This is a genomic window from Streptosporangium sp. NPDC049644 (genome assembly GCF_040675205.1).
Classification (GTDB): domain Bacteria; phylum Actinomycetota; class Actinomycetes; order Streptosporangiales; family Streptosporangiaceae; genus Streptosporangium; species Streptosporangium fukuiense.
On sequence record NZ_JBFAOJ010000041.1, the window covers coordinates 1 to 55,479 of the forward strand.

A 55,479-nucleotide genomic window follows, 5' to 3' on the forward strand; every position below is an offset into this window, starting at 1 on the left:
GCTGCAGTACCGGTCCGACCTGTTGGACGGGTTCATCGCCGAGACCGGACTCGTGATCTCCGATCCGGCATAACCTCCAGCTTTCTTCCTCAGTAGGCCACCGTGAGCGGCTCTCAGCCGGTGTTCGCGGAATATACGCGGAATGATGTCGGTCGCGGTTCCCCAGGTGGCTGCCCTCGATGTCCTGTTCGGTGAACGCTGCCAACTCCGGAATCAGGCTCACGTCTGGGCGCACCCTGCCAATCTGGCCATGGCCTGTACCTGCAAGCTGTGCAAAGCAGTGAAGTGGCGAACGGCGGGAGGAAGCCGGCACACTTCGCAGGCTCCACTTGATGCATCGTGAGCCACATATACGATCACGGAATGGAGCCGGTCCTCTCGCCCTTACGGTGTCGTCGCGTTGCTGCCGTCCAGGGAACGGGTGAGAGCGAGTTGGCAGTGACGCCCATCCTGGACTGGAAGCATCCCCGGGTATTGAGGTTGGCGAGCGAAGCTCGACGTGAGAACACTGGGACGGACCAGGGTCTTCTGGTCACAGCTCACCGGCTTATCGCCGCACGGGTGCGTCCGGTTTATGCCATGAACGACACGCAGCCGGTCTCCAGGACGCTTCTTTTGGAACGCGGATCATGCAGCCAGCGACTGGCGGTTCTGGAAGCGGTGGGGCGGGTCGGCGGAATCGCGAGCCGGGTCAGAGGACTGCTGGTGGACGGGCGTTTCTGGCATCCACGATTTCCCCGGTTGCGGGCATTGATCCCGCATCAGATAGTGCTCGCCTGGCCGGAGTTCCTGCTCGGGGACCAGTGGGTGACCGTCTCCGAACTCTACGGTGATCTGAGTACGCTGCAGAAGGGAGGCGGGTTCACCAATACCGGTGGTGAGACGCTCTTCGACGCGGTGGCCCATACCGCCGTGGACTGGGACGGCGTGACCTGCTCATCTTGTGATCTGTCCGGCCACGTCCTGTCCGATCTGGGGTATTTCAGCTCCCGTGATGCCCTGTTTCGGGCACATGGTCAGACGTTGTACTTGCCGATTCGTATCATCGCGGACCCCATCATGAGTCGCCGAGCGGCTTGAGCTCTGCCGGCACCGACAGGGCCGCAGAAGGGACCCCAGTACTGCTTGGGGTCCCTTCGTGTCTCCGCTCACGCCGCTGATGCGTCCTCGATCCTCTGGTTGACGATCTCCGTGCCGCAGTCGCTGCACCTGGCATAGACCTTGAGCAGTACGTCCACCCCGTGCCCCGCCCGCTCTGCCACGTCAGGGGCCGCCACTCCGGCATTGAGCCAGAGGGACACCGCAGCGTGGCGCAGGTCGTACGGCCGAGCCGCCAGGGGTGAGACCTGCTGCTCGGGAGTCAGGGCGAAGGCCCGCGCAGCCTTCCACACCTCGCAGTAGGTCCCGATGGAGATCACGCCCCCGAGTGAGGTACGGAACAGCCGCCCGTCCTCGTGGACGCCGAACTCTTCGATGTGCTCGCGCAGGATGGCCACCAGCTCTGGCGGGATCGGCACGGGACGGCCCTCGTCCTCGGCCCGGTGCTTGAGTCCGCGATCGTCGTGAGCGTCCCCGCTGTCGGTCCACTTCTTGTTCGTCTGCGGCTTGGACTTGGCCAGGATCAGTCGCCCCCAGCCCGTTGTAGGAAGGTGGCAGTCCTGCTTGCGGAGTCCGAGTGCTTCGGCCGGGCGGAGACCGGCGAAGTAGAGGCAGGCGAAGAAGCCCCGCAGGTGCCGGCCACGGTCAAGCGGCGGCGGCGCTGCACGCCGTCGCCCGGCCCTGCGCCTGCCAGTGCGCGCCGGGCATGCGGCCTGGGGACCGGTCCCGGCACGCGCGCAGCACTCCGGGCCGTCACCGCACGCACGCGACACCGTACCCACGCGATCGGCCGGCCTGCGGTCGGCGCCGCCGCCCCTATGCAGCACGACGATCGCCACCAGGTGGCCAGTGTCTGCCGTGGTTGGGGCGATCGAAGATCCGGGATTCGTTTCTCACTCCGGCTCACCGAGTAACGTGGCCGATCACCGCGTGCCATGCGAGGTGGTTCCGATTCTCCTCGGAGATCGGCAGGAGCATAAGAAAGAGCGTGGCGATGACCGGACACAGGACTGATGTGCATGCCCGGCACAAAAGACGAGCAAGGGGTGCCTCTGGGTCTCGCTTTGGTGAACCTCGGACCCGGTGTGCCCGCGATCATGCCGCTTGGACGGGTCACGGAAACAGACATGGCTGCCGACTGGTTCGAGGCGTTGCACTCTCGCGTCAGAGGTACCTCTTCCTGAGGTTTTAGGATGAGGTCCGGAGTCGTCGCGGGCAGATGACGTTAAATGTCAGGTCGAGCATCAAGAGAGCCATTTTAAACCTATCCTGGTACAGCTCCGCTTAGTTTTCCAGAATGGAAGATATATGATCTACGACGTGATCGGCATGCTGTATCAGACCCTGCCTTTAATTCTTGGCGGATTGATATTTGTGGCGCTCCATCTGGTCCTGCGTCGCACGCGATCGGAGTCTCGCTATCTGCTGTTGCCGGCTGCGGCTTGTTTCCTGGCTGCCCTTGACGAGTGGTATATGAGCACTTACCATCCGCAAATGAATATCCGTATCGATATGCTGCCCTTCCTGGCGCTGATGGCCGTCACTATGCCGGTCGGCATTCTGCTGGCGGCTCTAGGTAAGCGTTCGCCGCGTTGATCAACGGACGCCGCGCTGCCGTGGCCAGTTGCAGTTCCATGCCGTCCAAGGGCGTTCAACGGGGACTACACATGCCTCCTGCCCTGCATTGAACTATCCAGAACAGCCTGAGGGTGATCTTTTAATCCGTACGCTCAGGGTTCGATCCTAGAGTCCCCTCCCCAGGTGATGCGGCGACGAACAGGAAAGTCAGGCGGGAGGAGACATGGCGGTGGTCTCAACGAAGTCCCGAAAAGCTCCCAACATCTCACCGAGATTCAAGGGTCCACATGCGCCTTTAAAGTGGGTGCCGTCGCTCCAGAACTGTATCCAGTCATCCTCTGTGCGATCTATCACAAAGCGTTCCAGTGAGGTCCCGGACAGGGGCGTGTCCATGAGATCGATCTCCACGAACCATCCCGGGTCGTCCAGGGTTTCGATCTTTACGCCGTAGCCGTGCTCCCACTCGCCGTCACAACATGAGGCATACCAGGATTGGAGGAAGACGAGAGAATCCGTGATCATGCGGTGAGTCAGCCGTGCCCGTCGCGTGCCCGATGGGACGGGAAACGAGAGGGAACAGCCGGGAGTCACGGGGAACGCGATCAGGTCGCTGATCTGCGTCTTCGCAGGGCGAGCAAGGTTGGCATGCGTCTTTGCAGGCAGGGTGTCAGGAGTTCGAATCTCTCGCTTCCGCGGTCTTCTCCACTGATCAACGGCTCATGGGTGCAGGGGCGACCGTCTTCCGCGAACGCCGGACGGCGACGCCCCGACTGCTCAGGATCACCGCGCCGACGAGCAGGGTCACCGCTCCCGAAAGCTCGGCGAACGCCGCCATGACGTATTCGCCGTCCGGATCGCCGACTCCGTCAGGCGAGCCGTTGAGCCATCGTGACGTGGCCATTGCCTGTGACAGGACCAGAGCTCCGAACGCGACGGTGATCCCTCCCAGGACGAAGCCTGGAGGCGCCGGCCGGGGCCGCTTGCTGAAAAAGCCGACCCACAGGGCTCCGACCATCAGCGAGATCGGGACCGTGAGAAACCAGCCGATCTCCAGGCTCATGATCGCACTCAAGCGCAGATGCTCGAATCCGTCGTCCCGCGGGGAGTGTAGAAGCGGGATCATCAGGGTCCCGCTGAGAAGCCCGATGGCGAGGAAGCGGAAGAACCACATGATCGACATGGTCTCGGACGGCCTGGGGAGCAGGTCAAGAGTTAGGGAGGAAAAAGCTTCCGTTGGTGGGGAAGGAATGATCCGCGGCACCAGCCATGGTGATCGGGGACCGAGGGGCCGTGGGATATACGCGGGATGCTCTTCCGTAGTCGAGATCCGAGAAGAGGCTCATGGCCCGGTCAGAGACCCGACCGTTGGTCGGGACGCAGCCCTCTTGAAAATCGCTGGGTTGGGTGACCGGTCTCGTGGGTTCGAATCCCACGCCCTTCGCCGAGCTTGTGAAACGGCGTCTGACCAGGGACTTCCCTTGGGGCAGGCGTCGTTGATCGTTTTCGGGGTGTGCGGCCGGGTGCGCTGGTCGTGGGATGGAACCGGTCCCCTCATCCCAGTCCCGCCGGCTACCCAGCGGGAACCCGGACGACGCCATCCGCAGGCACCGGCTTGGTGAGGAAGGCGGTCGCGCCGTCGAACGACTCCGTTCGGTAGCCCTGGGCGCGGTAGAGGCGGATGTTGCGTTGACTCTCGGCACCGGTGAACAGCACGATGCGGCGGCAGCCGGCCTCGGCCGCGGCTTCGGCCTCGCGCAGCAGCCAGCGCCCTACGCCCCGGCCTCGCAGATCGGGGACGACGCCGAGCCGGCCCACGTGCCAGTCGCCGTCCACGCTGCGCGCCCGCACCATGCCCAGGAGCCGGCCATCCCGCCACAGGCCCGTGGTGTGCCAGGTGGCCAGCCATTCGCGTACCTGCTCCAGCGACTCCCCCAGAGCGGGGATGGCCAGGGTGTCGTTGGCCAGCGCCTCCTCCAGCCAGCAGCAGCGCTGGAGCACCAGGACCTCCGAGGCGTCGTCCGGGGTCAGCGCTCTCACATACGATCCCGGCAACGGCCCCGACCGCGACCGGGCCTGCTCGCGCAGCGGCCGGAGGGCGTGGGCGACCCGGACGAGTTCGTCCAGGACCCCGGTGGCGGTCGCGTCGCGTCCGGCGTCCGGGCGGAGTCGCCCGTTCTCCATCGTGTCGCCGATGCGCAGGGCGACCGTGGCGCCCAGCGGCACCAGCCGCAGCGTGGTCACCACCTGCTTGGCGTGCTGGACCGACCGGGTGCCCGCCGAGGTGTTGCCGTAACTGACGAACCCCATCGGCTTCCACGCCCATTCGCGGCCCAGGTAGTCGAGGGCGTTCTTGAAGGTCGCCGGCATGCCGTAGTTGTACTCAGGGGTGACCGCGATGAAGCCGTCCGCCGCGTCCACCATCGTGCTCCACCGCTTGGTGTGCTCGTGCCGGTAGACACCGGATGCCGGTGGGTCCTCCTCGTCGAGGAACGGCAGGCCGAGGTCGCCAAGAGCCACCGGCACGAGTTCCACGCCGAGTTCCGCGGCGCGTGGCGCGATCGTCTCGATCAGCCACCCTCCCACCGCCGGGCCGCGGGCGCCGGGACGGGTGCTGCACATCAGGACGAGGATACGCGCAGTTTTCATTGACATGTAAACGAACGTAACCGGTAACCTGTTTACATGTCAACGAAACGGTCCTCCGCGACGGTGCGCTGGCTCGACGCGGACGAGGAACGAGCCTGGCGCGCCCTGCGCCGCATGATGATCGCGGTCCAGTCGCGCACCGCGCACGACCTGGCCGCGATCGGCCTGTCCGATCCCGACTACGAAGTGCTCAGCACGCTCTCCGAGCGTCCCGGCCACACCAGCACGCTGCGCGAGCAGGCCGCCAAGATGGGCTGGTCACGCAGCCGCCTGTCCCGGCACGCCACCCGTATGGAGGCCCGAGGTCTCGTACGGCGCGAGCCTGATCCGGACGACGGCCGAGGCTGCTACCTCGTCCTCACCGAACGCGGCCTGGAAACGCTCGGGGACGCCGCCCCCACCCACCTGGAGTCGGTCCGCCGCCACGTCATCGACCGGCTCTCGCCCGCGGACCTCTCCGCCCTGGAAAGCATCGCCTCCAAACTGGAGGAACCCGGATGAGCTTCACCGGTGGCATCGTTGCACCGGATCGCACGGTGATGATCGAGACGGCGGCTCCTGGCCGGTGTTCGCGGGATGGATCTTGACATGGAGGCCGAAGATCACGCGACGTAGGCTCCCGCTCATGGCCTCGCACCGGACCGATGTCCACACCTCGCTCTCAACGTGGCAACAGCCCTGCCCCGCCCCCGCCTCACCCGAGCGCACCGCGCTCGTTGAGCAGGTCGTCGACCGGATCCTGGCACTCGGTGACGGACGGCTGCGGGTGGGCATCGACGGGCCGACCGCAGATCATGCAAGGTTGATCGCTTGTCGAGGGGCCGGTTGGGCAAGCCGCCGATGAGCACGTCGGCCCGGAGAGCGGCGAGATCCGCCTGATCAAGGTGATCGGGCGGCAGTCCTGCTCGCGGGGGCGGGCGAAGAAGCTCTGCGGGTGTCGGCCACGGCCGAGACGGCTCACGTTGGTCATCGCGGTGAGCAGCTCGCGCGCCTGGACCGGGTTGACCACCACGCGCTGATCCACGACCTCCCGGACGTTCGGCATGAAAGTTTCCCGGTTCATTGACAGTTGGAAAGCGCTTTCCTATGGTGTGACTGTCCGCCAACACGGACGTGTTCACACATGTGAGCGGTGCGCACTCGCTGGGGGGAATCCGGAGCGCAGGCCACCCAGGCCTGCCGGACCAGCAAGGAGTTCGGCTGTGAAAAACAGGTTCGACAGGAGGGCCGCCGCGGTTGCCATCGCCGGCGCGGTCGCCGTGTCCGGGTGGGCGCTCGGCACCTCCGCGGCCGCGGTCGGTGTGGCCCTGCCGATGATCCAGGTCTCGGCGGCCGGCAGCGCCACCGGCTACGCGACCGGCAACGGCGGGACCACCGGCGGTGCGGGCGGACAGACGGTGAGGGCCACCACGGGGACCGCGATCCACGCGGCCCTGTGCGGCCGGGCCAGCAGCAGCACCCCGATCACCATCGAGGTCGAGGGGACCATCAATCACGGCAATACCAGCAAGGTGTCGGGCACAAGCTGCAACACCGCCGCCGGCGTGATTGAACTCAAGCAGATCAGCAACGTCACGATCATCGGGGTCGGCAATGGGGCCGTCTTCGACCAGCTGGGCATCCACATTCGCGACTCCAGCAACATCATCATCCAGAACGTCACCGTCCGCAACGTCAAGAAGTCGGGCTCGCCCACCTCCAACGGCGGCGACGCCATCGGCATGGAGAGCACCGTCCGCAACGTCTGGGTCGACCACGTCACCCTGGAGGCCTCGGGTGGGGAGTCGGAGGGGTTCGACGGCCTCTTCGACATGAAGGACGACACCCAGTACGTGACCCTGTCCTACAGCACCCTGCGCAACTCCGGCCGCGGCGGGCTCATCGGGTCCAGCGAGAGCGACCGCTCGAACGGCTTCATCACCTTCCACCACAACCTGTACGAGAACATCGACTCCCGCACACCCCTGCTGCGTGGCGGCATAGCCCACATCTACAACAACTCCTATGTGAACCTCCACGAGTCCGGCATCAACTCCCGGGCCGGGGCCCGCGCGAAGGTGGAGAACAACTACTTCAAGGACTCCAAGGACGTCCTGGGCACCTTCTACACCAGCGAGGCCGGCTACTGGCAGGTCGCCGGCAACATCTTCGACAACGTGACCTGGTCGGCCCCCGGCGGCGACAACGCCCCCGCCGGACCCAACCCGCAGTCCAACACCACCGTCAGCATCCCGTACTCCTACAGCCTCGACGGGGCGAGCTGCGTGCCGGACATCGTCCGTCAGACGGCGGGCGCCAACAAGGGGCTGCGGGTGTCGAACGGCAGCTGCTCGCCACAGACGCCGACGCCGACGCCGACAGTGACACCGACAGTGACGCCGACTCCCACTCCCACGATCACCCCTCCGCCCAGCGGGACCAACCTCAGCATCGGGGCCGGTTCCGACGGCTCCAGCAAGGCCGACGGGACAAGCTACGGCAACGTACGCGACGGCAACCTGAGCACCTACTGGTCGCCGACCGGTTCGACCGGTGACATCTCGATCAAGTGGAGTTCCGCCAAGACGGTGTCCAGGGTCGTCATCCGTGAGGCGTCAGGCTCCGCGGGCGGCATCGGGGCCTGGCAGCTCCTCAACGGCACCACCGGCACCGTCCTGAAATCCGGCAGCGGGGCGGGCGCCATCACCTTCGCCGCGACCTCACTGAGCAAGATCACCTTCAGGATCACCGGTTCGACCGGCGCGCCGAAGGTCGCCGAGTTCGAGACCTACGCCGGGTAGCAGGCCAGTCCCACCGTCCGCTACCGATCGCCCGGAACGGGGGCGGGGCCGTCCAGCCGACGAGCCCCGCCCTTCGGCTTCGGGCGGCCCGCGCGCGGCCTCATGCGGTTCGGGTGCCTCGATGCGCGCCAGGAGCTCGGGGCGGCGGGCCCAGGGCCCGGAGCGAAGCCGGGTCGTACACTGGGCGGCGCTTCGGGCGCGCTACGGCATCCGAGACGCCCCAGGTCGACGGGCATAACGTTCCCGCCCCAAGACGGTCTCGGCTCGTGCCTGGCACGCCCGCCGCCTCCCCTCCCTCTCGTCGGCAACCAGCAAGGGCCTCACCTCGAACCTTTCGGGCGATGGTGGCGGAATCCGTGTGACGGCGTGCTCGGCCCGGCGGGGTGGCGGCCGAGCGACGCCCTCTCGGTGAGCGCATGGCGGGAGGCGGACGTGCTCCGGTCTGTCCGCCTCCCGGGGGTCAGCACACGATGAAGATGCTCTTCCAGCCGACGGGCGTTCTCTGCTCCGCGTTGCGGTTGGACGGCAGCTCGAAGTGCATCACCCCCTGCGTGTCGGGCTGGTTGTACATCCGGCCGCTCTGGCCGTCGCCGTACCACTTGTACGACCCGTGGAAGGGGATGTTGGACGGGCCGCACCGGTCGATGACCACCGACCGGCCGGTGAAGCCCGGCCCCTCGTAGGCCACGTACTGTGAGGCGTAGGCGGCACTGCCCATGACCGCGACGATGGCGGCGGAGATGACGGGGACGAGGGCGATTCGCTTCACGATGATCCTCTCGATGACCTCGGTGATCTACCGACAGTGTGCATACCATTACTCTGAGTGAATAAAACGTATCGCTTTGGTCTGGACCGCTCGCCGAATACGTCACCCGGGCGATGTGTTCGAACAGGTGGCGAGCCGGTGCGCATCCGCGTCCGTTCCGCGGGCCGACCCCCGTACGTTCAAGCCCAGAGTGTCGCTTAAAGACCCTGCTGAACCCGCGACCCGGCCTGAGATCGGCCAAAGGATCAACGAGGCCCCGGCGCGTCGCCCGGGATGCCCGCCCTGGCCGCACCGTCTGCGGCGGCTGCCTGACCAGCCACCGCCGATCAACCACTGACCGCCGGACCGGCCTCTGGGGGCGGTTCCGGTACGGCGGTCTTGAGGGCCCCTTGCCGGTAGATGTCGCTACTCTGCGGTAATGCCCCGCCATTATCGATCGCGCGGTGCGATGGCCCTTGTGGCAGTCGCCGCGCTCACCGCGACCACCTCCTCCATCGCGCAGGCGCGTGAAACGCCCACGGCAGCGGCGGATCGAGTCTTGCGGGTCTACAACAACAACATCGAGAACCTGGTGCGGAACCACGCCGACGGCTCGTGCACCCGCATTTCGGGCCCGGATCACCTGACATCGATGCTGGTCGACGACAACGGCCGGACGGGCACCTCCGGCGTACAGGCCCCCGACCTGCTGATCGTGCAACAGGTACGCGGCACCGGGCAGGCCACGGCCTACGCCGACCAGCTCTCGGCCAAGTTCGGATATCCGGCCGGCACCTACAAGGCGATCGTGGCCTGGAACGACCCCGAGCCGTGGGGCAGCTCGCACAAGTGTAGCCAGCAGGCGCTGGGTGACCTGAAGAAGAAGCAGACCAACGGGATCATCTACAACACCAGGACGCTGAGCCTGGCCGCGGGCGACCTCTCGAAATACTGGAGCGCGGGCTGGCTGAAGCCCGGAACATCGTACGCGGGCGGGTCCGGGTGCACGCTGTACAAGCCGCCGAACAACGACGACGGCGCCACCAACGCGTACAAGTGGAAGCGTACGAGCGCCATCGCGGCGAGGTTCAGGATCAAGGAAACGGGGACGACGGTCTTCGCTGCGACCATGCACCTCCCGGAGCAGAACGGAGCCAATGCCTGCGCGGGCGCGGGCTCCACCGGGATCGCGAACTCCGGCATCCATGTCGGCGCGGACGCTCAGAGCCTGATGAACGCCTCGACGATCCGCGTGATCGGGATCGACGCGAATCGTACGAAGATCGCCCCCACGACGCTCAGCGGCTTCGGCATGACCGGTTATGGCGGGAAAGCGACCTCCGGCTCCCGGCAGATCGACTATCTGTTCGTCAAGGGCGCCGTGCAGCCGTCGAGCATCGATCACACGGTGAGCAGTACGAAGTCGAACCATCTCGCGCTGTACGGATTCATCACGCTCTGAGCCCAGCGCCGTCATCAAGCCGGGGCGGGACGTCGCTCTACAGCGGCACCCGGCGCGCCCCGGCCGGGTGACGGCCCAGCGGATCAGGAGGAACAGGCAGGCCGTGCCGGTCGCCCGCTCCCGGTCCGGCCTCCTACCGCTGGAATCACGAAAAATACAGGCCACCGCCGGGGCGGCGAGCCTGCCGGCCGCCGCCCTGTTCCTGGACGACGCCGTCATCACCCGCTCTGTCGGTCCGCGTGGCCGAGCGCGGTGTGCCGCCGCCGCGCGAGCTCAGGCCAGGTGGTAGATCATGATGGGCATGTTCAAGACCTTCGCCCTGCTTTTGGCCGGACTCGTCGCCGGTGTCGCGATCATGGTCGTCGGCCAGTGGCCCAGAACCGAGGTCGTGTACCGGAGCGAGCAGCCCGCCACCGTGACGTATGAGGACGACTCGGTGCACCACCTAGGTCTGCTCCGCAAAGACCCACTGTTCGGGGAACGGTCGCACCTCGTGGTGGTCGGCCGTGACCCCGGATTCGGATACGGCCACGGGGTGACCATCCACACGTCCCTCATCGACCCCGGCGAGGAGGTTGCCGGGACCGAGTGGACGGCCGCAGGGGTACGGATGCGCTTCACGAGCGGGCACGAGCTGTTCGTCCCAGCCCGTCACTTCCTCCACGGCCGCTGAGGCGGGTTAAAACAGTGTCAGCGGACGCTGACCAGTTGCTTCATCCCGGCATCACGCTCGGCGCCGCCGGCCGACCGGCTCTCCAAGAGCGTGACCGTGTCGAACGACACCCACTCCGCGCAGATTCGGCCTCAGCACGCCCTGCGGCGACCGGATGGCCCGCTCGTCCTGGGAGAACGCCTGCTGCCGCGCCTTCACCGCGTACCGGTACGTCCGCAGGTGTATGCCGAGCCTGACGATCGTCTGGCGATGGCTGATCCTCGCACCTGGTCAGGGGGATCGACGGTCCGGGATTCCGTTCCTGACTCTCCGTCGAGCACCCGAAGTGATGCCTGAACAGGTCTTACGTCCAGGCGAGGCGCCGTTGATCGTTTCGGGAGGGCAGTCGTAGGTCACCGTGAGCGGGTCTTGGCCGAACGCCGCCGAACGGGCGCCCGCAGGCGAGGGCAGCGCGCTATGCCAGTTCGGGCAGCCGGTCCAGACGGTCGCGGTGGGCCTGGGGCAGGTGGAGCCGAGTCGCGGCGAGGTTCTCCTCCAGGTGGTCCATCCGGGCGGTGCCCGGGATGGGGAGAATGACCGGCGAGTGGCCGAGGAGCCAGGCGAGCGCGACCTGCGTGGGGGTGGCGCCGAGTTCGGCCGCCACGGCGGCGATCTCGGTCTGCGCCCCCGACGCCCCTGCCGCGACAGGCCGCCATGGGAGGAACGCGATCCCCGCCGCCTCGCAGGCCGCGAGCACGGGCTCGTGTTCGCGGTCCAGTATGTTGTAGCGGTTCTGCACGCTCGCGACGTCGATGATCTCCCGTGCCCGGTCGAGTTCGGCGACGGTGACCTCGGACAGTCCGATCCGGCCGAGCTTGCCTTCGGTCTGGAGGTCCCGCAGCGTGCCGAGCTGGTCGGAGAGAGGGGTCTCCGGGTCGATACGGTGCAGCTGGAGCAGCTCGATGCGTTCGACGCGGAGCCGGCGCAGGGCCTGGTCGACCTGGTCGCGCAGGATGGCCGGCCGGCCGTCGAGCCTCCACTCGCCCGCAGGGCCCGTTCGTGCGACGCCGACCTTGGTGGTGATGAGCAGGCCGTTCGCGTAGGGGTACAGGGCCTCGGCGAGGAGTTCCTCGTTGGCTCCTCCGCCGTACAGGTGGGCGGTGTCGATCAGCGTGACGCCCAGGTCGACGGCCCGCCGGGCGACCGCGAGGGAGGTCTCACGAGCGGGGCCCGGCTCGGTCGGCAACTGCATGGCCCCGAATCCAAGCCGCCGTACCCCCAACTCCCCGCCGATACGAAACTCGGTCGACGTCATGCGCTGTCTTCGCTCCCTTGATCAGCGGACAACCCTAACAGCGCGGTCGGCCCAGGAGCGAGGCCTGGGGAACCCGTCCGGATCCCGGGTTGCGTTCGAACCCCGGGATGGTGTTATCGTGAAATCGGCTCGTCGATGTGGTCGATCTGATCCTCTTTTCGATTCAGAGCCCTTCTCTCGCCGCCGCTGAGCGTCGGTATTTCGTTTTCGCCCGCCGCCGCGGGTGTCATTTCCCGTTCGGCGACCGGACGGCGTCAGCACACGCCTTCCCCGCGCGCATGGATCGCCTGCCGCCTGCCGGGACTTCATCGCACCATGCCCGCCATCGGGCCGAACCGGTGCACATCCCTCCTTCCCAACGCCCATCTCGGCTCTTAAGGACACGCCCATGACCATCACCACCGACAGGCCTTCGAAAAGGAGCGCCACGACCACCGTTCCGACGGCTCGGAACAGCACACGCCCGCCCGCCGAAGAACGGGAGGTGACCGGTTTGCTCGATGTCCGCGGCGGGAGGGCCTACCTCAGGGCGGGCGGCTACCTCCCCGGCGAGGACGATCTCTGCCTGCCCGCCGCCCAAGTGAAGGCGCTCGGCCTGCGCCCGGGCGACCTGATCACAGCGGCACTGCGCAAGTCGTCCGGCAAACCGGCCGAGGTGTTGTCGATCGACGGCGCGGAACCAGGCGTGGCACGGCCACACTTCGCCGACATGACGCCCGTCCACCCCCACCGACGCCTGCTGTTGGAGACGGGATCGCCGATCACCCGCCTGATCGACCTCGTCACCCCGGTCGGCCTGGGGCAGCGCGGCCTGATCGCCGCGCCACCGAAGGCCGGGAAGACCATGGCACTCAAGGCGATCGCCGACGCCATCGCGGCGAACCACCCCACGGTCCACCTCATGGTGGTGCTCGTGGGCGAGCGCCCCGAGGAGGTCACCGATTTCCACCGGCAGGTGCGCGGCGAGGTGATCGCCTCGACGTTCGACCAGCCCGAACGCGACCATACGGCGCTCGCCGAACTCGCGATCGAGCGGGCCAAACGGCTCGTCGAGCATGGCAGGAACGTCGTCGTCCTCCTGGACTCCCTGACCCGGCTCGGCAGGGCGTACAACGTCATCGCCCCGAAAGGCGGCAGGACGCTGACGGGTGGAGTCGACGCGTACGCCGTCCACCAGCCGAAACGGCTCTTCGGCGCGGCCCGCGCGACCGAGGAGGGCGGCTCGCTCTCCATCCTGGCGACCGCGCTCGTCGAGACGGGCTCGCGGATGGACGACTATCTCTTCGAGGAGTTCAAGAGCACCGGCAACATGGAGTTGCGGCTTGACCGGACTCTCGCCGAGCAGCGTCTGTTCCCCGCGGTGGACGTGACATCCTCCAGCACACGGCGGGAGGAACTGCTCCTCGCAGACGACGAGCGAGAGATCATCTGGAAACTCCGGCAGGTGCTCGCAGGCCTGGACCGTGAGCCGGCGCTCACCGGGATACTCGACGGTCTGCGCACGTCATCGTCCAATGCCGTCTTCCTCCGGAAGCTCGCGCTCTCGCGGAACCCTCGCTGAGGCCGACAGGGAATCCACCGCCCGGCCACACGGTCCCACGACCGTTCCCAAGTGCGCGCGGTCGGCCGAAAACTTCCAAACCCGCCTCGCCCGGCCACGACCGCCGAGGGAACCTGGGCACGAAGTTCATCTGCGCCGGGGAAATCCTGTGCGAGAAGAGCCAGGACGACGGCCTGTTCCTCGGCTGACAGGCGGCGTTCACCGGTGGACATGTCACCAAGCTCTCGAATCGAGTGCGCGGGATGATCTTCTGTGGAAGCCGTCGGGAGGGAGACTCCCACCCTGGCCGGCCCTCGGAACGCAGCGCTCCTGAAAACCATCGGCCCTTGGGTCCGCCAGGTACACGTCCTCGGCCGCCGGGAGACTTCTCAGGACAATCGGACTCCACCCACGTGATGATCAGATCCCGGCAGGACACCGTGACGGTTCCGGGCCGGAACACGATCTCATGGCTGCACCCATCAGGACGCGGAAGGATCTCGTCAAGGATCACCACGCCGCGTGGCCCGTCCTGGGACGGCACGGCGATGTCGAGTGTGAAGCTCGAAACGCCCTCGTAGCGGATGAGCAGGTCCTCTTCATGCTTCCAGCAGTTGTGCTTGAAAGCGATCTCCACAGAGGTCTCCCCATCGACCTCTCCGAACGAGATCCGCTTGTGGACGTCGTCTGAACCGTGACCTCCTATCGACACCAGGGGGTCAAAGATTCGGACGTCGTTGACATGCGCGGGCGCGGCAACGGGCCCGCACATGGGCCAGGGTCGCTCGCCGGCAGATCGGGCAACGTCGGCGTGTCGGGGACTGGGGGGCGATGCCGGGCAGCCCATGGCAGCGTGGCACCAACGAGCTGCTTCGCCAGTACTTCCCCGAACGCACCGACCTGTCCGTCCATACCGCGGTCAACCCGCGCACCGTTGAAGAGCGTCTCAACACTCGCCCCCCGCAAGACGCTCGGCTGACGCACTCCAGCCGACGTCTTTGATCAAGCTCTGGCTTTATGACTATCCGTCACCGTTACGATGATCACCCGAATTCGCCCTGCGAGAGCCTGAAGCCGGGGCGACTCGGGAGTGCGTACGGAGACGCTCCTTGTGCCCAAACGTTGTCAGGATTCCGGTACGGAGTATTCGGGCCGTCGGTCGATGCGCCGCCTGACCTCATCGGATCCGAAATGGTAGTCGATGTGCCGGGTCGCCTCCGCCCAGTCGGCCCAGGTGCTTACGGCGGAGAGTGCGTCGACGACGAAAGGATCACTCCATCGTGCGACCGCCCTGTCCCACAGCGTCTCCGGATCTTCGGTCAGCAGGCTGCCGACGGTGCCCTCATAGATGGGCATGGCGCGCACCTGTCCATCGGGTTCGACCTGCATGAGAGGGAACCCGAGTCGTTCGACGACAGCCGGATTCATCTGCAACATGAAGTTGTCGTTGGTCGTCACTAGAACCGAAGCGGGGACCAGGTCCTGCAGGCTCTGCCGGTGCTCGGCGCTCGTGAGCGTCCTGAGCTCTTCCTCTGTGAGGAGCTCACGGTCGCTGAACGCGGGCCTGCTGGCAAGACCTGACGGGACGGCGGCGCCGAAGGTGAGAAACCGCATCTCCGAGAAGCGGGACGCGGCCATCCTGCAGAACTCGCTCATCTGGTGGAAGTTGCCGCGCATCACCACGCAGTCGATCCCGAACAGTAGGGCGTCGAGACCGCGCTCCGTTCGGCTCCGGGAGATGCCGTCGAGGAGGGCGAGTGCGTTCATGGCGCGGTCGAAGGAGCCGGACCGCCCGCGGATCCGGTCGTGCGTCGCGGCGTCGGCCCCGTCGACGCTCACCGTGATCCTGGAGAACACCTGTGCCGCTTCTTCCGCCGCCGAGGGCGTCATCGTCCACCCGCTGGTATAGAGGTTCACGGCGATTCCGGCACGCGAGATGCGCTCGGCGACCTCGTGGACCCCCTTCACGAGCAGGGGTTCGCCGCCCGCGAACTCGACCGCCTGCGGGGCCAGGGAGATGAGCGCGTCGGCGACCTTGAGCATGTCCTCATGGCCCAGCTGCCGCGTCGGCCGCCTGCCCGACTCGGAATAGCAATGTACGCAACGCAGCGGGCACGCATAGGTGATGTCCCAGATGACGTCGCTGGGCTTGGGATGATCCATTGTTCTGTCCTCTCGCCGGTGTTCGGCCAATGGCGCTTTCAGGGGTCGTCGCGGCTGACGGCCGGGTCCTCGCTGTTTCGATGCCCGGCTGTCGGCGTGCGGGGGGTGATCGTGTGACAAGTTCCCGGTGGGTGCCGCTGAGGGGTGTCATCCACCGGCGATACGCGACCCGCCCCGGGCACGGAACCGACGCGATGATGTCGATGCCGAATTCCTGACTCGTCCTTTCTCGCGGGGCCGGAGGCCGAATGGTGGGGCAGGGCTTGGGGGGCCGCGGTGAGGCGGACGCAGCCAGAGGCTCCGGGCCTCACCGCGGGGTCACGGAATCACCTGGGAGGGATCAGCGAGAATGCCGTCCCACAGGGGCACGGCGGCCGATGACCCATGCTGTGGTGCTGCGTGGTCAGACATCGGTGTAGTTGTAGTCGCACGTGTCGAAGCGGCAGGTCTGCTCGCAGGGCCACAGGTTGCTCTCGGTGGCGGCGGGAAGCATGTCGAGGGTCGTGACGTCGAGCTCCATGGGAGTTCTCCTTTTTGTGGGTCTGGGCCGCAGCTCAGTTGTGCAGCGGCTCCCGGTACCGCCGACCCGGCGATCGGGTCGGCGGGGCATGCGAGGCCGAACATGGCGGCCGCCGGAGGCGGCACGCGATGACGACGCTTCTCCCGGTCGCGGAAGCGGACAATGTGCCATGCGACAGGTCTCGTACCAAGGTGCGTGCCGCCTGGAGGCGCGTGGACTTGCGCCGCGAACCGCGCTTCACAGGAGAAGGTGGCCGTCGGAAGAGCGGCGGGGGGCGAGGCGCGGCATCAGATGCCCCCCGCGAGTCGCCGGTCGTGCCCGTGCGGACCGTCGTGCCAGTGTCCGACCAGATCGGCGTACAGAGGTGATCGGGAGATCAGCTCCGTGTGCGTTCCCGCCAGGGCCGAGGTGCTGTCGATCAGCAGGATCCGGCCCGCGCGGGCGGCGGAGCTGATGCGGTGGGCGATCACGATCAGCGTCCCTTCCCGGACGGCGAAGGCCTGCTCCGCCCGCGCCTCGGCGGCCGGATCGAGGTGGCAGGTCGCCTCGTCCAGGATCACGATCCGGGCGGATGAGGCGTAGGTGCGGGCGAGGGTGATGAGCTGCCGCTCGCCCGCCGACAACACGGACGGCTCGTCGATCGTGCCGTCCAGCCCGCCGAGCCGCTCGACGAGCGCGTCGGCCCCTACGGCCTCGACAGCTGCCCCCAGCCGCTCGTCGCCGGCGGTCTCGCGCTCGGGGCACAGATAGGCCAGGTTCTCGCGGACCGTCCCGGCGAAGACGTACGCCTCCTGCGGCACCAGGGCCATGACGGTTCGCAGGTGCCGTTCCGGCACCGTGGCGAGCGGGACGCCACCGAGCCGAACCTGCCCGGAGGTGGGCTCCAGCAGACCGGTCAGCAGCATGGCGAGGGTGGATTTGCCGATGCCGCTGGGGCCGACCACGGCCAGGTGCTCACCTTCGCCGATCGTGAGACTCAGATCCCGTACGACCGGTGTCGCCTCCGGGGAGTAGGCGAAGGTGAGGACGTCCGTCTCCAGGTCGTCGGCGGCGGGGAGACACACGACCTCTGAGCCGACGGCAGGCCGGTGTCGGATAGGCGGCTCCGGGGAGAAAGTGATGGCCTCCGTGATCCGCCGTAGCGTGACCGTGAGAGACACGCCCCATGAGCCGACGGTGCCGAGAAGGGTGCGCAGCGTCGGCTCAAGGCCGGTGGACAGGTAGATCACCACCCCCACGACCTCGCCGGCGGTCAGATACCCGTGCTCGATCAGGGGCGGGGCGGCGAGCAGCAGGCCGATGAGTGGCACGTGCGCTCCGAGCGTCACCACGAGGCGCCTGCTCGTGCCCGCCCAGGCGAGGGCGCGGGTGGCGGCGGCCTGCGCCGCGACGAGTGACCGCAGGGCGTCCTGGGCCTGGGCCTGTGCGCCGCTGGCGGCGACGTCCCGTAGTCCCGCGAGGATGGGCGTCGCCTCAGCGGTCAGGGTCTCCCCGGCGATCACCAGATCCCGTTGACGAACGACGAGCAGACGCAGGAGGCGGGCGAACGAGATCAATGCCACGAGCACGGGGCCGCCGATGATGACGGCGGCCGACGGGGACAGGAGCAGGAGCCCTGCCAGCGCGGCCACCATGGACACCCCGAGTTCGCGGCTGTTCCGCAGCATTCCGGCCATCAGGTTGCGCAGCGTCTCGACCTGCTGGGTGAGGCGGGTGACGGCCGCGCCGTCCGGTGCTTCCCCACCGGTGGAGGCGCGGGTCACGGTGGCTGCCACGACGGCGCGGACGAGGTCGTCTCGCAGGGGTTCGATCACCGCGGCGAGGTGGGGGAACATCTGCCGCGTCGCGACGGCCCTGACCGCCATCGTGAGACCGAGGAGGGCGAGCCAGGCCAGGCCGGCCGCGGGCCGGCCGATCAGGAAGCCGCGGTCGACCGCCGTGGCGATGAGCAGCCCGGACAGCAGGGCCGGAGCCGCCTCGACCAGTGACCAGGCCGCGGCCGCGGCAAGCGGGCGACGCCGGGGGCGCAGAAGCTCCGCCAGCGTCCGCCAGGCGGCCTGAGCGTGGTCCCCGGCAGGGGAGGCCACCGCGGTCCGGGACCGCGTGCTCGTCACGGAGTGGCCGGGCACGATTCCTCCTGATTCTGGACGGCGTGATCTGGCCTGGTCGCCGCCGGAACCGTGATCGGGCTCCTGTCCCGGCCTGCCAGGGCGGCGGGCTCGGAGGCGAACAGGGCACGGTAGGCAGGGTCACGCCAGAGCTCCCGGTGGGTGCCCTGTGCGCGTATCCGCCCGGCCTCCAGCCAGACCACCAGATCGGCCCGGGCCGCGGTCGCCGGACGGTGGGCGATGACCAGGCGCGTGCGTCCTCGCATCCCCTCCACCAGCGCGCTCGTCACCTGAGCCTCGGTCGCGGTGTCCAGGCTGGAGGTGGCGTCGTCGAGGATGGTCAGCCGGGCCCGGGGGAGCAGCGCGCGAGCCAGTCCGAGCCGCTGGATCTCGCCACCGGACAGCGGCGCCTCGGCGGCCGGGGTCCGGTACCCCGCCGGTAGCCGGCGGATGACGTCATCGACGTGCGCCGCGCTCGCGGCCGCGCGGACCTCCTCGATGCCGCTCGTGGCGTTGCCGTATGCGATCGCCGAGGCGATGTCGCCCCCGAGAAGCGCCGGGCGTTCGAACGCGTAGGCCACCGCGCTCCGCAAGGAAGCGGGATCGACCTCGCCCAGAATTTGTCCGTCGAGCAGCACCTGTCCTCGATCGGGGTCCGCCAGCCGTCCCGCCAAGAGGGCGAGGGTCGTCTTCCCCGCGCCTGAAGGGCCGACGACGGCCGTCATGGCTCCGGCGGGGATCTCCAGGTCGATGCCGTCGAGGAGCGGGCCGCCCTCGCGGGTCACCGTGACGCCACGGAAGGAGAGGGTTCCGGGGCCGGCGGCCAGGGGGACGGAGCCGGGGGCCAGGACGGGAAGCGCGAGCACCTGGCATACGCGCTGGGCCGCGGAACGGCCGTAGGCCACGTCCATCAGCGATTCGATCTGACCGACGAAAGCCAGGGCAAGAGTGGTGTACCCGGCCGCGGCGAGAAGAGCCCCCGGTTCCAGCCTGCCCTCGGCGACGCCGAACCCGGCGACCCCCAGCACGAAGACCTCGATCAGCGGCAGCATGAGCGCGAGCTGCCACACACTGCGCGACTGCACCTTCCACAGCGCCTGCCCGGCGGCGGACAGCTCCGGCAGCGGATCGAGCACCCGGCTGATTTCACGATCGACGGTGCCCGCGGCCCGAACCGTACGAATGCCGGCCAGGGTCTCGGTCAGCCGGGTGGCCAGGCGCCCCTGGGCTGCCTGGTAGTCGTCATACAGGCCGGACATGCGGGTGAAGAGCAGCCGTATCACAACGAGGGTGAGAGGGACGCCGGCCAGGAAAGCAGTGCCCACCCGCCAGTCGATGGTGAACAACGCGACGACGCCACCGGCGGAGGTGATCACTCCGACCGCCGTGCGCAACAGCGTCACCGGAACGTAAGCCGTGGTCGCGGTGTTGCTGACCAGGCGGTTGACGAGCTCCCCGGTGGGGAAGCGGGCGGCTTCGACGGCGCTCGCCGCGAGAAGACGGCCAACAAGGCGCATACGGAGCGAGACGACCGCCGAGGCGACGCAGGCGGCGCCGGCGACGACGGAGGCGATGTCGAGCAGGGTCATGCCGACCAGCAGGAGCGCGAGGTTCCTGGTTGCGGGCAGTGTGTTCCGGCCGGCCACGACCGCGTCCACGGTGCCGGCGAGCACCGCGGGCAGAGCAAGTGCGGTGACGCTCCCCGCCACTGTGACCATCAGGGTCAGCGTGAGGGGCGCCCATGTGCCTGTGGCCACGGAGGTGACGAGACGGCCGCCGTTTCTGCGCGTCACCTGCTCCTGGCTCGGTTCTGGCGCGGGGTCTCGCATCGCTTCTCTCTTTGTCGGGTGCGCCGTCGAGCGGCGGCCTGGCGCCCGGCTCGTCGGAGCCGACTCCCGCGGGTGTTGGAAAGGTGGATCCGCGCGTTGATATCGGTCGCGCGCCTCAGAGCGCGAGGGAGAATTGCCACCCCGGCAGGGTGGCAATCCCGGAAAGCCGCCCGGGCTGTCGCGTCAGCTACGGGCTTTTATCCGCCTGAACGGTAAATGTCCGTCAGTCTTGCTCCTCCCTCGACATGTCAGTGCAGTAGTTCGTCATGGTGCACGGGTAAAGACCGCTCTCCTCCGGGGCGGGGAGCATGTCGAGAGTCGTGATGTCGAGTTCCATCGTGGTTCTCCTTTTCTTGAACCAGCGCGCGTTCGCGCGGTGGTCTTTGGTGCCGCCGGCCCAGCCATGGTTGAAGGTGCCGGGGCCGGCGGGGTCTGTGGGCGCCGCTGAGAGAGGCGCGCCGGAAGAAGGGCGCCTCCGTCTTCGGGCGGTCTACCGGTCCTGCGCGGCGAGACGTGACCCGGTACGCAGGAAGGTGACGAGACGTTCGAGGACGACGTGGCCGTCTCGGCCGGCCAACGGGTCGTGTCCTGCGTCTGGAATCTCCAGGTAGGTGAGTGCGGCATCGGGATGACCGACCGTCGCCAGATGGTCGCGTAGTCGTCGCGAGTGGGCGACGGGGATGATCGAATCCTGCTCGCCGTGGATGAGGAGGAGTGGCCGCCGGATGTGCTCGGCCAGCCGGAGCAGGTCGCGGGGACCGAGTTCGTCATCGACGATCTCCTCGCAGCCGCCGAGGCGATCGAGCATGTTGCGTACCGACGTCGGCCCGTCCGCGTACAGTTCCCGGCCGGACAGGAACGGTGCGACGACGGCGGCGCGGGACCACAGGTCCGGCTCGGCGGCGGCCGCCAGCAACGCGAGGTAGGCGCCGTAGCTCGCGCCGTACAGCATGAGCCGGGAGTCGCCGGGCCCGCGCTCCGCCGCCAGGATCCGCCCCAGATGGAGGATGTCGGCGAGGTCGGGCCCGCCCCACGCGCCGCGGATCGCGTCGCGGTGGGCGGCTCCGTATCCGGTGCTGCCGCGCTGGTTGGGGGCGACCACGGCGATGCCTTCGGCGGTCAGGCGCTGGAACAAGGGGTCGTAGGTGAGCTGCCATGCCGCCTCGGGTCCCCCGTGCAGGGCGAGCAGCACGCGCCCGGCGCGGGTGGGGTCGCCGTAGACGACGGCTTCGACGGGGCCACCCGGCCCGTCGAAGCGGCGGGTGCGGGTGGGAGTCCACACGGTCCGGTCGTGGTCGGCCAGGACGGGCGTGGCGAGGGGGGCGGGAACGGTCACCACCTGTGGCGGGAGGTCGGGAGCCGAGTGGACCAGGTGCAGGCCGCTCTCGCTCCAGCGCCCGACGGGCAGCAGGGTTCCGGCCGCCGGGGCGAGCTCCTGGGTGCCGCCCTCCGCCAGGTCGTACAACAGCACGGTGGAGCGGACGCCATGGGCGACCGACAGCGCGAGATGTGTTCCGGCCGGGTCGAGAGCGAGCGGCGTTACCGTTTCCTCGATCGCGTTCAGCCGGTCGGGGAAGACGGTGAGCGCGTCGTCGTCCCACCGGCGGATTCCCAGCCGGTAGGCGCCTGCCTGCTTCTGGGCCGTCAGCAGGACTCCGGCGCGTGGAGCGGCGAGTAGGAGATGCTCCTCCCGTGTCAGGCCGGGCAGAGGAGTCACTGTGCCGTCGGATAGGTCCAGCATCACGGTGCACGCCCCCGGCCCGTAGGACATGGCCAGGGCGAGGAGGTTCCCGCTCTCGTCGAGCCACACACCTCCGCGGAAGAGGCCCGGGATGTCCGCCACGTGTTCGGGGAGTTCGGGCCGGCCCGACAGCCGCCAGACCATCGTGCGGTCGGCGGAGGTCGTGTGGAAGGCCACGGCGGCGGTGCCTGCGGTCTCGCCTGGTACCAGCCTGACGCCTCCGCCCTGGAAGGCGGCCAATTCATGGATCGATGCGACTGTGCCATCCGCGGCGGGGACGACGAGGAGGATCCGGTGATCGCCTTTGGCTGTGACGTGAGCCAGCAGGAGGTTCCCGTCGTCGGTCGGGACTCCGGTGCTCCAGACGCTCTCGCCGTCCCACGGGTGCAGGACGCGGTGCCGCGGACGCATCCCGGTGAGATCCCACAGCTCTGGAGCCGGGGGACGGCGGCCCCGGATGGTGAGGCACGCGGCGTAACGCCCCTTGCCGGAGAAACGGAAGTTGATCCGCCGCAGTTCCTCGGGCAAGCGCGGCGCCACGGTCGTCTTGGCGGTGACCGCGCCTGCCGTCTGCGCGCTCATCGCGCCCCGTCCTCGGCCGGTACGACCACGGAAGTGGCGGGTCCGACCATCCACGAACGGGCACCGCCGTGGCGCAACCGCCGCAAGAAGTCCAGGACTCCCGCCAGGCCGGTGTTCCAGCCGAAGCTCACCTCGGTACCGTTCTCGTTCGGCACCACCAGCAGCCCGTCCCGCATCACCGCACGTGTCCACAGACACGCGGCGAGTTCCTCGGCCTGGGCATGGTAGGCCGGCTCGCCGAGCAGAGCGGCCATGTCGAGCAGGAACTGCCCGTCGCCGGCCAGTCCGTGGCATGCGGCGGTTCCCGAGGAGAGGCGGGACGCGTGGACGGCGGCCGCGGCGCCTCTGGCGGCCTCCAGCAGCCGGTCCTCCCCGGTGGCGTGGTAGAGCCGTACCAGGAAGGTGCCGATGCCCGAGGAGCCGTTGCACCAGTGCGGCAGCCTGCCGCTGCCGCCGGGGGAACCAGCCCACCAGACGCTGTCGGCGATGTGGTCGGCCGCCGCCAGCAGCGTCCGCCCCCCGAGTGAGGCAGTCTCCAGGCAGTCGTCGCGCCCCAGTCCGACACCGGCGGCGAGCAGGAAGGAGGCGATGCCGGCGACGCCGTGGGCGAAGCCGTAGTGGACCACGCCCGCGAGTGACGAGGGAAAGTCCTTGGGGATGGGCCACAGCACGGTGGTGGGTGTGCGCTCGGCGGCCGCGAGGAGGTCGTCGGCGCACCGGCCGGCCATGTCCCGGAACCGGTCGTCGCCCGTGGCGTGCCAGAAGTGCAGCAAGGCCAGTCCCGTCCCGGCCAGGCCGTGACACACGTCGGGGTTCGGCCAGGTGACCGGCAGGCCCAGTGCCAGGTCGATGCCCGCCACGCGTAGCTCGTGGTCGCCGAGCGCCCGGCCGGCCTCATGCAGCCCCCAGGCGATGCCGGCCCGGCCGAAGTACAGTCCCGGAGAGGGCCGCTCCTCGCTGCTCAGACGCCGCAACGTCCAATCCGCGGCGTCTTTGAGGCCGACGGTGACATCGGCTCGCCAGGGCTCCGGGAGGCCGGTCTGTGTGCCGGAGGGAGAGTCCAGCAGCGAGGACAGCAGCGTGAGGACTCCGGCCGAGCCGTACTGGACGGCGCACGGGTCGGCTTTCTCCCCGAATCCCGAGGTGGGCCACAGGTGGCCGCGGCCGGTGGGATCGTCAACGGCGTCGCGGTTCATCCGCCGTAGCGTGTACGCGATCCCGTCGTGGAGCAGACGGTCCTGTTCCACGACGCTGAGGCGGTGATCGGTGACATCGGTGGTGAAAGGGCGTGGCTCGGTGTCCAGCTTGTCGAGGAATTCCTGGACACGCCGCAGATTCCAGCGCCGGGCCGGGTTCTCCCGCATCAGGCCCAGAATCATCGGGGCCAGCGCCTCGGCCACGGGGTTGCCCACTGTCGCCACGCTCACCAGCGCCTCCACACGGGAGTCCCAGGGGCGGGCGTCGCGCGGTTCGTCGTCGGCGAGCATCGGTTGGCAGGCCGTTGCGAGGAAGAGCACAGTCGACCCGAGGGCGTACAGGTCCACTTCGACTCCCGGTGCGGGAGCATACTTGGGCGCGGTCACCTGCTCAGGCGGCGCGAAGCCGGGGGTGTAGGCCTTGCTCACGGAAGTGCCGGGCACGGCGGCCATCTCGAGATCGATCAGCCGGCAGTCGCCGTCGTCGCCGACCATCACGTTGTTGGGTGTGAGATCCCGCAGCACGTAGCCCTGCTGGTGGACGACGTCGACCAGGGCGGTCAGGCAGCGCACCACGGTCACCGTCGTGTCCTGCCGCCGGCCGGGATCGGTGAGCCTTCCCTCTCCGGCCCATGCGGAGAGCACCGTCCCTTCGAGGTGCTCCTGTGCCAGGAACAGGTTGTCACCCTGCTCGAACAGGTCCACCTTGCGACTCGTGATGCTCAGCGGCCCGAAAAGGTCGAGCATGTGCGCCTCGTGGCGGAGCTGATCGCGTTCGTCGCGCCCCTGCAGTGTGGAGCCGAGATGCTTACGCGCCTGCTTGATCACCACCTGACCACCGCAGAGTCGATCCTCAGCCAGGAACACCCCGCCCTTGGCGTTGTGGCGGATCGCCTGGCGCACCACGAACCGATCGGCCAGCAGTACGGCCTCTGGCGGGGTGGTCCGCGCCGGGGTCTGGCCCGAGTCGAAGGGACAGACGGCCCATTCCGGGGGGGAATACCAGGCGTTGCGTTGATCGGTCACGCCGGTGCCGTCCGGCGCGATCAGCCGCGAGGTGTAGGAGCCGTCGTTGTCCAGCACGCCCGGGGCGGAGAACACTCCGTAGCGGTAGTGGACCAGACTGCCGGGCCGGTAGGCCCGGTCGGAGAGGACGGGCGGACCGGGCAGGCCGTAGGTGACCGCATGCAGTTCCTCGGCGATGGCCACAGCCGTCTCGTCGTCCGGCGGATAGACGGTGATGAATTTGCCCATGGACCCGCGGTCGACGCCTCTGGACAAAAGGGCGGCCAGATCGTCGAACGAGGAGGCGAACTTGAACGGGCAGCGGTGGCGGACCAGTACCTCGGCCACTCGCGCCAGCACGACGGGGGCCGACAACTGCGTCGCCGACACGTGCAGCTTCCAGCCCTGCGCCCGGCCGGCGGACTTGGCCGGGGTGATGTACGTCCACGGCTTGTTGCGGCGGATCCCCCGCTCGCCGTCGGCGACCGGATCGGCGTCGCTCCGGTTCGCCTGGCGCCGAAGAGCCCCCCTGACGATGTCTTCCAGCAGGTGGGAGTCCGCGCTCATACGCTCCTTCGCACTCTCCCACTCCAGGCGCGGAGGGAAAGCCGCTGCTCGTTCCGACGCGGTACGCCGAGTGCGGGTCGAGCGCCCGAAGGGGCCGATGCCTGTCATGTCCCCATGGTGTGAGGACATACTTGTAGATCTCTAGGAGATAACTAAAGGGTGTCATCGGACGGGTCGAGTGCTCCCTGAGATGGTCGTTTCGCCGGCTGCCACCCCACCGGGGCCGACCTCCGCGCGCCTGGTTCCAGCGGGTCCGTATCGCCGGCAGAGCCAGGGCAAGTCCTCCGACTCCGGCCGGGACCGCGGCGTTCTACGCCGAACCGGCGATTTCATCGGTGACCTGTTCGGCGGAGGCGGCAAGCGCCGTTGAAGCTCGTCGGTTCGTGACCGCTGCCGGAAGAGCCGCATCAAGGCTGTCCCGCCAAGCACGGACCGCTGGAGAAGGTTCGGCGGTGGGAAACGTGGCGGCGCCGGGGGCGTCCACGTGCTCTAACAGAATTTCCAGAGCGCCGCGGTGGCGTCGTCGTGGGTCTTGGCGCGAGGCCACCGGGAGCCGTCCGGATCGTCGTGCTCGGCCTCGCGGACACGGCGGATCAACTCGGCGGGGCCGGGATCGTCCAGCAGGTCGAGGATCTGGCGCCAGGTGGTCAGGTGGAATCGGGCGGCGAGCCGGGATGCTCCGTCACTGAGCAGCGCGGCGGCGCGTACCTTCTCGGTCGGGAGGGTGCCGGTGAGAGCCTGTTCGGCGGCGAGGGGAGCGACCGCGGCGACCCAGAACCCGCCGTCGCGGTTGCGGTGATCGCGTAGTGCCTCCACATACCGCCGGTGGGCCGCGGTGTGCTCGGGACTGCCGGAGGGCAGGGCGTCCATGGCCGCCCGATGGGCCGCACCGACCCGTGCCTCTCGGTCATCGCAGACGACCAGCGGTTCGGCCGTGCCGAGCACGTCCAGCACGAGGACGGAATCGGCCAGGACGAGATAGTCCAGCGCGTCGGCTGTCCGGCGGAGTACGACGACGGTGGCCGAAGGGGAATCGGGATGGTTGAGGTCGCAGACGAAGTCGTGCAGGGAGGCCACCGTCTTGATGGCTTCGGCCAGGATCTCCGTCAGCGCCTTGTCGTCCTGGACCAGGGCGGTGATGAGTGTTGAGCCGAGCGATTGCGTGTACCAGGCGACACCGTGAGCACACCCCGATTCCGAGTCCGCCGGGGCGCCGGCACCATCGAGCAGGACGACGGCGTTCGGCGTGGCGGCGACGAAATCCTCGTTCGGCCGCCCGGGGGCCGCTTCGGTGGCGAAGGTCACGCGCATCGGATGCAGGTCTCCTCGTGACGGCAGAGCGGACTGGCCAGTCCCGCTCTGACCGGTTCCCCGACCGCCGGGTCCTATTCCACGTGGTCGGACAGGTTTCGTTTCGGGCAGGTCGGCTACCACGCAGGTCGAGCTAGAAGAAGACGGGAAGGCTCCCGAGCCATTCAGGAGGAACTGTGAACCGGTTGCCGCTCAGGCCGAGTCCGTTCAGGGTGGTGAGATTCCTCAGTGACTCTGGCAGGGAGGTCAGCTGGTTATAACTCAGATTGAGCCAGAGCAGGGCCATGAGGTTTCCCAATGACTCCGGCAGAGCGGTCAGCCGGTTACCTCCCAGGTCGAGCCTGGTCAGGCCGGTGAGGTTTCCCAACGACTCGGGCAAGGCGGCCAGTTCGTTTCCGGCCAGGTCCAGTTCCGCGAGGGCGGTGAGACTCGCCAACGACTCGGGTAAAGCAGTCAGCCGGTTATCGCGCAGGTCGAGCCGGAGCAGGGCCGTAAGGTTTCCCAACGACTCGGGCAGGGCGGTCAGCCGGTTGCGGCGCAGGTTGAGTTCGGTCAGTGCGGTGAGGTTCCCCAGGGAATCGGGCAGGGCTGCCAGTTGATTGTTGTACAGGTTGAGCCGGGGGAGATTGGTGAGGTTCCCCAGGGAATCGGGTAGGGCGGTCAGCCGGTTGTGGCGCAGGTTGAGTTTGGTCAGTGCGGTGAGGTTCCCCAGGGAATCGGGCAGGGCTGTCAGCCAGTTTCTGTGTAGGTCGAGTTTGGTCAGTGCGGTGAGGTTTCCCAGTGACTGGGGTAGGGCTGTCAGTTCGTTGTTGCGTAGGTCGAGTTGGGTGAGATCGGTGAGGTTCCCCAGGGAATCGGGTAGGGCTGTCAGCCGGTTGTGGCGCAGGTCGAGTTTGGTCAGTGTGGAGAGGTTCCCCAGCCATTCCGGCAACGCCTCCGGGCCGCGGCAGGACAGATCGAGTGTGGTCAGGGCGGTGAGGTTCTCCAGCGACTCGGGCAGGGCGGCCGACTGGTTACCGCGCAGGCTGAGCGTGGTGAGAGAGGTGAGCTCTCCCAGCCATTCCGGCAATGTCTGCAGACCGAGCCCGGACAGGTTGAGCGTGGTCAGAGCGGTGAGGTTCCTCAATGACTCGGGCAGGACGGCCAGCCGGTTGTAACTCAAGTCGAGCTTGGTCAGGTGAGTGAAGTCGCCGAGCAGCTCGGGCAACGCCTCCAGCCCTAGATTGGACAGGTGGAGGCTGGTCGATCCGTTCCGTAGGCGCTTGCGGATCCGTGCGACGGCGATCGCCTGCCCCGTTTCGGACCACATCATGATCTCCCTCTTGTCATCGCTCGTGCCCGGGCTCGTCCTCCTGTCACGCCGTTCTTCGGCCCGTTCCCTCGGTGCCGCTTCCGTCAGGAGCACTGTCGACGAGGCTAGAGACCGAGACTGGAGACCAACTTGTAGGTCAGTGGGGGCCTGGTGGTGGGTGATCGCGTTCCGGAATTCCTCGCGACCGACGCGGAGACAGGTCGGGCCAGGCAGGACATATTTGAGACGTCGATCAATGTCTCGTTTCACGTACGCTCGGATCATGGTGCGAAGTCAGGCGGAAGATGTGGACGGCTACCTCGCCGAGGTGCCCGAGGAACGCAAAGAGGCTCTGATCCGGCTGCGTGAGTTGTGCCGTGCGGAACTGCGGGGATTCACCGAGGTGATGGCGTACGGGATGCCCACCTATGAGCGAGACGACATCGGGGAGATCAGCTTCGCGAGCCAGAAGCAGTACATCTCCTTCTATCTGCTGCGCAGCGAGGTCCGCGAAGCCTTTGCGGAGCGGCTGGCAGACCATGACATGGGCAAGGGCTGCCTGCGCTTCCGCGGGCCGGAAAAGATCGACTTTGTGCTCCTCCGGGATCTGCTGCGGGCCACGGTGGCCGGACCGGGCAAGATCTGCTGACTGCCGTGACGCGAGGTCGGCGGGCATCCGCGCACCCGGTCGGTCCGTGTGCTTGTCGGCCGCGCCTGCCTGCGCAGACGGCAGATTCTGCACACCATTCCGGAGAAACGCGACCAGGCCGGTCACCGGCTTCGCCGAGGATCGACCGGTGGCCGCCCGCCGGGGTCCGACCGCGAGATGTACGGACGCAGACACAACGCCGAGTGCCGGATCGGCCTTCTGGTGATGTCCGTGACCCGGGAGCGCAGCTTGTGGAGGACCTCATTCAGTGGGAACCGTCTCTATTCGCCTGAGGCCGGAGACGTCTCCCGTCTGATCCAGTCGAGGTAGTCGGTGTTGCCAACCACCAGGGGGACCGCGACGATCTGTGGCACCTCGTAGGAGTGCAACTCCCGCACCCGCCGGGCGAGGTCCTCGAACCGCCCCGCGGTGGTCTTCATCAGCAGCAGTAACTCCTCGGAGCGCTGGATCTCGCCCTCCCACCAGTAGACGGACTCGATCGGAGCGATGATCTGGCAGTCGGCGGCCAGCCGCCGGCCCACCACCGCCGAACAGATCCGCTCCGCCTCCTCGCGGCTGCTGGTGGTGACACGAACCTCGACACAGTCCGAAGCATTCTCGACCATGCCGACACCCTGCCGAATCATCCCCATGGGCATCAAGAGCGGCACTCCGCGGTCAGGAGGCCTGAATGTCATCGACGACGGCGTGATCACATCAGGGGGCCGGCGGCACCAAGCCTCGCCGAGGACGGGTTCGCCGGACCCGGCGCGGACATCCGACCGGTGTCGGGTGATCCGCACGGATCCGACCCCGAACCTCGAACCGGAGAACCAGCAGGTCAGTCGTCCACGAGATCCAAGGGATCGAGGGGAGTCGACGGGTCGAACAGTCTGGGCAGCTCGCCCGTGTACAGCATCTTCAACACCAGGGTCACCGGCCCGTCCTGCTTGATCTTCAATGTGGCCCGCAGCACCGCGCCGTCCCCGGAGCCGACCTCGTCGTGCGTGATGTCCTCGACGAGGTCGGACAGCGGTGTGCCGGACTGCGTCACGGCCTTCGTGGTGAGCTTCCCGGTGAAGGTCTCCTTCACCCCGGTCCCACGCGGCAGCACGCACACGACGTTGACCGCCTGGTCGGTCGTGGCCGCGGGGCGGCGCAGTCCCACGCCGTACAGCGCCACGGCCGTCGGTGCGGGTGGTGCCGTGACCGCGGCGGCGACCACGTCGCCCAGACACTCGGCGATCGCGGCGTGATCGGGGTCGGCCGCCAGGGAGGGGCTGCCGCCCAGGGCGCTTGCCACCGGATCGGCCGAGGCTCCGGACACCAGCACCGAATCGGTCACCACCACCTGGTTGAGCTGGTTGAGCAGGCCGAGCTCGCTGCTCAGCGCGCTGTCCGGGGCGATCGCGCCGTCGGCGGCCAGCGTCAGTCCCTGCTGCCCACCGATCGTGCGCGGCTTCGCCCCCAGGGCGGTCAGCTTGGTACGGATGGCCGCCGCGTCCTGCTTGCCGTCGATACGGATCGCGGTATTCGGCGGGTTACCCAGGGAGACGGCCCGGACGGCCCCAAAGACGTCGATTCCGGTCTTCTCGGGGAGCAAGCGCGCGCTGCTGCCGAGCGCGCCGAAGCCGAAGCCGATCGCCGGCAACCAGCGTTCCTCCTTCTTCTCCGGGCCGCTCGCGGTGACCACGCCCAGCTCGCGCCAGTGCGTCATCTCTCCGTACTCCAGGTATTCGGCGGCCGGTCCGCCGGCTGACAACGCTTTCATCATCTCGCGCAGTCCGCTGGATTCTCCGGCGCCGGTGACCGGGGAGTCCGAGGCACCCGGGGGCCTGGCACCCGGGGTGGCCGGGGCCGGGTCTTCCGCTCCGCCGCAACCCGTCACGACCAGGCCTGACATCGCAAGAAACAACCCGAGCCCACGCACATTCGGAACCTTGGCCATTGACCGCCCCGGTCGCCGCCGTGAGCAGAGGGTCAGTGCTCTTCTCATGATCTTGTTCCTTCAGGTTTGTGAACGAGATCATTGTCCGGGTCCCCACTGGTGTTTCGGTGAGAGATCACTGCAACCGCGGCATTGCAAGTATGTGACAAGTGAAAGCTGGCAGGCTGGGCGACGGACATTCAGGGAAGGGACCTATGTTTGGGATTGTTCGCCCATGCCGGCACGGGATGTGCGGTGGGCTGTTCAAGGAGTGGATGGCGCACCTGTGCGGGCTCTGCCTGGCCCTCAGGGACGAGCACGGGCACGCCTCCAGGTTGGTGACCAACTACGACGGTCTGCTGGTGTCCGTGCTCACCGAGGCGCAGGCACCGGCTTCCTCCCCGCACCGGCGTGCGGCGGCCTGCGCCCTGCGCGGGTTCAAGGGCGCGGACGTCGTCGAGGCCGAGGGGGTACGGCTGGCGGCCGCGGTCTCGCTGATCCTGGCTGCGGGCAAGGTCAGGGACCACGTCGAGGACGGCGACGGCATCTACGCGCGCCGATTGGTGGCGGCCGGTGCGGGGCGGGTGGCCGATCGCTGGTCGGCCGCCGGATCGGATACGGCCTCCGCCCTCGGGTTCGATCCCGCTCCGCTGCTCGTCGCGGTCGAGGAGCAGACCCGGCTGGAACGCCTGCCGAACCCTAGCCTGCTCCAGCTCACCGCCCCCACCGAGGCCGCGGTCGCCGCCGCCTTCGGGTATACCGCCGTACTGGCCGGCAAGCCGCACAACCAGGAGACGCTGGAGGAGGCCGGGCGCTACTTCGGCCGCCTGGCACACCTGCTGGACGCCGTCGAGGACCTGGCCCGCGACCGCGCCCAGGGAGCCTACAACCCGCTCGTCGCCTCGGGTACCGACCTGGCCGTCGCGCGGCGGCACTGCGACGACGCCGTGCACGGATTGCGTCTGGCGGTGGCCGAACTGGACCTGGAGCGACGCCATCTGGTCAACGCGCTGCTGGTCAAGGAGACCGGCCGCGCCACCGGCCGGATCTTCGGCGAGGCCGAGCAGGAGAGTCCCGAGGCGCCCCCGCGTGATCCGCGGCTGAAGCCGGACCCCGGCGGGCTGCTGTCGCTGCTGTGCATGTCGGCGGCCTGCTGCACCTGCGGGCTGTACCGGCCGCCGTGGGACGAGGATCGCTACAAATCGTGCGGTGAGCGCTGCGACCCCGGCGGCTGTGACGGCTGCGGGCAGTGCTGCAACGGGTGTTCGGGGTGCTCCGACTGCTGCTCCGGCTGTTCCGACTGCTGCGACTGCAACTGCAACTGCGACTGCTAGGGCGCGTCGTCGAAGTGTCACAGTCGCCTGCCTTCGGGCAGGTGGCCTTGGTCGAAGAGGGAGAGCCGGTGGGACGATGACGGACGACAATCTGCGCTTCGCCTCGGCGGACGAGTTCGCCGCCTGGCTGGAGGCGAATCACCGAACCGCCCGCGAGGTCTGGGTCGCCATGCCGAAGAAGGGTACGGCGGTGCCCTCGACCTCCAGGGCCGAGGCCCTGGAGGTCGCCCTGTGCTATGGCTGGATCGACGGCAAGTCCTTCTCGGGAAACGTGCCGGACGGCTGGTGGGCCCAGCGCTTCTCACCGCGCAGGCCCCGTAGCTCATGGTCGAAGATCAATTGTGTCAAGGTCGAAGAGCTCGTCGCCGCCGGTCGGATGCGGCCGGCCGGGCTCGAACAGGTCGAGCTGGCCAAGGCCAACGGCCGCTGGGCCGCGGCCTACGCTCCGTCGAGCGCGGCGGAGAACACGCCTGATCCGCCGGCGGCGCGATCCTAGCGGGGCCGGTACCTTCTGGTGGGTGAAACCGGTGTTGGGAGTCGACGCGTGAGCCAGTCCGGCAAGGTCCTCTACGTCATCGTGTGCGCCGCGGGCGGCGCCGACGACGTGGGACGTCTCGTCACCCTCGCCCAGGACAAGGGCTGGGTCGTCCAGATCGTCGCCACCCCGTCCGCGCTGGACTTCATCGACGTCCCCGCCCTGGAAGAGCAGACCGGCCGCCCCGTCCGCAGCCGGTACCGCAGGCCGGACGAGCCCAAGCCGCCGAGAGCCGATGCGATCATCGTCGCTCCCGCGACCTACAACACGATCAACAAGTTCGCCCAGGGGATCGCCGACACCTACGCCCTCGGCCTCCTCGCCGAAGCCCCCGGGCTCGGTATCCCCGTGGTCGTACTGCCTTCCGTCAACGGCGGCCTCGCCTCCCGCGAGCCGTTCCGCCGGAGCGTCGAAAGCCTTCGGGCCGAGGGCGTCCCCGTCCTGCTCGGCTCCGCCGCCGGAGGCGGGGAAGCGGAGAGCCATCCCTGGGCCCTTGCCCTCGAAGCCCTCGAAGGAATCGGGCGGCTCCGTCGCGAGAGCACGGAAGCGGCGATCCCGGAGGAGGGCCGACCGTAGATCGCCGCCCGGAAACGATCACGCGCGGGAATCCGGTGCCGTGCGCCGTGTCGATTCCCGGGCACTGTCACGTACCGGCGATCGTCACGGGACGCGGTATGCGCGGTGCGAATCGCCTGGGGGCCATGGCCGTAATCCCGCTGCTCACCGTGCTCGCATGGTTTCTTTCCACCGCGATCAGGGCCACGGGGAATGTCGAGGAGAGCGTTACCCCGGAGCGGGAACTGTACGGTCTCGCGCACCGCTGCCGGGATTCCTATTTCCTCTTCGACGACTTCGACACCGATGCGAGGAACCTGCTTGCCCGGACGCGGGCGGCGGAACCATATCTACAAGATTTATCCCACATCGCCCGCTTGCTCCATGGATTCCATAATGTCGGCGATCATGCGAGTTGCCATGGTTTCGTCGTTGGTTAGATGATTGATGTAGTCGGCCAGCAGAACGAGGGTCGCTTCCAGGGCGTTCATCTCGGCTTCGGTCCAGGGGCCGTACTGCTTGCGCCAGAGCGTCGGGCTCAGGCCGATGGCGCTGGCGGTCAGCATGCCCGCCATGGCGGGGATGGCCTCGGGCTTGACGCTTATGGTCATCTTGCGCATGCTGCCGATGACGTAGGGCACCACGGATTCGACCACGTCACGGTCCTGCTCCTCGTGGGCCTGGCGCAGCCACTCCATGTACAGGTAGACGAGCGTGCAGGCGCCGTCGAGCACGTCACCGGCGTCTTCGCTGGAGAAGGATCCGAAGAACTCGTCGATCAGTTCTCGCTGCTTGGGGTCGGCCTGCGAGATGCCCTCGCGAATACGGGTGAGAAGCGAGTCGACGTAGAGCAGCGCGGTCCCTACATCACCAACCGGGGCATATTCCGGGTCAAAGGAAGAAAACATCGCTACCTCGCTTGTGGCTTGATATCCGGCCTGCCATACCGGGTGGTTGTGGCAACGTCTCTGTCGAAAAGTACTCCCTCAGGAAGCGTCGCAAGGCGGATATTCGGGCAACTGAGTAGGTGAGGATTAGGGCGCAATCCCGAAAACATGATGATCTCCAAAATTTTCGGGACGGATGATCTTCCAGGCCGGGCCGGGCCGCGGTCGCGTCGTCGTGGATTTTCGTCCGAGGCCGCGGGGAGCCGTGGGAGCCGGTGTGTTCGGCGTCGCGGACCCGGCGGATCAGCTCGCCGAGGGCCTCGCGTCAGGCGGCCGCCCCGAGCCGGACAGGTAGAGGTCGCGGACGAATCGCCGGCGCCTCCGTCGCGGATCCGCGGTCAGGTGTCCTCGCCCGACAACGCGCCGGGCCGAGAGTGCGATCGGCGGGCGGAGACGTGGGCGCACGCGCCGAGCGCGAGCGGGTGCGCTCGGCGCGAGGGGTCCTCAGTACGAGGGATCCGAAATGGACTCGGCCCGGTAGATGTCCATCGGCTCCTCGCCGTCCTCGTCCACGCCCACCTTCCTCAGCCGCAACGTTCGGCTGCCGATTTTCAGGGAGCGTTCACCATTGATCTCCGTGGACGCGAACACCGTGACCGAGTGACCGTGCATATCGCGTACCTGGTCGTATTCCGGTCCGTCAGGAATGTCGAGCTTGATGCGCCTCGTCTGGAACGTCACTCTCCCAGTGTGAAAGCCCCGGCTTCGAAAATCGATCGCGCGCGCAATGATATTTGGCATCGGTTTCAACCGGATGGTTATGGCGCTCTGCCCGGGACGACGCTCCCGCGGCGGGCGGGAGCTACGGCAGCGGATCGATCTCAAGGCTCTGGTCGTACTGGACGAGCTCGGCCCCGCGGTCCGTGAGGATGGGCCATCGGGTGGCGCGGGCACACCAGATGACGTGTCCGGCCGTGATGTCGCGCGATCCGTCGAGGATCTCCGCGATGTCCCCGACCTTCCCGTGTGTGAAGTCATCGATCTTCACGCCGGGCGTCGTGACGAGCTCGAACAGCTCCACCTGGGTGGAGATCGGGGAGATGGACAGGACGGCCGCGAGGCTGGTCGCCGGGACGCATATCCCGCCACCACGGAAAAGGCACATGGCGGCGACGCTTCTGGAGTACTCGGTCTTCGCCACCGCGATGTCGACCAGCGCGCTCACGTCGAGCACTCGACCGGGAAGCACGGCTCAATGCCTCCTGAACGGGCGAATGCCGATCTGGCCCCACTCCGCCTCGGAGATCTGGTCGACCCCGAGGGATTCGGCTGCCACGTCGAGGTCTTCTCGGTGCAGGTTCCAGCGGTGCATCAGGGTGATCACGTGGGGTTTGTTGCCGATCTCTCGCTGGACCGCCGTGTGGATCACGTCGACGAGGCGGTTTCCGGTCAGCCGTGCCTTACGAGAGAGCGCCTCATAGTCCGCTTTATCCAGCTCTATAGTGATAGAGGTTTCGGGAGCTGATGTGCTGATGGTCTTCTGTCCTTCTCTGAGCTGAAGATGTGCCAGCCAGAGCGGAACCGAATCCGATTCATGTCTGGCGCCATCTTGATCATTCGCTGATGGTTTTTCCGATCCTGTGCCGTCTCGCCTTGTCGGCATGGAGTGGGCCATAAGCTCGACAGTAGCTGTGAATTGCGGATTATGGCAGCACTTCTACATGACTTCGACGGCAGGTGCGAGCGGGATTCCCGGTCGCGTGCCGACTGTCGTCCGCGTCACCTGCCTTTCCGTACCCCGAGATCGCGTCTCATCTCCGGTGGGGACGTCGTCGGTTTCGGGCATCCCCGGGACTACGCGTATCTCTACGCAACCAAGCGTATCCACATATGTGCATATGTGCAGGTCCCAAATTCATTGTTCACGGAAACCTGATGGCTGGGTGGGGGCGGATGGGCCTGGAGCGGGATCGGAGGGGGCTGAGGTGGGAGTGGCGGTGCCGCAGAATCCCGCGGCCCGCCGCTGCTCTGCTATCTGGTCGACCGGTTTCCGGTACTCCGACTGCTCCTCGGGTGGCGGCTCGTACCGCCACGAGTCGCTCTCGAGGACGAAGCCGAACTCCGTCGTGTCGCCGAGCCGGCTGGCCCGGACTATGGCGGTGTCGCCAGTGATCGCGACATCGGCGATGGTGAGCGGGGAGTTCGCCACGAGGGGCGGGCAGAGGCCGAACAGCCTCACGTACTCCTCCCGGGTGATCAACCCCTGTGCCCCGGTGGTCCACAGGTCCCAGAAATCACCGTAGGAGCCACTGCCGTACGCGTCGAGCGCCGGCTGGGCGGCCTGGCGGACCGAGGCCTCCGAGTGCTCGGCATCGGGCGTCGGAGCCGCGAGCGGCGGTGAGGAGGGCGGGTTGAGCACCATGAACACGGTGATGACGGCCCCGATGACCATACCGAGGGCCATGACGACTATCACGGTCAGCCCGCGCCCCGTCTCGCCCCGCGGCGGCTGACCGTACTGCGGCGGAGGCGGATAGCCCACGTGCGGTCTCCGGAGGGCCGACAAGAGCGGATGAACGTGATCATAATCCCCGCAGCTCGCGGCTGGCCACGGTCGCCGCCCACATTAGGAGGAAGGGGACATAATTCCCTCGTGATCCAAACGATCGGTACGGCCGTCGCCGTCTTCGCCGGCACCAACGTGGACGACATCATCCTGTTGACCGTGCTGTTCCTGGCATCCCGGGCGGGTGGTGTTCCGCGCCCATGGCAGATCGTCGCCGGTCAGTACACGGGCATCGCCGCCCTGGTGGCCGTCTCGGCCGTAGCGGCCCTCGGGCTCGCGGTGCTGCCGGACCGCTGGGTGGGGCTGCTCGGCCTGGTGCCGTTCGGCATGGGGGTGTGGGGGCTGGTCAGAGCAGGAAGGGGTGGTGACGGTGAGACGTCACGGGTCGCCTCCGGCCTGCTCTCGATCGCGGGGGTGACCGTCGCCAACGGGGCCGACAACATCTCCGTCTACACCCCGCTGTTCCGCACGATCGGTCCGGCAGCCAGTGCCCTCACGATGGCGGTGTTCGCGCTGCTTGTCGCGGTCTGGTGCGCGGCGGCCTCCTGGCTCGGGTCGCACAGGAAGATCATCGAGCTGGTGGAGCGGACGGGCACCTGGCTGGTGCCCGTGGTGTTCATGATTATCGGTGTGGTCATTGTGGCGGAGTCGATATTTAGATAAATATGGACAATTCGCCCGAATTTGGGGCAGGTGTATCGGGGAATTAATCATTATGCGAGACCATTTGCGCTTCTATCGGCATCGATGGTTCAAGGCGTGGATCGCCATGATCGTTCTATCCTTCTCGCTCATCGCCATGATGCAGGCGGCCGGCAACCAGGCGGTCATGCCCGCGGCCTTCTTCTACGGGGCCGCGGCCGGGCCCATCGCGCTCCTGCTCGCCATCCACGACCGTATTCATATCGCCACCAGCGTGCCGGCCATGACGCTGATGGGGATGTTCCTGTTCGGCGGGGGCGTCGCCCTGTTGCTCGGCGGTTATTTCGACTCGCTTTTCATCTCCCAGAAGAACAGCACCTCGATCCTGCGGGTCGGATGGATCGAGGAGCCCGCGAAGCTCGTCCCACCTCTCGCGGTCGCCCTCACCGGGCGCCATCTCACCAAGGCCGCGGGGGTCGCGCTCGGCCTGTCCTGCGCGACCGGATTCACGATCATGGAATCGATGGCCTACGCCTGGAAGAGCATCGCCAACAACGGCGGTGCCGTCGGTGCGGGCACGATTCTCCTCATACGCGGTCTCACCACCCCCTTCAGCCACCTTGTCTGGACCGGTCTGGTGTGCGCGGTGGCCTTCGGGGCCTGGCAGATCAGAGGCCGTGCCGTCGTCACCATCCCCATCATCGCCGCCTTCATGACGGCGGCCCTGCTCCACTCGCTCAGCGACGGCCTGCTCATTCTGGACATCCCCCAGCCCGCCCGCCTGCTCTTCCTCGTCGTCGCCGCGGCGAGCTACTGGCTGTTCCACCGGGCCACCCGCGACCTGAGACCACAGGCCGCCCCGGCCACCGAACCTTGAGATGTTCCACGTGAAACGTCACAACTGGGAGAGCAGCCACCGGGGACCGGCGACCTCGGCGCCCAGTTCCGTGACCCGCTCGCGCAGCCCCCGGTCGGCGGTGACGACCAGGACGCGCTCCCACGGGCGGGCGTCCCGCACGGCCTGGACGACCGCGTCGTCCCCGCTTCCCGGTGCGGCGATCACGGAGACGCCGGACACCGGAGGGGTGTCGCGGGCGGCCCCCTCGACGATCGCGGTCACCCGGGGGAACCAGCGCGCCAGGGCCGGGATCTGGCCGGGCGCGGTCCACAGGCCACCGGCGGCGTGCGTGCCGACCTCGGTGAGCAGCCTGGCCGCCGCGCCGGCGCGGTCCCTCCACCAGCCGTGTTCGGCGCGGGCGCCCACGATGTTGGCGATGTCGAGGACGACGAGGGAGGGGGCGAGCGCGAGAGCGATCACCGGCCAGGTCTCGGCGAAGCCGGGGTGAAGTCTTTTGGCGGTGACCTCCTCGGCGGGAAGCCAGCGCAGGTCGGCGCTCTCACTGTTGCCGGGAACCGCTTTCAGTAGTTCCACGGCCTCGGTGATCACCGTCTCGAAGGACCAGCCGCCGTGGTCGTCGAGGTAGACGCCCTGGATCCGCAGGCCGGTGCTGTCCAGCATGGCCTCCTCGAACGCCTCACGCAGGGCGGTCGTGACGGTGTCCTCGTGGCTGTCGCGGGCACCGCCAGGCAGTCCCCAGGTGCCGCCGTGGTGGCTCCAGAGGGAGCGCTTCTGCATCAGGATGTGCGGCTTCCCCGTGGCGTCGTGGTGGACGGCGAGCAGCCCGGCCGCCCCGTACACGCCCCAGTGCCGGTGCCCGCGCTCACATTGGGCCCAACCGTCCCCATCACTGGCCGCCATGGACCAATGATGCATCAGCCTGGTCCGGCGGCGCCGGACCGGGTCGGCCTTCCCGCCCGTGCTCCCGGCGACTCTACGAGTGGGAGGCCCTGTACACGCTCCTCCTTTTCCCGATCCTCTGCCTTCTGGCGGGAATCGCCTTGGTATGCCGGCTGTTACGCGCCCGCGCCAACTCGTACGCGATCTCTCCAGGGGTCTTTCACGTGTACGCCGCGCCGTACCTGGTGCTCGGCTGGATCCTCCCCATCGTCAACCTGTTCGCCCCGAAGGGGATCGTCGACGACATCCTGGCCACCTCCCGGCCAGGCGGCCTGCGACCGGGGAGCGACCCCTTCAGGGCCCGCCGCTCGGGTCTGGTCTGGGCATGGTGGCTGACGTGGGTGCTGTGGCCGTACGCGACGCTGGCGTCCGTGGGGCTGGCGGGGACGGACATGGAGGGCCTGGAAAGCGGCCTGGAGAGCGGCCTGGCAGACCTCGCCCTGATCGTCGGCATCGCGCTGCCGATCGCCGCGGGCCTTCTCGCCATCCGGGTCGTCCTGACGATCACCGATCTTCAGGAGACCGCCCGCGCCGGAGGGCCGGCCTGTTCCTCCACACGGACGACTTCGCCCGCGACCACGAGCGGATGCTGGCGGCGGGCGTCACCTTCGAGGAGACTCCGCGGCACGAGCCCTACGGCACGGTCGCCGCCTTCCGGGACCTGTACGGCAACCGCTGGGATCTGGTCCAGCCCCGCGTCTCACCCGCGTACGGCTGAGCCTCGCCGATCGGATGACCGGTCAGCCCCGGACGACCGCCGCGCGGCCTCGTGGTCGTGTGCTCGCCCGGCTACCCGCGTTCGGCGGGTGCGGAGGCGACCTTCGCGTCGAGGCGGTTGGCGTACAGGCTGGTGGCCGTGACGGTGGCCAGGACCGCGATGATGACGCCCAGCGAGACCGGAGTGGGGATCTCCGGGAGCCACGTCCAGACGCCGTGCGCCCAGTGCAGGACGAGCTTGATCCCGATGAAGGCCAGGATGATGCCGAGTCCGTGGTTCAGGTGCCGCAGTTTCGCCAGGAAGCCCAGGAGGACGAAGTAGAGCGCGCGAAGGCCCAGCAGGGCGAAGGCGTTGGTGGCGAAGACGAGGTAGGGGTCCTCGGTCACGCCGTACACCGCGGGCACCGAGTCGACGGCGAAGACGATGTCGGTGGCGAAGACGGCCACGATGGCCAGCGCCAGCGGGGTCAGGGCGCGGCGGCCGCCCTCACGAACGACCAGGTGGGAACCGCGATAGTCGTCGGTGACCGGCATGAAGCGCCGTAGCAGCCGGACCGTGCGCATGGAGGAGATGTCGACCTGCTGCTCGTGCCCGCCCAGTGCGTCCTTCATGATCTTTATGGCGGTGAAGATCAGTATCGCGCCGAACAGCAGGAACGCCCAGGTACCGCTCTGCAGGACGGCCGCCCCCAGGGCGATGAAGATCGCCCGCAGGACCAGTGCGCCGACGATGCCGTACAGCAGGACCCGCTGGGCCAGGGCTGCCGGGACCGCGAAGGCGGACAGCAGCAGCATGAACACGAACAGGTTGTCCACCGACAGGGACTTCTCCACCACGTAGCCGGTGAAGAACTCCACCGCCACGCCGGACCCGAAGACCCCCCACAGATAGACGCCGAAGATCAGGGGCAGTGCCAGGTAGAAGACCGACCAGCCCACCGCCTCGCGCATCCGTACCTCGTGCGGTCGCCGCGTCAGTATGAAGTCCACGGCGAGCAGCAACAGCAGAGCGGCCACGGTGATGGTCCACAGTTGTGGCGAACCGATCGTTTCAAGACTGGCTGCTGACAGGAATGCCTCGGTGGGCATGAAACCTCCTCGAACGTGCTTGGCCGTTCGAGGTCTCCTTCACCCGCACTGTGCAGGTGGCCGCCCGGGGACGTTATGAAACGTCCGTACTGACCGGATCGACTCTTGGGAAGTACTCCCCTCGTCGTCCCAGATTAGGGCAGTCGCCGGATGGTCCTCTACTTCGGGTCGCTGCCGGGGTCGGATCCGCACGAATGGTGGAATCAGCCACCTCGGTCGGCGACACGGCCACCGAGCATGGGGAGACCCGGCGGAGTGGCCCCACCCGCACCGGCCGGACGGTCACGGCGGCGGGAGCAGGGGGACGCCGGACCACGGGCCTCAGCCGCCGCCCTTGCTGAAGTGCTGGTAGTCCTTGATGCCTGACCAGTAGCCGCCCCACTCCCAGCCTTTCGCCTGGAAGGCCTTGACCACCCGGTCGCCCGGGTTGATCACACCGGGGGCCTGCACCGGGCGCTTGGCGAACTTGCGGGCGTTGCTGTGCGCCACCGATCCGTTGGACGAAACGTACGGGTTCTCGCGCGGATTGATGTCGATGGCCCGGCCGTAGGCGTGCTTGGACCAGCTGCTCGACCCCGTCGCCGGGCGGCAGTTGAAGGCCGAGGTGTTGTTGGCGTCGATCGAGTCGAAGTCGTCGCCCTTGTAGACGTCGACGAGCTCCATCTTGTTGATCGGCCAGCGCCAGTCGTACAGGCGCCGGAAGATCGAGACGACGTCGTCGGCCACGCCCTTGTACACCACCAGCTCGCCGGTGTGCGGCTTGTCGTCGAAACCCCAGTAGGTCATCGTGATCAGCCGCAGGTCGCTGAGCGGGACCGGGCAGCCCGGCCGCCAGGAGTATTCGAGCAGTTGACGGGTGACAGGGGAGATCTTCGCGGAGAACTTCGGCGGGCCTGTCGGGGTCGGTGTCGCGGTGCCGGGTTCTGGTGTCGTCGTCGGTGTCGTCGTCGGTGTCGCCGTCGCGGCGGCCGGCTCCGATGCCGCCGAGGTCGACCGCGCGGACGACGTGGGCTGGACCGGCACGGACCGGGAGTCGGCCGTGCCGCAGGAGGCGGCCGCCAGACAGCCGACGGTCATCGCGAGCGCCGCCCGGGTACGGACCGTGAATTTAGATCTTGCCACGTGCCGCCTCCCATCAAAACGGACAAAAAGGACAACAGTTCATTGTAATTGATCAATTACCGAGGTGGCGGGCGATCACGGCGGTGATTCACTCGTGGGTGATCATGGAATCCGTCGGCCGGAGAGTGCCGTTGACCGCAGCCATCAGCTCCCGGTACCGCTCGACGCGCGAGTCGTGCTCGGTGTGGTCCCGTAGCACCGACTCCGGGGTGCGCTCCTGTGCGTCGGCCATGAGCGCGAGGATCCGGGCCACGCCGCCGCCCGCCCTATCCGTGATCAGGGTGCCGGCCTCGTGCCAGGTGGTCGGATCGAGTTCGCCGGCCTTCTCCCGGAACTCGCCGCCCATCTCGCGCGGGGAGGCGCGGAAGTCGTCGTCGTAGAGGCGGCAGCCGCTCCGGGTGCGGCCGCGTTCGGGAAGCACCCCGGTGTCGGAGTGGAAGCGGGTCGTTTTCACCGGCAGACCGGAGAGTCTGGCGAGCTGTCCGATCGTGTAGCTCATGCGGTCATTATTCCGTTGAGCCTCCGGTAACTGGAGATTTTAGGTTGCCGGACATGTCGAAGAAGAAGGTCAGCAGGACCGCCAAGCTCCAACTCCCGGCCGGTGAGGCCGGCCCCGCCGCCGTGGGCAAGGACCTCGGCCCGCTGGGACTGAACCTCATGGAGTTCTGTCGCCGGTACAACGCCGCCACGCAGGACCGGCGGGGATTCGTGGTCCCCGTCGTCGTCACCGTGTTCGAGGACCGCTCGTTCGAACTGGCGATCAGGATGCCCACCACGGCCTCGCTGATCCGCCGGACGATCGGCCTGGACGGCGGCAGCCCCCGCCCGGGGCATCAGGCGGCGGGCACGATCACCCGCGCGCAACTGCGGGAGGTCGCCAGGAGCAAGATGCCCGATCTCAACACCGCGGACCTGGACCAGGCCGAGAAGATCGTCACCGGTACCGCGCGTTCGATGGGGCTGACCGTCCGGGACTGAACGCTCATGGCCGACGAGACGACCCGCCGGCCGTTCCTTGAGACCGGAGTGGCCCCGGGCCCTGTCCGTGGCGCGGCTTACGCCCCGATCTGTAGCTGCTTGGCACGCGAACCCGGGTTCCTTGGGAAGGCTTTTCATCGAAACGTATCGCGCCTGTGTTCGAACCCGCGCTACAGTCATGGGCACGGGATCGAACACGGGTTCGGGCTGACGTCCTCCCAGGTGAAGGGGTGTGCCATGGCGATGCTCGCGACACACGCTCCGTTTCCTCGGGTGCCGGTGGAGCGCGGTGCGACACGCCGTAGCTCTTTCTACGGAAATCTAAGCCGACCGCTATATCCCGTCATAAAGTCCGAGAGCGTGGACCCCGTGCGCAATCCCTACGCTCCAGGTGCCGGACAACGCCCCCCAGAGCTCGCCGGCCGCGACCGTGAGCTACAGCAGTTCGAGATCGTCCTTGAGCGGGTGGCCCGCGGGCGCCCCGAGCGCAGCATGGTGGTCACCGGGCTGCGCGGCGTCGGTAAGACCGTCCTGCTCAACACCTTCAAATCGATGGCCATGCAGCGGCTGTGGGGCACCGGGAAGATCGAGGCCAGGCCCGACCAGTCGATCCGGCGTCCGGTGGCCGCCGCCCTGCACATGGCGGTCCGCGAGCTGGCCCCCAGGCACCGGGCACCCGAGCGCATCGAGGAGTTCCTCGGCGTGCTCAAGGCGTTCGCGATGCGCGACCCGTCCGCGGCCAAGGGCACCTCGCACTGGTCGCCCGCGATCGACGTGCCCGCGGGGCGGGGACGCGCCGACTCCGGGGATCTGGAGATCGACCTCACCGAGCTGTTCGTCGACGCCGCCGGGGTCGCCACCGATCTGGGCGTCGGCATCGCGTTGTTCATCGACGAGATGCAGGATGTGCAGGCCCCCGACGTCTCGGCGCTCTGCGCGGCCTGTCACGAGCTCTCCCAGAGCGGCGGCCCGCTGATCGTGGTGGGTGCGGGGCTGCCGCATCTTCCCAGCGTGCTGTCGGCCAGCAAGAGCTACTCTGAGCGACTCTTCCGCTATGCCAGGATCGACCGTCTCGACCGCGACGCGGCCGACCTGGCGCTCATCGCCCCGGCGGAGAGCGAGGGCGTGGAGTTCACCCAGGACGCCCTCGACGCCCTCTATGTGGCGGCGGACGGTTATCCCTACTTCGTCCAGGCGTACGGCAAGGTCGCCTGGGACCTGGCGCTGCGCAGCCCGATCACCGCCGACGACATCAGGGTCTCCGCGCCGGAGGCCGAGGAGGAGCTCGCGGTCGGCTTCTTCGGCAGCCGCTACGAGCGGGCCACCCCAGCCGAGCGCGACTACATGCACGCCATGGCCGCCATCGGCGACGAGCCCGTCGCCACCGCCGAGGTGGCCGAAGGGCTCGGCCGTAAACCGTCGAGCCTCTCTCCGGCCCGAGACAGCCTCATCAAGAAAGGCCTGATCTACAGCGCGGAGCGAGGGCTGATCGCGTTCACCGTGCCGCACTTCGGAAAGTTTCTGCGATCCCAACCGGTCTGAGCGAACATTTGTTCGATATACTGTGGGGAGCTCCTAGCTCTCTATGTGGCTCTCTAGTGGGGAAGCTAGAGAGCCATATAGAGCTCAATCCTGTCGCCCTGCGGATCTTGCCTGTGGTGAGGTCCGGTCGGCCGGTGTCTCGGGAAGCGCTGTCCGACCACGGACAGGGCCTAAAGGAATCTAGGGTTCTCTAGCATCAGGCCGATACCGGCAGAGATTCCGGAAGAGACGTGGTCTCCACCGGGCGCCCGTCGGAGCCGACCATGGCAACCCGCACCGCCGGATGGCGCCCGCTCAGATAGACCGCGAAGACCACGTCGACGGGGTCGCCCGCGTGGCTCTGTCCCGGGTAGACGAAGAACCGCCAGCACAGCTCCCGCCAACTGTCGACCGGCTCCGTGCTCGTCAGCCGGCCGGTGTGCGAGCGCCAGACCGTGCTCGACCGCAGTCGGCCGAGCGCGGTGGCCGGGTCGAAGCGGCGCTGCTCACAGGGGGCCCGGTAGCGGAGCCTGGCGACCGCCTCCTCGATCTCCGGCGAGAGCGCGGCGAGCACCAGCAGTCCGGCGATCACGGAGGGCAGGTGCGTCCACGTCATACCGGCGATCGTCTCCCAGCCGGAGATCTCCGGAGTCAGCAGCAGCCCCGCGGACATGGCCGTCAGCACCATGGTGCGGCCCAGCGATCGCCGTCCCACCGGTACCGCGCTGACCTCGCCGAAGCATCCGCATCCCACGTCCGGGCGCCGGCGCCGCAGTTCCCACAGGACATAGGTGGACACCGCGAAGAACGCGACGACCGCCCACCGGAAGAACGGCCGGCCACTCACCAGCAGGCCGCACGCCAGGAACAGCTCGCCGAACGCGCAGACCAGCATCATGTGCTTACGCCAGCGTTCGGGCACCAGCACGGCAGGCCCCAGCCTGCTCAGCATGCCGGGCTCGGCCTCGCGCACGACGGTCCAGACCTTCGCGACCGTACCTGCGGCCAGCAGCAGGAGCAGGACCGGCAGTTGTCCGGCGGCGATCGTCGTCAGCATCCGTGTCACCCCATTCCAAGTCTGGCGTTGAAGCATCCGGCGGTCAGGTCTCCACCGAGTTCCACGAAGGAACTCGGTGACAGCTCCAGAATCCGGCCGCGAGGGGAGGTGCCGCACTCCAGGCACCGGTCGCAGAACCGGCCGGCCAGACAGCCGCACGCCACGATCGGCAGGACCGAGGTTCGCCCGGCGCACACGTTGCGTACGTTGAGCATCGAACCCAGCGACAGGTAAGGCAGTCCGGTGCAGGACACCCCGGTGTCGTCGCACGCGGTATCGGACCGCTCCAACATGGGATAGGCCACCCCCTGCTCCCCGCAGTCGAAGGTGTCCGACCAGGTGGCCGTGCCCGAGATCCGCGACTGCGTGCCGCTGTAGCCGGGCGGAGGCGTCGGCACGGCCTTCCACCGGTAGGGCGGCTGCGAGGTCGCGGGCAGTCGAGCCTGTGCCACGCCGTCCTCGCGGACCCCGATGGCGTCGAACAGGTAGCCGGGTTCGAACTGCGGATGCCTGACCCGCAGGCGTCCCGAGGCGCGGTAGGGGATGACGATCGTACGCCGCCCGCGGTGCGGCCCGCAGTACAGCTCCACGGAGTGGTCCTTGCCCTCCGCGTCGATCGACTGGATCACACCGGTGATCCTGGTGATGTCCGCCCAGATCCGATCCACGACCCGGCCGGCCCGCAGCGCTCTGATGATCACGTTGGAGCCCACGGGAAGGTCGGCCGGAGTGACGGCCTCGCCACGCCAGGCGGTCGCCCACGGTGCGATGACGAGCCGCTCCTCGTGGCCGTCCGGAGTGTCGATGACGATCAGGTGTGGGCTGACGTCGAGGATCGCACCGCTGACCGAGTGGAAGGACTCACCCTCGACGGGGAGGGGGCCAGGCTCCTGCGCCGCCCGGCCAAGCGCGGCCGCCGCCAGTGCGCGGCGGCGATCGGCGCTGAGATAGGGCATCGTCGCTCCCCAGGTTCTGCGAGGTGTCGCAGTCAGCGTCACACGCTTCGCGGAGTCTCGCTGTCCGCTCCACCAATAATCACGGCAGGTGTCCAACCAGGTACTACAGTTCCCCTCCTCGGTAGAACGCATTGGTGTCCACTCGATGACAAACCGCTATCTAGTATCTCTTGCGTGCTCCGTCGCCCATCGAAGCCGATCTTTACCGTTGATGGGATGAAACATAGATTTCGGTTCAGCCGCAGTATGGGTTCGGGCTGCGATTCTGGCCACCATACGCACCTGGAGCACAGGTTGGTGATCACGGTGGCCGGCGGGACCGATGAGGAGTTCCGCGAGTATGTCGTTGCTCGCGGCCCGGCGTTACTGCGTGCCGCCTACCAGCTCACCGGGAATCCGAGCGACGCCGAGGACCTGCTGCAGGTGGCACTGGTCAAGACCTACCTCGCCTGGGACCGTATCCAGGACCACGCCGCCCTGGACCGCTATGTGCGCCGGACGATGGTCAACATCAACATCTCCTGGTGGCGGCGGCGCAAGCTGGAGGAGTACCCGTCCGAGGAACTTCCCGAACCGATGCTCGCGGGCGGTCCCCACCTGCCCGAGCGGGTCGAGCAGGCCCTCGACCGGCTGCCCACCCGGATGCGGACCGCCGTCGTCCTGCGCTACTACGAGGACATGACCGAATCGGAGATCGCCAAGACCCTGGGCATCAGCGTCGGGACCGTCAAGAGCACGGTCTCCCGGGGAATGGCCAAGCTCCGCGGCGACCTCACGCTCTCCGACCCACGGGAGTTGGAGCATCGGGTTTAGCGCTTTGCCCATCGTGATCAGGGAGGGCCTCGCTACGACGAGATCCGCGGGACAGCACGCGAACCGGTCCGCCCGAACGTCGACCGGAGCCCTCCCGGCCAGGTGAGAGTCGGAACCCCACGGTTTCTAGCCATGGGAAGACGGGACGGACTCGGTTTCCGCTCCCGCGGTGGCACACGGCCGTACGGCGTCGCGAATGATTCTGAGGGTGTCGAGGAAGGTGCTGAGCTGCTCGGGGGAGAGCAGGCCGGTGAACCAGGTGTCGATGTCGATCAGGTGCCGGGGGAGGATGCCGCTGAGCCGGTCGGCACCGGCCTCGGTGAGGACCGCGTAGGAGGCCCGTCTGTCGGTGGCGCACGCCTGCCTCATGGCCAGTCCCTCGCGCTCCAGCCGGTCGACGACCCGGGTCATCCCGCTGGTGGACAGGCTCGTCTGCGCCGCCAGGTCGCTCATCCGCAGCCGCCGTCCCGGCGAGCGCGCCAACCTGATCAACGTCTCAAAGTCGATCTCTGAGAGCCCCGCGGTCGCAAAGGACTCATGCGTCTTGGCTGAGATGCCGGTGTAGACCTCTGCCAGGAGGCCCATCGCCGTCAGCCGGGAGTCATCAAAGGGGATCACGTTCACACTCTATCGGAAGGTAGTTGACGGGAGGAATATTCCTCGTGTAGAAATCTGTTGCTGCAATCATCTACTCAGCAACCTTCTCATCGGGAGCACAGCATGACCACTCGGACCTGGGAGAACCTTCAGATCCCCGCCGCCGGAACCTTCGCTCTGGACGTCGCCCACACCCGGATCGGCTTCGTCGTCAAGCACATGATGGTGAGCAAGGTCCGCGGCCACTTCGGCGACTTCTCCGGCACCGTCACCATCGCCGAGAACCCCCTGGACTCCTCCGCGGAGCTCTCGATCAAGGCCGCGAGCATCGACACCGGTGTCGCGGACCGCGATGGCCACCTGCGCGGCGACGACTTCCTCTCCGCCGAGAAGTTCCCCACGCTCACCTTCCGCAGCACCCGTGTCGCCGGCCACTCCGGCGACGAGTTCACTCTCGTCGGCGACCTCACCATCCGTGACGTCACCAAGCCGGTCGAGCTCACCGTCGAGTACGGCGGCGCCGGCACCAACCCGTGGGGCCAGGACGTCTGGGGCTTCTCGATCACGACCGAGATCGACCGCGAGGAGTTCGGCCTGACCTGGAACCAGGCGCTGGAGACCGGCGGCGTCCTGGTCGGCAAGAAGATCAAGATTGAGATCGAGGGGGAGGCCAACCCGGCCGCCTGATCTCCGGCACCACTCGGGACCCCTCCCGCCCCTTCGGGCGGCGAGGGGCCTCAGCATGTCCGTTTGTTGAGATGTAGCGTCTCGCAAATCGGGAATCCACAGGATTCCCGCCGAGCCCAGCTGGGGACTCCCCGGTTTGTCCACAGGGGTGGTGAAAGTTATCCACCGCCTGTGGACAACTCTCGCCCAACCCTTGCCCGTGATGTGATCACCAACCGCTTTGCCGCCTCGCCGGATGGCCGGTACTCTGTCCTGAGCCGAACGGTTACCAGGAGGCTTCGCCTAGTCAGGTCTATGGCGCCGCACTGCTAATGCGGTTTGGGTTTACCGCCCATCCGGGGTTCAAATCCCCGAGCCTCCGCAGTTCAGAGGCCCTCTCCCGAGGATCAGGAGAGGGCCTTTTTGATCTCCGAAGGCGCTGTAGTTGCGGTTCGGGTTGCGGCGAGAACGTCCAGGCCCATATAGCTGCAGGCATAGGGCTTCCGGGGCCCGCTGTGGGGGATAAGCCGACGGCCCGACTATCGGGGCACGGGGAGACCTCGCTTCACGTCGGCGCCGGCCATCACGCCCCACCTGGAAACCGTGATGCCGTCCACGAGTGACGAGAAGTAGCCTCCTGCCCATGGACGCGGATTCTGATCTCGGTGTGGCGCTGGAGAACCTCTACGGGACCTTTTCTCGCTACCCGCTTCCGGAAGACAGCTCCATATGCGATCACTGTGTTTCCCCGGAAAGCATCCAGGCGGCACGTGTGGCACCGCTTCGCGCGCTCTCCGCGTCGGCCCTGAAGCCCTATGCGGCGAACGCCCTGTCCACGTGGGGTGACATCAGGGATTTCAAGCACTACCTTCCCCGCCTGCTGGAGCTCCTGATCAGCGAGGAACTCGACGGCTTCTACGGTGACACGTTCGCGCGCGCGCTCGGCGGTCGTTGGCGAAGCTGGCCGCAGGACGAGCAGGACGCCTTTGTGGCCGTCGTCGACGCCTGGTGGCGGTTCACCCTGCATCACTATCCGCGCGGCGTCGATGTCCTGGAGGTGCTCAAAATCATCGTGGGTGAGTTCGGCCTCGACCTCCGTACCTACCTGACCGCCTGGGAGGGGAGCGCGGGCGACGAAGCCGCAGCACTGCATATGGCGTGGCTCGTCTGGTGGTTCCAATATGAGCTGGATCTTGACACGGACTGGCATCGTTCGCTGGAGAGCTGGATCGCCAGTCCCGCTTCCGCCCGCATCATCGAGAGCGCGCTGGCCTCCGCCAGCTCAACCGAGGTAATGGAGAAGTTGCGAGACGGCCTGAGGGAGTACGAATGGTGGGGCTGGGCGCAGAAGTAGCCCCACCGATTCCGAGCTGTTGCCCCTTCAGGGGAACAAGACGGATGGGAAGATCCGACAGGTGGGTGCTATCGGTTGTCACCGGTTGAAGTCGCTGCTGAGGTAGCCCTGGAACAGGGAGAACGGGCTGTATCGCGTCCGGTGCTCTTCGCGGAGAAATAGGTGATCCGCGACGACGTGGCCAGCGAAGCCACTACTCCTGACCGTGAAGACGGGGCTCCCGGAATTGATGCGGATGCCGGCATCTTTCCGGGCAGCGCTCGCCATAGGGCAGTCCGCCATGTCGACGACAAGGCCGCCGTCCATGGAGATGGGCAGCTTGATCGCGGCTACCGACTGGAAGAGGAGCTCGACGTGGAGTTCGTTCGGATCGAACCCGGTCCGCATGTACTCTTCATCGCCCTGCTACTGGAGTGTTGTCAGCGAGGTGCTTCAGAGCGGTGCAACGTGCATACGAGTTGTCAGGGCTGCCCTGACATCCTAGGAGTGTGCTGTGCCAACGCCTGACACCCTGACCGAACTCGCTCGGTGTTCCTTCTGCGGCAAGCCGACCACCGAGGTCGACAAGCTGGTTGCCGGCCCCGGCGTGTACATCTGCAACGAGTGCGTGGCTCTGTCCGCGTCGATCATCGACGGGAGCCCCAAAAACCCCGCAGGACCGCGGCTGCTGGTGCTCCCTCGTTCGGGGGAGGCGTCTCCCCCGCCGTGGGGAATGACGTTTGACGTGCGGCTTCTACTCTCGTGGTCATGGTTACCTCTGATCGCCGGCGACGCTGGCCGGCGTACGCGGTGGCGGTGCTGTTCCTCGGTTACGCCGTGGGGAAGGCCGCTTTTGCTCTGCAGGCCCGGCTCGGGTTCCCGGGCGGCCCTCCGGTGTCGGCTGCCGAGACTGGAAGCTATTTCTTGGAGGCGGCCACCGCACAGTGGCTCGCAACCGCGTCCGGCGTGTTGGGCGCGTGCGTCGCCCTCGCCACGGTCACGGCGCTGGGGCATCGGGTGCCGAGAACGTTGATGCTGCTCGTACTGGTCGGAATGTTGTTGGCCGTTGGCGGCGGCGCGGGGATCATGATCGTGGACGGGTTCGTCGGCATCGGTGTGGGCTGGCAGTGGTACCACGGAGTCCTCGGCATCCTCGTGATCGGACTGTTCCTGGAGATGACCCGGTCCTACGCGGCGGCGACGAGACGTGTCGCGGGCTGATCGGGCGCGGCTGGGCGGCGTACGGGGCCGCGGTGTGCGCCGCGGCGTACGGATCGATGAAGCTCGCTCAGGCACTGGGGGCCAATGCGCTGGCCGACAAGGACCCGCTGCCCCCACACCTGCGCGAACAGTTGCTCGCACGTGATCCCTTGTTCGTGGCAAGCCACTGGTTGCTGGCCGGTGCCGGAGTGGTCGGTGTCATCGTCGCGCTGGCCACCGTGAGGCCCTGGGGTGCGAGAGCGCCGCGCCGGTTGCTGCTCGCGATCACCGGGACGCTCGGAGTCTTCATGATCGTCCGGTCGATCGGCGTGCTTGGATTCGGCTTCGTCGGCGACGTGTTGCTGTTGACCGGAGTTCGCCCACCCCCGGTCGAGCACGCCTCGCTGGCGCGCGACCTGGCACGTTGGGATCTGCTGCTGTGGTCGCCGTTCTTTCTTCTCTGGGGGGTGTGCTGGGCGACGGCCGGATGGCGGCTGGGCAGAGCGAGCGGGGTCGCGCCCGCTGGACTCGCCCGCCGTGCGGTGTCCGCGGTTGAGGATGATTGAAGGCATGCTGTCACTCCTTGTCGGCCGCGCCACCTATCTGCGGTGGGCCTGTCTCGTCCTCGGCGGAGCGCTGCTGATGCCGTACGTGATGGTGGGTTCCATGATCGGTGGCCTGACCGGGTTGTCGGCCGCGTCAGGCGACTCGCTCCAGCCGCTGGTCTTCCTGGCGGTGCTGCCGCTGGTGGCACTGACCGGGCTGGTGCTGCCGGTCCGGGCGCTGGAGGTGACGGCGGCGCGTAGCCTGCTGGGCGCCGAGATAGACCCACTGCCCGCCGAGTGGGCGTCCGGGAGGCGGAGTTGGGGTGAGCGGCGGCGCACCGCCACCTGGTTCACCCTGCACCTGGGGGTCGGCGGGGTGATGGCGGGACTGACGCTGGCGACGGTCCCGTTCGTGGTCGTGGCGATTCTGCTGCCGGTCACCGGTGCCCCGTTCGACCTGTGGATCATGTCCACCTTGCGGGCGGTCTGGTGGGGCGGCCCGCTGCTGGGCGTCGCCCTCCTGGTCGCGCTCGTCTACCTGACCGCCGGGGTGGGCGCGCTGCTGGCCCGGTCGGCGCCGAAGCTGCTAGGTCCCTCACCCGCCCAGCGGCTGGCGCTGCTGGAGGAGCGGGTCCGCCGCCAGGCGGTCCGCAACGGCCTGGCCCGTGAACTGCACGACTCGATCGGGCACGCGCTGAGTGTGGTGACCGTGCAGGCCGGGGCGGCCGCCCGGGTCCTGGACCGCGACCCCGTGGCGGTCCGGGCCGCGCTGGGGGCGATCGAGGAATCGGCGCGCGCGGCGTTGGAGGAGCTGGACCAGGTGCTGGGGGTGTTGCGCGAGCAGGAAGACGGGTCGTCCACGGCCCCAGCGCGGACGCTCGCCGACCTGAACGGCCTGGTACACGGGACCGGCGCCGCCGCTGAGATCACCGGTGACCTGGACACCGTGCCCACCGAGGTCTCCCGGGAGGTCTACCGGATCGCCCAGGAGTCGCTCACCAACGCCCTGCGCCACGGGACCGGTCCGGTACGGCTGGCGCTGGCCGTGCACGACGACCATCTGGAGCTCGACGTGTGCAACCCGGCGGGACGGGTGCCCGGCAGGAGTGGGCGCGGCATCGGTGGCATGCGCGAGCGGGTCACGCTGCTGGGCGGTGACTTCGACGCCGGCCCCGCAGGTGGAGAGTGGCACGTGTCGCTACGGCTGCCACTCCGTCCCTGAACGGTGGTGGATAGTGTCGGACACATGCCGATTCGTGTGGTCATCGCCGATGACGAGGATCTGATCCGGACCGGTCTGCGGATCATCGTCGATACCGAACCCGACCTGGAGGTGGTGGGCGAGGCGGCAGATGGAGCGGCAGTGGTGCCGGTGGTTCGGACGACGCGGCCCGACGTGGTGCTGATGGACGTGCGGATGCCTGCGGTGGACGGCATTCAGGCCACCCGGCTGCTGCTGGCGCTGCCTCAGCCGCCCAAGGTCGTCGTGGTGACCACCTTCAACGACGACGACTACATATATGACGCGTTGCGCGCGGGGGCCAGCGGCTTCCTGCTCAAGCGCAGCCGGCCCGACGACCTGGCCCAGGCCGTCCGAATCGTCGCCGCCGGGGAATCGCTGCTGTTCCCGGCCGCGATCCGCGCGCTCGCCGCGAGCCGTCAGAGCCGGTACGCCGCCACCCGTGCCGTCCCCGGGCTCGGGAAGCTGACCGCGCGGGAGGCCGACGTGCTGCGGCTGATGGCCTGCGGCCGATCCAACACCGAGATCGCCGCCGAGCTGGTCGTCGGGGCTGAGACGGTGAAGACCCACGTCGGCAACGTCCTGGCCAAGCTGGGGGCGCGCGATCGCACCCAGGCCGTCATCACGGCCTACGAATCCGGTTTCGTCTCCCCGGCTGAGCTGAGACCACGATGAGATCGTAGGGTGATCATGAGGGGAGCGGTCAGGGGCACCTCGTTCGAGGTGTTCGAGCGCGTCGCCGACGGTCTGGACATGCCGATCCCGCCAGGCTGATTCTTGGCCTCGCACCGCGACGGCTCCCTACAGCACCACCATCTGATGAAGCGGTGCCGTCATCAGATACGGGGCTGTTGACCCCGTACCTGGCCGGTTTGACCGTTCCGTGCCAGCGGAAACGGCCCCGTTCGGTGGTCGACCGTCGACGGCTGCAGGGTCGCATTCTGGCAGCGACAGCCGGCGGCAAACGCGACGAAGCCGACATTCGACGGAGGCTCATCCCGGTAGGGATCCGGCCCCTCTCCGTAGCGCCATCCTTCGGAGTCGGTCGGCAGCTCTGCCTCACGCGCGAAGGCAGAGCGGCGGACACGGAGTGACCTGGGAGTGTGGTGCCACCCAGGTCCGACCACATCGCGCACCTCATGGGAGGGACGCCACGTTAGCGCTACCAAATTGCGGTGCGACCTCCCTTCGACATCCCGGCATCTCGGGTGGTGATGGCGGTGAGTAAATACAGCAGGACCGGATGTCGTCAAGAGGCGGGGGCCCTCCGTGCCCGGAGTCGCCGAGAAGGCACCGCTGCCTGTGAGTCCCAGCCCCAGGTCCGTAACTTGCGGATCTGAGCTGAAATTTTCAAGGTGCAGCCGCCGGTTAATTTCTCCTATTTAGTCGGCGTATATGTCCCGCCGTAGCTGCCCTGGGCTCATGGTGAGGGCATCGGTGCTGGGGTAATGTGGCCGAAAATTTCGTTCAAGCATTGACATGTTTCGGTTGGGTTTCCACAATGAGTCTCCGAAGCGGTCGGTCCTGCCTGATGTGGTGATCGAGTGAGGGCCGCCGGTCATGACGCCATCGTGGTGTGCGCCCCGGTTCGGTGCGGCGTCGTTCGCCGGGTTCCCGTGTATCCCTTTTTCCGTGATTTCAGTATGGAGTCAGGCATGGGTATGAAGGCTTCACCCTCATCTGCGCGCCGAGGTTTCGGTGCCCTCAGCAGGGTCATCGGCGCCGGTGTCGTGAGCGTCGTAGGTGCGGCGCTGATGGTGTCGGTTCCCGCGGATGCGGCCGCCAGCACGCTGGCCGCCGCCGCGCAGCAGAGCGGTCGCTACTTCGGCACCGCGATCGCCGGGGGCAAGCTCGGTGATTCGCAGTACACCACGATCGCGAACCGCGAGTTCGACATGATCACCGCCGAGAACGAGATGAAGATCGACGCCACGGAACCCAACCGTGGGCAGTTCAGCTTCAGCAACGGTGACCGCGTCTACAACTGGGCGGTGCAGAACGGCAAGCGGGTACGGGGCCACACGCTGGCCTGGCACTCCCAGCAGCCGGGCTGGATGCAGTCCCTGTCCGGTAGCAGCCTCCGCCAGGCGATGATCGACCACATCAACGGCGTGATGGGCCACTATCGGGGCAAGATCTACGCCTGGGACGTCGTCAACGAGGCCTACGCCGACGGCAACTCCGGTGGCCGGCGTGACTCCAACCTCCAGCGAACCGGGAACGACTGGATCGAGGTGGCCTTCCGCACCGCACGGGCCGCCGACCCGTCCGCGAAGCTCTGCTACAACGACTACAACATCGACAACTGGAGCTGGGCGAAGACGCAGGGCGTCTACAACATGGTCCGCGACTTCAAGCAGCGCGGCGTGCCGATCGACTGCGTCGGCCTGCAGTCGCACTTCAACAGCAACAGCCCGTACAACAGCAACTACCGCACGACCATCCAGAGCTTCGCGGCGCTGGGAGTCGACGTGCAGATCACCGAGCTGGACATCCAGGGCGGTTCGGCCACCACCTACGCCAACGTGGTCAACGACTGTCTGGCCGTGCCGCGCTGCACCGGCATCACGGTGTGGGGGGTCCGGGACAGCGACTCCTGGTTGGGCGCGAACACCAGTCC

At 67.7% G+C, this 55,479-nt stretch carries 57 protein-coding genes, 1 tRNA gene and 4 pseudogenes (1 of these 62 only partly in view); 30 read left to right on the top strand and 32 right to left on the bottom strand.

Going from position 1 to position 55,479, the window contains the following annotated elements:
* A partial coding sequence (locus AB0J58_RS22710; RefSeq protein WP_364218475.1) for a hypothetical protein occupies positions 1-223 on the bottom strand: 223 nt, incomplete at its 3' end.
* Between the two features lie 356 nt (positions 224-579).
* Between AB0J58_RS22710 and AB0J58_RS22715 the strand changes: the two genes are divergently transcribed.
* Entirely contained in the window at positions 580-1,080 is a 501-nt protein-coding gene (locus AB0J58_RS22715) for a hypothetical protein (RefSeq protein ID WP_364218477.1), read from the top strand.
* Between the two features lie 68 nt (positions 1,081-1,148).
* Here AB0J58_RS22715 and AB0J58_RS22720 read toward each other — a convergent pair whose 3' ends face one another.
* The gene (locus AB0J58_RS22720; RefSeq protein WP_364218479.1) at positions 1,149-1,937 is read right to left on the bottom strand and encodes a hypothetical protein; all 789 of its coding nucleotides are present in this window, start codon (positions 1,935-1,937) and stop codon (positions 1,149-1,151) included.
* A gap of 469 nt (positions 1,938-2,406) precedes the next feature.
* Between AB0J58_RS22720 and AB0J58_RS22725 the strand changes: the two genes are divergently transcribed.
* A complete protein-coding gene (locus tag AB0J58_RS22725; RefSeq protein ID WP_364218481.1) occupies positions 2,407-2,694 on the top strand; it encodes a hypothetical protein in 288 nt (95 codons plus the stop codon).
* A gap of 189 nt (positions 2,695-2,883) precedes the next feature.
* On the opposite strand, the gene AB0J58_RS22730 is transcribed toward AB0J58_RS22725, so the two are convergent.
* The 3 genes from AB0J58_RS22730 to AB0J58_RS22740 form a co-directional block, all read right to left on the bottom strand.
* On the bottom strand, positions 2,884-3,198 hold the full coding sequence (locus tag AB0J58_RS22730) for an immunity 53 family protein (RefSeq protein WP_364218483.1): 315 nt from the start codon (positions 3,196-3,198) through the stop codon (positions 2,884-2,886).
* 187 nt (positions 3,199-3,385) lie between these two features.
* Positions 3,386-3,937 carry a hypothetical protein gene (locus AB0J58_RS22735; protein ID WP_364218485.1) on the bottom strand — a complete coding sequence of 184 codons (552 nt, stop codon included), beginning with the start codon at positions 3,935-3,937 and terminating at the stop codon, positions 3,386-3,388.
* A 308-nt stretch (positions 3,938-4,245) separates the two neighbouring features.
* Entirely contained in the window at positions 4,246-5,328 is a 1,083-nt protein-coding gene (locus AB0J58_RS22740; protein WP_364218487.1) for a bifunctional NAD(P)H-dependent oxidoreductase/GNAT family N-acetyltransferase, read from the bottom strand.
* Positions 5,329-5,358: 30 nt separating this feature from the next.
* Here AB0J58_RS22740 and AB0J58_RS22745 point away from each other — a divergent pair, with 30 nt between their 5' ends.
* Positions 5,359-5,823: a MarR family transcriptional regulator gene (locus AB0J58_RS22745; protein WP_364218489.1), complete on the top strand. Its 465-nt coding sequence runs from the start codon at positions 5,359-5,361 to the stop codon at positions 5,821-5,823.
* Between the two features lie 193 nt (positions 5,824-6,016).
* On the opposite strand, the gene AB0J58_RS22750 is transcribed toward AB0J58_RS22745, so the two are convergent.
* On the bottom strand, positions 6,017-6,367 hold the full coding sequence (locus AB0J58_RS22750) for a hypothetical protein (protein ID WP_364218491.1): 351 nt from the start codon (positions 6,365-6,367) through the stop codon (positions 6,017-6,019).
* A gap of 268 nt (positions 6,368-6,635) precedes the next feature.
* On the opposite strand from AB0J58_RS22750, the gene AB0J58_RS22755 reads away from it, so the two are divergent.
* Complete coding sequence (locus tag AB0J58_RS22755) at positions 6,636-8,102, top strand: pectate lyase (protein ID WP_364218607.1); 1,467 nt, start codon at positions 6,636-6,638, stop codon at positions 8,100-8,102.
* Between the two features lie 460 nt (positions 8,103-8,562).
* On the opposite strand, the gene AB0J58_RS22760 is transcribed toward AB0J58_RS22755, so the two are convergent.
* Complete coding sequence (locus AB0J58_RS22760) at positions 8,563-8,871, bottom strand: MiAMP1 family antimicrobial peptide (protein WP_364218493.1); 309 nt, start codon at positions 8,869-8,871, stop codon at positions 8,563-8,565.
* 448 nt (positions 8,872-9,319) lie between these two features.
* On the opposite strand from AB0J58_RS22760, the gene AB0J58_RS22765 reads away from it, so the two are divergent.
* Positions 9,320-10,312, top strand: a complete 993-nt coding sequence (locus tag AB0J58_RS22765; RefSeq protein WP_364218494.1) for a hypothetical protein — start codon at positions 9,320-9,322, stop codon at positions 10,310-10,312.
* 292 nt (positions 10,313-10,604) lie between these two features.
* Positions 10,605-10,985 (top strand): hypothetical protein, encoded by a 381-nt coding sequence (locus tag AB0J58_RS22770; protein ID WP_364218496.1) that lies wholly within the window; start codon positions 10,605-10,607, stop codon positions 10,983-10,985.
* A 454-nt stretch (positions 10,986-11,439) separates the two neighbouring features.
* Here AB0J58_RS22770 and AB0J58_RS22775 read toward each other — a convergent pair whose 3' ends face one another.
* Complete coding sequence (locus tag AB0J58_RS22775) at positions 11,440-12,279, bottom strand: aldo/keto reductase (protein ID WP_364218498.1); 840 nt, start codon at positions 12,277-12,279, stop codon at positions 11,440-11,442.
* Between the two features lie 484 nt (positions 12,280-12,763).
* On the opposite strand from AB0J58_RS22775, the gene rho reads away from it, so the two are divergent.
* From rho to AB0J58_RS22790, 3 genes and pseudogenes are all read left to right on the top strand, one after another.
* Positions 12,764-13,840 (top strand): transcription termination factor Rho, encoded by a 1,077-nt coding sequence (gene rho / locus AB0J58_RS22780; RefSeq protein ID WP_364218500.1) that lies wholly within the window; start codon positions 12,764-12,766, stop codon positions 13,838-13,840.
* 448 nt (positions 13,841-14,288) lie between these two features.
* The gene (locus tag AB0J58_RS22785) at positions 14,289-14,510 is read left to right on the top strand and encodes a hypothetical protein (RefSeq protein ID WP_364218502.1); all 222 of its coding nucleotides are present in this window, start codon (positions 14,289-14,291) and stop codon (positions 14,508-14,510) included.
* 143 nt (positions 14,511-14,653) lie between these two features.
* Positions 14,654-14,798 (top strand): annotated as a pseudogene (locus tag AB0J58_RS22790) (IS30 family transposase); the annotation flags it as partial.
* A gap of 146 nt (positions 14,799-14,944) precedes the next feature.
* Here AB0J58_RS22790 and AB0J58_RS22795 read toward each other — a convergent pair.
* The 9 genes from AB0J58_RS22795 to AB0J58_RS22835 form a co-directional block, all read right to left on the bottom strand.
* The gene (locus AB0J58_RS22795) at positions 14,945-15,982 is read right to left on the bottom strand and encodes a radical SAM protein (RefSeq protein ID WP_364218504.1); all 1,038 of its coding nucleotides are present in this window, start codon (positions 15,980-15,982) and stop codon (positions 14,945-14,947) included.
* A 403-nt stretch (positions 15,983-16,385) separates the two neighbouring features.
* A complete protein-coding gene (locus tag AB0J58_RS22800; RefSeq protein ID WP_364218506.1) occupies positions 16,386-16,502 on the bottom strand; it encodes an ALQxL family class IV lanthipeptide in 117 nt (38 codons plus the stop codon).
* 287 nt (positions 16,503-16,789) lie between these two features.
* Positions 16,790-18,631 carry an ABC transporter ATP-binding protein gene (locus AB0J58_RS22805; RefSeq protein ID WP_364218508.1) on the bottom strand — a complete coding sequence of 614 codons (1,842 nt, stop codon included), beginning with the start codon at positions 18,629-18,631 and terminating at the stop codon, positions 16,790-16,792.
* Entirely contained in the window at positions 18,613-20,367 is a 1,755-nt protein-coding gene (locus AB0J58_RS22810) for an ABC transporter ATP-binding protein (protein ID WP_364218510.1), read from the bottom strand. The genes AB0J58_RS22805 and AB0J58_RS22810 overlap by 19 nt, the downstream gene beginning before the upstream one ends.
* A gap of 295 nt (positions 20,368-20,662) precedes the next feature.
* Positions 20,663-20,776 carry an ALQxL family class IV lanthipeptide gene (locus AB0J58_RS22815; protein WP_364218512.1) on the bottom strand — a complete coding sequence of 38 codons (114 nt, stop codon included), beginning with the start codon at positions 20,774-20,776 and terminating at the stop codon, positions 20,663-20,665.
* A 153-nt stretch (positions 20,777-20,929) separates the two neighbouring features.
* On the bottom strand, positions 20,930-22,762 hold the full coding sequence (locus AB0J58_RS22820) for a prolyl oligopeptidase family serine peptidase (RefSeq protein ID WP_364218514.1): 1,833 nt from the start codon (positions 22,760-22,762) through the stop codon (positions 20,930-20,932).
* Positions 22,759-25,530 (bottom strand): class IV lanthionine synthetase LanL, encoded by a 2,772-nt coding sequence (lanL, locus tag AB0J58_RS22825; RefSeq protein ID WP_364218515.1) that lies wholly within the window; start codon positions 25,528-25,530, stop codon positions 22,759-22,761. The genes AB0J58_RS22820 and lanL overlap by 4 nt, the downstream gene beginning before the upstream one ends.
* Before the next feature lie 489 nt (positions 25,531-26,019).
* The gene (locus AB0J58_RS22830) at positions 26,020-26,841 is read right to left on the bottom strand and encodes a protein phosphatase 2C domain-containing protein (protein ID WP_364218517.1); all 822 of its coding nucleotides are present in this window, start codon (positions 26,839-26,841) and stop codon (positions 26,020-26,022) included.
* 133 nt (positions 26,842-26,974) lie between these two features.
* Complete coding sequence (locus AB0J58_RS22835) at positions 26,975-28,153, bottom strand: leucine-rich repeat domain-containing protein (protein ID WP_364218519.1); 1,179 nt, start codon at positions 28,151-28,153, stop codon at positions 26,975-26,977.
* Between the two features lie 262 nt (positions 28,154-28,415).
* Here AB0J58_RS22835 and AB0J58_RS22840 point away from each other — a divergent pair, with 262 nt between their 5' ends.
* Both AB0J58_RS22840 and AB0J58_RS22845 read left to right on the top strand, forming a co-directional pair.
* Positions 28,416-28,781 carry a DUF1801 domain-containing protein gene (locus tag AB0J58_RS22840; protein WP_364218521.1) on the top strand — a complete coding sequence of 122 codons (366 nt, stop codon included), beginning with the start codon at positions 28,416-28,418 and terminating at the stop codon, positions 28,779-28,781.
* Positions 28,782-28,850: 69 nt separating this feature from the next.
* Positions 28,851-28,976: pseudogene (locus AB0J58_RS22845) on the top strand (IS5/IS1182 family transposase); the annotation flags it as partial.
* Positions 28,977-29,062: 86 nt separating this feature from the next.
* Here AB0J58_RS22845 and cutA read toward each other — a convergent pair.
* Both cutA and AB0J58_RS22855 read right to left on the bottom strand, forming a co-directional pair.
* Entirely contained in the window at positions 29,063-29,407 is a 345-nt protein-coding gene (cutA, locus tag AB0J58_RS22850) for a divalent-cation tolerance protein CutA (protein ID WP_364218523.1), read from the bottom strand.
* A gap of 215 nt (positions 29,408-29,622) precedes the next feature.
* Positions 29,623-30,543: a hypothetical protein gene (locus AB0J58_RS22855; protein ID WP_364218524.1), complete on the bottom strand. Its 921-nt coding sequence runs from the start codon at positions 30,541-30,543 to the stop codon at positions 29,623-29,625.
* 380 nt (positions 30,544-30,923) lie between these two features.
* Between AB0J58_RS22855 and AB0J58_RS22860 the strand changes: the two genes are divergently transcribed.
* From AB0J58_RS22860 to AB0J58_RS22870, 3 genes are all read left to right on the top strand, one after another.
* The gene (locus AB0J58_RS22860) at positions 30,924-32,042 is read left to right on the top strand and encodes a DUF5685 family protein (protein ID WP_364218526.1); all 1,119 of its coding nucleotides are present in this window, start codon (positions 30,924-30,926) and stop codon (positions 32,040-32,042) included.
* A 76-nt stretch (positions 32,043-32,118) separates the two neighbouring features.
* Complete coding sequence (locus AB0J58_RS22865; protein ID WP_364218528.1) at positions 32,119-32,538, top strand: hypothetical protein; 420 nt, start codon at positions 32,119-32,121, stop codon at positions 32,536-32,538.
* Between the two features lie 48 nt (positions 32,539-32,586).
* Positions 32,587-33,153: a flavoprotein gene (locus AB0J58_RS22870; RefSeq protein WP_364218530.1), complete on the top strand. Its 567-nt coding sequence runs from the start codon at positions 32,587-32,589 to the stop codon at positions 33,151-33,153.
* A 338-nt stretch (positions 33,154-33,491) separates the two neighbouring features.
* Here AB0J58_RS22870 and AB0J58_RS22875 read toward each other — a convergent pair whose 3' ends face one another.
* From AB0J58_RS22875 to AB0J58_RS22895, 5 genes are all read right to left on the bottom strand, one after another.
* Complete coding sequence (locus AB0J58_RS22875) at positions 33,492-34,040, bottom strand: hypothetical protein (RefSeq protein WP_364218532.1); 549 nt, start codon at positions 34,038-34,040, stop codon at positions 33,492-33,494.
* Between the two features lie 483 nt (positions 34,041-34,523).
* Positions 34,524-34,760, bottom strand: a complete 237-nt coding sequence (locus AB0J58_RS22880; protein WP_030921016.1) for a hypothetical protein — start codon at positions 34,758-34,760, stop codon at positions 34,524-34,526.
* A 121-nt stretch (positions 34,761-34,881) separates the two neighbouring features.
* Positions 34,882-35,268: a hypothetical protein gene (locus tag AB0J58_RS22885; RefSeq protein ID WP_364218534.1), complete on the bottom strand. Its 387-nt coding sequence runs from the start codon at positions 35,266-35,268 to the stop codon at positions 34,882-34,884.
* A 3-nt stretch (positions 35,269-35,271) separates the two neighbouring features.
* Positions 35,272-35,694 (bottom strand): hypothetical protein, encoded by a 423-nt coding sequence (locus tag AB0J58_RS22890; RefSeq protein ID WP_364218536.1) that lies wholly within the window; start codon positions 35,692-35,694, stop codon positions 35,272-35,274.
* A 240-nt stretch (positions 35,695-35,934) separates the two neighbouring features.
* Positions 35,935-36,561 (bottom strand): hypothetical protein, encoded by a 627-nt coding sequence (locus AB0J58_RS22895; protein WP_364218538.1) that lies wholly within the window; start codon positions 36,559-36,561, stop codon positions 35,935-35,937.
* Positions 36,562-36,672: 111 nt separating this feature from the next.
* Between AB0J58_RS22895 and AB0J58_RS22900 the strand changes: the two genes are divergently transcribed.
* Together AB0J58_RS22900 and AB0J58_RS22905 are read left to right on the top strand one after the other, a co-directional pair.
* Entirely contained in the window at positions 36,673-37,248 is a 576-nt protein-coding gene (locus AB0J58_RS22900; RefSeq protein WP_364218540.1) for a cadmium resistance transporter, read from the top strand.
* A 106-nt stretch (positions 37,249-37,354) separates the two neighbouring features.
* Positions 37,355-38,104 (top strand): PrsW family glutamic-type intramembrane protease, encoded by a 750-nt coding sequence (locus AB0J58_RS22905; RefSeq protein WP_343970889.1) that lies wholly within the window; start codon positions 37,355-37,357, stop codon positions 38,102-38,104.
* Between the two features lie 18 nt (positions 38,105-38,122).
* Here AB0J58_RS22905 and AB0J58_RS22910 read toward each other — a convergent pair whose 3' ends face one another.
* A complete protein-coding gene (locus AB0J58_RS22910) occupies positions 38,123-38,986 on the bottom strand; it encodes an NUDIX domain-containing protein (protein ID WP_364218542.1) in 864 nt (287 codons plus the stop codon).
* A gap of 140 nt (positions 38,987-39,126) precedes the next feature.
* On the opposite strand from AB0J58_RS22910, the pseudogene AB0J58_RS22915 reads away from it, so the two are divergent.
* Together AB0J58_RS22915 and AB0J58_RS22920 are read left to right on the top strand one after the other, a co-directional pair.
* Positions 39,127-39,474, top strand: a pseudogene (locus AB0J58_RS22915) (DUF4328 domain-containing protein); the annotation flags it as partial.
* On the top strand, positions 39,372-39,743 hold the full coding sequence (locus tag AB0J58_RS22920) for a VOC family protein (protein WP_364218609.1): 372 nt from the start codon (positions 39,372-39,374) through the stop codon (positions 39,741-39,743). The pseudogene AB0J58_RS22915 and the gene AB0J58_RS22920, both read left to right, overlap by 103 nt.
* A gap of 71 nt (positions 39,744-39,814) precedes the next feature.
* On the opposite strand, the gene AB0J58_RS22925 is transcribed toward AB0J58_RS22920, so the two are convergent.
* The 3 genes from AB0J58_RS22925 to AB0J58_RS22935 form a co-directional block, all read right to left on the bottom strand.
* Positions 39,815-40,831: a TerC/Alx family metal homeostasis membrane protein gene (locus AB0J58_RS22925; RefSeq protein ID WP_364218544.1), complete on the bottom strand. Its 1,017-nt coding sequence runs from the start codon at positions 40,829-40,831 to the stop codon at positions 39,815-39,817.
* 321 nt (positions 40,832-41,152) lie between these two features.
* Positions 41,153-41,953 carry a M15 family metallopeptidase gene (locus AB0J58_RS22930; protein ID WP_364218546.1) on the bottom strand — a complete coding sequence of 267 codons (801 nt, stop codon included), beginning with the start codon at positions 41,951-41,953 and terminating at the stop codon, positions 41,153-41,155.
* Positions 41,954-42,041: 88 nt separating this feature from the next.
* Complete coding sequence (locus AB0J58_RS22935) at positions 42,042-42,452, bottom strand: MerR family transcriptional regulator (RefSeq protein ID WP_364218548.1); 411 nt, start codon at positions 42,450-42,452, stop codon at positions 42,042-42,044.
* Between the two features lie 53 nt (positions 42,453-42,505).
* Between AB0J58_RS22935 and rplK the strand changes: the two genes are divergently transcribed.
* Both rplK and AB0J58_RS22945 read left to right on the top strand, forming a co-directional pair.
* Complete coding sequence (rplK, locus tag AB0J58_RS22940) at positions 42,506-42,931, top strand: 50S ribosomal protein L11 (RefSeq protein WP_364218550.1); 426 nt, start codon at positions 42,506-42,508, stop codon at positions 42,929-42,931.
* Between the two features lie 360 nt (positions 42,932-43,291).
* The gene (locus tag AB0J58_RS22945) at positions 43,292-44,473 is read left to right on the top strand and encodes an ATP-binding protein (protein ID WP_030921042.1); all 1,182 of its coding nucleotides are present in this window, start codon (positions 43,292-43,294) and stop codon (positions 44,471-44,473) included.
* A gap of 196 nt (positions 44,474-44,669) precedes the next feature.
* Here the strand turns inward: AB0J58_RS22945 and AB0J58_RS22950 are convergent, their stop codons facing one another.
* Together AB0J58_RS22950 and AB0J58_RS22955 are read right to left on the bottom strand one after the other, a co-directional pair.
* Positions 44,670-45,509 (bottom strand): MauE/DoxX family redox-associated membrane protein, encoded by an 840-nt coding sequence (locus AB0J58_RS22950; RefSeq protein ID WP_364218551.1) that lies wholly within the window; start codon positions 45,507-45,509, stop codon positions 44,670-44,672.
* Between the two features lie 5 nt (positions 45,510-45,514).
* Entirely contained in the window at positions 45,515-46,465 is a 951-nt protein-coding gene (locus AB0J58_RS22955; RefSeq protein WP_364218553.1) for a hypothetical protein, read from the bottom strand.
* 306 nt (positions 46,466-46,771) lie between these two features.
* On the opposite strand from AB0J58_RS22955, the gene AB0J58_RS22960 reads away from it, so the two are divergent.
* Complete coding sequence (locus AB0J58_RS22960) at positions 46,772-47,278, top strand: SigE family RNA polymerase sigma factor (protein ID WP_343970964.1); 507 nt, start codon at positions 46,772-46,774, stop codon at positions 47,276-47,278.
* A gap of 126 nt (positions 47,279-47,404) precedes the next feature.
* Here AB0J58_RS22960 and AB0J58_RS22965 read toward each other — a convergent pair whose 3' ends face one another.
* Positions 47,405-47,896 carry a MarR family transcriptional regulator gene (locus AB0J58_RS22965; RefSeq protein WP_364218555.1) on the bottom strand — a complete coding sequence of 164 codons (492 nt, stop codon included), beginning with the start codon at positions 47,894-47,896 and terminating at the stop codon, positions 47,405-47,407.
* A 102-nt stretch (positions 47,897-47,998) separates the two neighbouring features.
* Here AB0J58_RS22965 and AB0J58_RS22970 point away from each other — a divergent pair, with 102 nt between their 5' ends.
* From AB0J58_RS22970 to AB0J58_RS22980, 3 genes are all read left to right on the top strand, one after another.
* Complete coding sequence (locus tag AB0J58_RS22970; RefSeq protein ID WP_364218557.1) at positions 47,999-48,562, top strand: YceI family protein; 564 nt, start codon at positions 47,999-48,001, stop codon at positions 48,560-48,562.
* A 271-nt stretch (positions 48,563-48,833) separates the two neighbouring features.
* A tRNA-Ser gene (locus AB0J58_RS22975) sits at positions 48,834-48,923 on the top strand.
* Positions 48,924-49,184: 261 nt separating this feature from the next.
* Positions 49,185-49,895 carry a hypothetical protein gene (locus AB0J58_RS22980; protein WP_364218559.1) on the top strand — a complete coding sequence of 237 codons (711 nt, stop codon included), beginning with the start codon at positions 49,185-49,187 and terminating at the stop codon, positions 49,893-49,895.
* A gap of 78 nt (positions 49,896-49,973) precedes the next feature.
* On the opposite strand, the gene AB0J58_RS22985 is transcribed toward AB0J58_RS22980, so the two are convergent.
* Positions 49,974-50,282: a hypothetical protein gene (locus AB0J58_RS22985; protein WP_364218560.1), complete on the bottom strand. Its 309-nt coding sequence runs from the start codon at positions 50,280-50,282 to the stop codon at positions 49,974-49,976.
* 106 nt (positions 50,283-50,388) lie between these two features.
* On the opposite strand from AB0J58_RS22985, the pseudogene AB0J58_RS22990 reads away from it, so the two are divergent.
* The 6 genes and pseudogenes from AB0J58_RS22990 to AB0J58_RS23015 all read left to right on the top strand — a co-directional run.
* Positions 50,389-50,517 (top strand): annotated as a pseudogene (locus AB0J58_RS22990) (ClpX C4-type zinc finger protein); the annotation flags it as partial.
* Positions 50,518-50,642: 125 nt separating this feature from the next.
* Positions 50,643-51,095: a hypothetical protein gene (locus AB0J58_RS22995; RefSeq protein ID WP_364218562.1), complete on the top strand. Its 453-nt coding sequence runs from the start codon at positions 50,643-50,645 to the stop codon at positions 51,093-51,095.
* A gap of 56 nt (positions 51,096-51,151) precedes the next feature.
* Positions 51,152-51,640, top strand: coding sequence for a DUF3995 domain-containing protein (locus tag AB0J58_RS23000; RefSeq protein ID WP_364218564.1), 489 nt, complete (start codon positions 51,152-51,154; stop codon positions 51,638-51,640).
* A gap of 4 nt (positions 51,641-51,644) precedes the next feature.
* Positions 51,645-52,841, top strand: a complete 1,197-nt coding sequence (locus AB0J58_RS23005; protein ID WP_364218565.1) for a histidine kinase — start codon at positions 51,645-51,647, stop codon at positions 52,839-52,841.
* A gap of 24 nt (positions 52,842-52,865) precedes the next feature.
* Positions 52,866-53,534, top strand: coding sequence for a response regulator transcription factor (locus tag AB0J58_RS23010; protein ID WP_364218567.1), 669 nt, complete (start codon positions 52,866-52,868; stop codon positions 53,532-53,534).
* A 1,055-nt stretch (positions 53,535-54,589) separates the two neighbouring features.
* A protein-coding gene (locus AB0J58_RS23015) for an endo-1,4-beta-xylanase (protein WP_364218569.1) crosses the window boundary here: on the top strand, positions 54,590-55,479 show its 5' portion. Its footprint extends 514 nt past the window's final position; only the first 890 of its 1,404 coding nucleotides appear in the window; it begins with the start codon at positions 54,590-54,592; the stop codon falls past the right edge of the window.

Coding starts and splice junctions, on each gene's coding strand:
- AB0J58_RS22820 (WP_364218514.1), bottom strand. CDS start 22,762: ATGAGCGCGCAGACGGCAGGCGCGGTCACCGCCAAGACGACCGTGGCG.
- AB0J58_RS22985 (WP_364218560.1), bottom strand. CDS start 50,282: ATGCGGACCGGGTTCGATCCGAACGAACTCCACGTCGAGCTCCTCTTC.
- AB0J58_RS22860 (WP_364218526.1), top strand. CDS start 30,924: ATGTTTGGGATTGTTCGCCCATGCCGGCACGGGATGTGCGGTGGGCTG.
- AB0J58_RS22910 (WP_364218542.1), bottom strand. CDS start 38,986: ATGGCGGCCAGTGATGGGGACGGTTGGGCCCAATGTGAGCGCGGGCAC.
- AB0J58_RS22795 (WP_364218504.1), bottom strand. CDS start 15,982: ATGGATCATCCCAAGCCCAGCGACGTCATCTGGGACATCACCTATGCG.
- AB0J58_RS22770 (WP_364218496.1), top strand. CDS start 10,605: ATGATGGGCATGTTCAAGACCTTCGCCCTGCTTTTGGCCGGACTCGTC.
- AB0J58_RS22950 (WP_364218551.1), bottom strand. CDS start 45,509: ATGCTGACGACGATCGCCGCCGGACAACTGCCGGTCCTGCTCCTGCTG.
- AB0J58_RS22830 (WP_364218517.1), bottom strand. CDS start 26,841: ATGCGCGTGACCTTCGCCACCGAAGCGGCCCCCGGGCGGCCGAACGAG.
- AB0J58_RS23005 (WP_364218565.1), top strand. CDS start 51,645: ATGCTGTCACTCCTTGTCGGCCGCGCCACCTATCTGCGGTGGGCCTGT.
- AB0J58_RS23010 (WP_364218567.1), top strand. CDS start 52,866: ATGCCGATTCGTGTGGTCATCGCCGATGACGAGGATCTGATCCGGACC.
- AB0J58_RS22835 (WP_364218519.1), bottom strand. CDS start 28,153: ATGATGTGGTCCGAAACGGGGCAGGCGATCGCCGTCGCACGGATCCGC.
- AB0J58_RS22995 (WP_364218562.1), top strand. CDS start 50,643: ATGGTTACCTCTGATCGCCGGCGACGCTGGCCGGCGTACGCGGTGGCG.
- AB0J58_RS22775 (WP_364218498.1), bottom strand. CDS start 12,279: ATGACGTCGACCGAGTTTCGTATCGGCGGGGAGTTGGGGGTACGGCGG.
- AB0J58_RS23000 (WP_364218564.1), top strand. CDS start 51,152: ATGAAGCTCGCTCAGGCACTGGGGGCCAATGCGCTGGCCGACAAGGAC.
- AB0J58_RS22765 (WP_364218494.1), top strand. CDS start 9,320: ATGGCCCTTGTGGCAGTCGCCGCGCTCACCGCGACCACCTCCTCCATC.
- rplK (WP_364218550.1), top strand. CDS start 42,506: ATGTCGAAGAAGAAGGTCAGCAGGACCGCCAAGCTCCAACTCCCGGCC.
- AB0J58_RS22715 (WP_364218477.1), top strand. CDS start 580: ATGAACGACACGCAGCCGGTCTCCAGGACGCTTCTTTTGGAACGCGGA.
- AB0J58_RS22815 (WP_364218512.1), bottom strand. CDS start 20,776: ATGGAACTCGACATCACGACTCTCGACATGCTCCCCGCCCCGGAGGAG.
- AB0J58_RS22955 (WP_364218553.1), bottom strand. CDS start 46,465: ATGCCCTATCTCAGCGCCGATCGCCGCCGCGCACTGGCGGCGGCCGCG.
- AB0J58_RS22970 (WP_364218557.1), top strand. CDS start 47,999: ATGACCACTCGGACCTGGGAGAACCTTCAGATCCCCGCCGCCGGAACC.
- AB0J58_RS22840 (WP_364218521.1), top strand. CDS start 28,416: ATGGTGCGAAGTCAGGCGGAAGATGTGGACGGCTACCTCGCCGAGGTG.
- AB0J58_RS22785 (WP_364218502.1), top strand. CDS start 14,289: ATGGCTGCACCCATCAGGACGCGGAAGGATCTCGTCAAGGATCACCAC.
- AB0J58_RS22935 (WP_364218548.1), bottom strand. CDS start 42,452: ATGAGCTACACGATCGGACAGCTCGCCAGACTCTCCGGTCTGCCGGTG.
- AB0J58_RS22905 (WP_343970889.1), top strand. CDS start 37,355: ATGATCGTTCTATCCTTCTCGCTCATCGCCATGATGCAGGCGGCCGGC.
- AB0J58_RS22755 (WP_364218607.1), top strand. CDS start 6,636: ATGATCCAGGTCTCGGCGGCCGGCAGCGCCACCGGCTACGCGACCGGC.
- AB0J58_RS22730 (WP_364218483.1), bottom strand. CDS start 3,198: ATGATCACGGATTCTCTCGTCTTCCTCCAATCCTGGTATGCCTCATGT.
- AB0J58_RS22740 (WP_364218487.1), bottom strand. CDS start 5,328: ATGTCAATGAAAACTGCGCGTATCCTCGTCCTGATGTGCAGCACCCGT.
- AB0J58_RS22890 (WP_364218536.1), bottom strand. CDS start 35,694: ATGGCCCACTCCATGCCGACAAGGCGAGACGGCACAGGATCGGAAAAA.
- AB0J58_RS22750 (WP_364218491.1), bottom strand. CDS start 6,367: ATGCCGAACGTCCGGGAGGTCGTGGATCAGCGCGTGGTGGTCAACCCG.
- lanL (WP_364218515.1), bottom strand. CDS start 25,530: ATGAGCGCGGACTCCCACCTGCTGGAAGACATCGTCAGGGGGGCTCTT.
- AB0J58_RS22745 (WP_364218489.1), top strand. CDS start 5,359: ATGTCAACGAAACGGTCCTCCGCGACGGTGCGCTGGCTCGACGCGGAC.
- AB0J58_RS22980 (WP_364218559.1), top strand. CDS start 49,185: ATGGACGCGGATTCTGATCTCGGTGTGGCGCTGGAGAACCTCTACGGG.
- AB0J58_RS22875 (WP_364218532.1), bottom strand. CDS start 34,040: ATGTTTTCTTCCTTTGACCCGGAATATGCCCCGGTTGGTGATGTAGGG.
- cutA (WP_364218523.1), bottom strand. CDS start 29,407: ATGGTCGAGAATGCTTCGGACTGTGTCGAGGTTCGTGTCACCACCAGC.
- AB0J58_RS22865 (WP_364218528.1), top strand. CDS start 32,119: ATGACGGACGACAATCTGCGCTTCGCCTCGGCGGACGAGTTCGCCGCC.
- AB0J58_RS22800 (WP_364218506.1), bottom strand. CDS start 16,502: ATGGAGCTCGACGTCACGACCCTCGACATGCTTCCCGCCGCCACCGAG.
- AB0J58_RS22725 (WP_364218481.1), top strand. CDS start 2,407: ATGATCTACGACGTGATCGGCATGCTGTATCAGACCCTGCCTTTAATT.
- AB0J58_RS22925 (WP_364218544.1), bottom strand. CDS start 40,831: ATGCCCACCGAGGCATTCCTGTCAGCAGCCAGTCTTGAAACGATCGGT.